General features: G+C 51.3%; 50 protein-coding genes and 5 tRNA genes (2 of these 55 running past the window's edge). 29 read left to right on the forward strand and 26 right to left on the reverse strand.

Translation table 11 applies throughout. From position 1 onward, the window contains the following. Together GZZ87_RS12580 and GZZ87_RS12585 are read left to right on the forward strand one after the other, a co-directional pair. A protein-coding gene (locus GZZ87_RS12580) for a right-handed parallel beta-helix repeat-containing protein (protein ID WP_162025005.1) crosses the window boundary here: on the forward strand, positions 1 to 133 show its end. Its footprint begins 917 nt before the window's first position; only the last 133 of its 1050 coding nucleotides appear in the window; its start codon lies off the left edge, out of view; it ends in the stop codon at positions 131 to 133. Positions 134 to 422: 289 nt separating this feature from the next. Next, positions 423 to 746 carry an HU family DNA-binding protein gene (locus GZZ87_RS12585; RefSeq protein WP_244648098.1) on the forward strand — a complete coding sequence of 108 codons (324 nt, stop codon included), beginning with the start codon at positions 423 to 425 and terminating at the stop codon, positions 744 to 746. A gap of 664 nt (positions 747 to 1410) precedes the next feature. Here GZZ87_RS12585 and GZZ87_RS12590 read toward each other — a convergent pair. From GZZ87_RS12590 to GZZ87_RS12635, 10 genes are all read right to left on the reverse strand, one after another. Then, a complete protein-coding gene (locus GZZ87_RS12590) occupies positions 1411 to 3192 on the reverse strand; it encodes a SulP family inorganic anion transporter (RefSeq protein ID WP_162025004.1) in 1782 nt (593 codons plus the stop codon). A gap of 115 nt (positions 3193 to 3307) precedes the next feature. Next, on the reverse strand, positions 3308 to 4243 hold the full coding sequence (locus GZZ87_RS12595; RefSeq protein WP_162025003.1) for a type I phosphomannose isomerase catalytic subunit: 936 nt from the start codon (positions 4241 to 4243) through the stop codon (positions 3308 to 3310). 14 nt (positions 4244 to 4257) lie between these two features. After that, a complete protein-coding gene (locus GZZ87_RS12600; RefSeq protein WP_162025002.1) occupies positions 4258 to 4719 on the reverse strand; it encodes a radical SAM protein in 462 nt (153 codons plus the stop codon). Between the two features lie 290 nt (positions 4720 to 5009). Then, a tRNA-Thr gene (locus GZZ87_RS12605) sits at positions 5010 to 5085 on the reverse strand. Positions 5086 to 5090: 5 nt separating this feature from the next. Next, positions 5091 to 5163, reverse strand: a tRNA-Lys gene (locus GZZ87_RS12610). A 257-nt stretch (positions 5164 to 5420) separates the two neighbouring features. Next, a tRNA-Thr gene (locus tag GZZ87_RS12615) sits at positions 5421 to 5496 on the reverse strand. Between the two features lie 5 nt (positions 5497 to 5501). Continuing rightward, positions 5502 to 5574: transfer RNA gene (locus tag GZZ87_RS12620), tRNA-Lys, on the reverse strand. Between the two features lie 83 nt (positions 5575 to 5657). Continuing rightward, positions 5658 to 6248 (reverse strand): DUF3106 domain-containing protein, encoded by a 591-nt coding sequence (locus GZZ87_RS12625; RefSeq protein WP_162025001.1) that lies wholly within the window; start codon positions 6246 to 6248, stop codon positions 5658 to 5660. Between the two features lie 3 nt (positions 6249 to 6251). Continuing rightward, a complete protein-coding gene (locus GZZ87_RS12630) occupies positions 6252 to 6674 on the reverse strand; it encodes a hypothetical protein (RefSeq protein WP_162025000.1) in 423 nt (140 codons plus the stop codon). Between the two features lie 61 nt (positions 6675 to 6735). Beyond that, positions 6736 to 7377, reverse strand: coding sequence for a sigma-70 family RNA polymerase sigma factor (locus tag GZZ87_RS12635; RefSeq protein WP_162024999.1), 642 nt, complete (start codon positions 7375 to 7377; stop codon positions 6736 to 6738). 458 nt (positions 7378 to 7835) lie between these two features. Here GZZ87_RS12635 and GZZ87_RS12640 point away from each other — a divergent pair, with 458 nt between their 5' ends. The 5 genes from GZZ87_RS12640 to GZZ87_RS12660 all read left to right on the forward strand — a co-directional run bounded on the left by GZZ87_RS12640 (position 7836) and on the right by GZZ87_RS12660 (position 15168). Next, on the forward strand, positions 7836 to 8918 hold the full coding sequence (locus tag GZZ87_RS12640; protein ID WP_162024998.1) for a ribonucleotide-diphosphate reductase subunit beta: 1083 nt from the start codon (positions 7836 to 7838) through the stop codon (positions 8916 to 8918). 134 nt (positions 8919 to 9052) lie between these two features. Beyond that, positions 9053 to 12301 (forward strand): ribonucleoside-diphosphate reductase subunit alpha, encoded by a 3249-nt coding sequence (locus tag GZZ87_RS12645; RefSeq protein ID WP_162024997.1) that lies wholly within the window; start codon positions 9053 to 9055, stop codon positions 12299 to 12301. A gap of 116 nt (positions 12302 to 12417) precedes the next feature. Then, positions 12418 to 13524 (forward strand): M20/M25/M40 family metallo-hydrolase, encoded by a 1107-nt coding sequence (locus GZZ87_RS12650; protein ID WP_162024996.1) that lies wholly within the window; start codon positions 12418 to 12420, stop codon positions 13522 to 13524. Between the two features lie 17 nt (positions 13525 to 13541). Continuing rightward, positions 13542 to 14363 carry a lipopolysaccharide kinase InaA family protein gene (locus tag GZZ87_RS12655; RefSeq protein ID WP_162024995.1) on the forward strand — a complete coding sequence of 274 codons (822 nt, stop codon included), beginning with the start codon at positions 13542 to 13544 and terminating at the stop codon, positions 14361 to 14363. Between the two features lie 115 nt (positions 14364 to 14478). After that, complete coding sequence (locus GZZ87_RS12660) at positions 14479 to 15168, forward strand: prepilin-type N-terminal cleavage/methylation domain-containing protein (RefSeq protein WP_162024994.1); 690 nt, start codon at positions 14479 to 14481, stop codon at positions 15166 to 15168. A 165-nt stretch (positions 15169 to 15333) separates the two neighbouring features. Here the strand turns inward: GZZ87_RS12660 and GZZ87_RS12665 are convergent, their stop codons facing one another. The 3 genes from GZZ87_RS12665 to GZZ87_RS12675 form a co-directional block, all read right to left on the reverse strand. Continuing rightward, positions 15334 to 15801: an LEA type 2 family protein gene (locus GZZ87_RS12665; protein WP_162024993.1), complete on the reverse strand. Its 468-nt coding sequence runs from the start codon at positions 15799 to 15801 to the stop codon at positions 15334 to 15336. 118 nt (positions 15802 to 15919) lie between these two features. Then, positions 15920 to 17953 (reverse strand): serine/threonine-protein kinase, encoded by a 2034-nt coding sequence (locus GZZ87_RS12670; RefSeq protein WP_162024992.1) that lies wholly within the window; start codon positions 17951 to 17953, stop codon positions 15920 to 15922. A 2-nt stretch (positions 17954 to 17955) separates the two neighbouring features. After that, a complete protein-coding gene (locus GZZ87_RS12675; protein ID WP_162024991.1) occupies positions 17956 to 18552 on the reverse strand; it encodes a sigma-70 family RNA polymerase sigma factor in 597 nt (198 codons plus the stop codon). 190 nt (positions 18553 to 18742) lie between these two features. Here GZZ87_RS12675 and GZZ87_RS12680 point away from each other — a divergent pair, with 190 nt between their 5' ends. Next, positions 18743 to 20740: a glycoside hydrolase family 97 protein gene (locus tag GZZ87_RS12680; RefSeq protein ID WP_162024990.1), complete on the forward strand. Its 1998-nt coding sequence runs from the start codon at positions 18743 to 18745 to the stop codon at positions 20738 to 20740. A gap of 620 nt (positions 20741 to 21360) precedes the next feature. Continuing rightward, a complete protein-coding gene (locus GZZ87_RS12685) occupies positions 21361 to 22446 on the forward strand; it encodes a sigma 54-interacting transcriptional regulator (protein WP_162024989.1) in 1086 nt (361 codons plus the stop codon). Positions 22447 to 22622: 176 nt separating this feature from the next. Here the strand turns inward: GZZ87_RS12685 and GZZ87_RS12690 are convergent, their stop codons facing one another. From GZZ87_RS12690 to GZZ87_RS12700, 3 genes are all read right to left on the reverse strand, one after another. Beyond that, positions 22623 to 23219 carry a LemA family protein gene (locus GZZ87_RS12690; protein WP_244648097.1) on the reverse strand — a complete coding sequence of 199 codons (597 nt, stop codon included), beginning with the start codon at positions 23217 to 23219 and terminating at the stop codon, positions 22623 to 22625. A 3-nt stretch (positions 23220 to 23222) separates the two neighbouring features. After that, positions 23223 to 23930, reverse strand: a complete 708-nt coding sequence (locus GZZ87_RS12695) for a hypothetical protein (RefSeq protein ID WP_162024988.1) — start codon at positions 23928 to 23930, stop codon at positions 23223 to 23225. A gap of 108 nt (positions 23931 to 24038) precedes the next feature. Further along, on the reverse strand, positions 24039 to 24842 hold the full coding sequence (locus GZZ87_RS12700; RefSeq protein WP_162024987.1) for a TPM domain-containing protein: 804 nt from the start codon (positions 24840 to 24842) through the stop codon (positions 24039 to 24041). A 365-nt stretch (positions 24843 to 25207) separates the two neighbouring features. On the opposite strand from GZZ87_RS12700, the gene GZZ87_RS12705 reads away from it, so the two are divergent. Next, positions 25208 to 26881, forward strand: coding sequence for a hypothetical protein (locus tag GZZ87_RS12705; RefSeq protein ID WP_162024986.1), 1674 nt, complete (start codon positions 25208 to 25210; stop codon positions 26879 to 26881). Between the two features lie 235 nt (positions 26882 to 27116). After that, complete coding sequence (locus GZZ87_RS12710) at positions 27117 to 28355, forward strand: inner membrane CreD family protein (protein WP_162024985.1); 1239 nt, start codon at positions 27117 to 27119, stop codon at positions 28353 to 28355. A 331-nt stretch (positions 28356 to 28686) separates the two neighbouring features. Here the strand turns inward: GZZ87_RS12710 and GZZ87_RS19685 are convergent, their stop codons facing one another. Next, a complete protein-coding gene (locus GZZ87_RS19685; protein WP_178106552.1) occupies positions 28687 to 28854 on the reverse strand; it encodes a hypothetical protein in 168 nt (55 codons plus the stop codon). 218 nt (positions 28855 to 29072) lie between these two features. Between GZZ87_RS19685 and rlmN the strand changes: the two genes are divergently transcribed. The 5 genes from rlmN to GZZ87_RS12735 all read left to right on the forward strand — a co-directional run bounded on the left by rlmN (position 29073) and on the right by GZZ87_RS12735 (position 35270). After that, a complete protein-coding gene (gene rlmN, locus GZZ87_RS12715) occupies positions 29073 to 30131 on the forward strand; it encodes a 23S rRNA (adenine(2503)-C(2))-methyltransferase RlmN (RefSeq protein WP_162024984.1) in 1059 nt (352 codons plus the stop codon). A gap of 149 nt (positions 30132 to 30280) precedes the next feature. Next, positions 30281 to 30997 carry a hypothetical protein gene (locus GZZ87_RS12720; RefSeq protein WP_162024983.1) on the forward strand — a complete coding sequence of 239 codons (717 nt, stop codon included), beginning with the start codon at positions 30281 to 30283 and terminating at the stop codon, positions 30995 to 30997. A gap of 110 nt (positions 30998 to 31107) precedes the next feature. Continuing rightward, complete coding sequence (locus GZZ87_RS12725) at positions 31108 to 31677, forward strand: NfeD family protein (protein WP_162024982.1); 570 nt, start codon at positions 31108 to 31110, stop codon at positions 31675 to 31677. A gap of 325 nt (positions 31678 to 32002) precedes the next feature. Beyond that, positions 32003 to 33262, forward strand: coding sequence for a DUF3142 domain-containing protein (locus GZZ87_RS12730; RefSeq protein ID WP_162024981.1), 1260 nt, complete (start codon positions 32003 to 32005; stop codon positions 33260 to 33262). Between the two features lie 7 nt (positions 33263 to 33269). After that, the gene (locus tag GZZ87_RS12735) at positions 33270 to 35270 is read left to right on the forward strand and encodes a hypothetical protein (RefSeq protein WP_162024980.1); all 2001 of its coding nucleotides are present in this window, start codon (positions 33270 to 33272) and stop codon (positions 35268 to 35270) included. A 362-nt stretch (positions 35271 to 35632) separates the two neighbouring features. Here the strand turns inward: GZZ87_RS12735 and GZZ87_RS12740 are convergent, their stop codons facing one another. Then, a complete protein-coding gene (locus GZZ87_RS12740) occupies positions 35633 to 36475 on the reverse strand; it encodes an FAD:protein FMN transferase (protein WP_162024979.1) in 843 nt (280 codons plus the stop codon). Further along, complete coding sequence (locus GZZ87_RS12745; protein WP_162024978.1) at positions 36472 to 37989, reverse strand: flippase activity-associated protein Agl23; 1518 nt, start codon at positions 37987 to 37989, stop codon at positions 36472 to 36474. The genes GZZ87_RS12740 and GZZ87_RS12745 overlap by 4 nt, the downstream gene beginning before the upstream one ends. Positions 37990 to 37999: 10 nt before the next feature. On the opposite strand from GZZ87_RS12745, the gene GZZ87_RS12750 reads away from it, so the two are divergent. Next, positions 38000 to 38833 (forward strand): glycosyltransferase, encoded by an 834-nt coding sequence (locus tag GZZ87_RS12750; RefSeq protein WP_162024977.1) that lies wholly within the window; start codon positions 38000 to 38002, stop codon positions 38831 to 38833. Positions 38834 to 39059: 226 nt separating this feature from the next. Here the strand turns inward: GZZ87_RS12750 and GZZ87_RS12755 are convergent, their stop codons facing one another. Then, the gene (locus tag GZZ87_RS12755) at positions 39060 to 39800 is read right to left on the reverse strand and encodes an AraC family transcriptional regulator (RefSeq protein ID WP_162024976.1); all 741 of its coding nucleotides are present in this window, start codon (positions 39798 to 39800) and stop codon (positions 39060 to 39062) included. 124 nt (positions 39801 to 39924) lie between these two features. On the opposite strand from GZZ87_RS12755, the gene GZZ87_RS12760 reads away from it, so the two are divergent. The 6 genes from GZZ87_RS12760 (at position 39925) to GZZ87_RS12785 (ending at position 46963) form a co-directional block, all read left to right on the forward strand. After that, positions 39925 to 40800 carry a sugar phosphate isomerase/epimerase family protein gene (locus GZZ87_RS12760; RefSeq protein ID WP_162024975.1) on the forward strand — a complete coding sequence of 292 codons (876 nt, stop codon included), beginning with the start codon at positions 39925 to 39927 and terminating at the stop codon, positions 40798 to 40800. 5 nt (positions 40801 to 40805) lie between these two features. After that, positions 40806 to 41708 (forward strand): ThuA domain-containing protein, encoded by a 903-nt coding sequence (locus GZZ87_RS12765; protein WP_162024974.1) that lies wholly within the window; start codon positions 40806 to 40808, stop codon positions 41706 to 41708. A gap of 19 nt (positions 41709 to 41727) precedes the next feature. Continuing rightward, positions 41728 to 42531: a ThuA domain-containing protein gene (locus GZZ87_RS12770; RefSeq protein ID WP_162024973.1), complete on the forward strand. Its 804-nt coding sequence runs from the start codon at positions 41728 to 41730 to the stop codon at positions 42529 to 42531. Positions 42532 to 42555: 24 nt separating this feature from the next. Beyond that, positions 42556 to 43842 carry a Gfo/Idh/MocA family oxidoreductase gene (locus GZZ87_RS12775; protein WP_162025253.1) on the forward strand — a complete coding sequence of 429 codons (1287 nt, stop codon included), beginning with the start codon at positions 42556 to 42558 and terminating at the stop codon, positions 43840 to 43842. 6 nt (positions 43843 to 43848) lie between these two features. Beyond that, positions 43849 to 45378: a sulfatase gene (locus GZZ87_RS12780; RefSeq protein ID WP_162024972.1), complete on the forward strand. Its 1530-nt coding sequence runs from the start codon at positions 43849 to 43851 to the stop codon at positions 45376 to 45378. A 217-nt stretch (positions 45379 to 45595) separates the two neighbouring features. Continuing rightward, positions 45596 to 46963, forward strand: coding sequence for a Gfo/Idh/MocA family oxidoreductase (locus GZZ87_RS12785; protein ID WP_244648096.1), 1368 nt, complete (start codon positions 45596 to 45598; stop codon positions 46961 to 46963). Between the two features lie 10 nt (positions 46964 to 46973). Here the strand turns inward: GZZ87_RS12785 and GZZ87_RS12790 are convergent, their stop codons facing one another. The 5 genes from GZZ87_RS12790 to GZZ87_RS19765 all read right to left on the reverse strand — a co-directional run bounded on the left by GZZ87_RS12790 (position 46974) and on the right by GZZ87_RS19765 (position 51177). Next, entirely contained in the window at positions 46974 to 47702 is a 729-nt protein-coding gene (locus GZZ87_RS12790) for a hypothetical protein (protein ID WP_162024971.1), read from the reverse strand. A gap of 108 nt (positions 47703 to 47810) precedes the next feature. Beyond that, a complete protein-coding gene (gene aroC, locus GZZ87_RS12795) occupies positions 47811 to 48911 on the reverse strand; it encodes a chorismate synthase (protein WP_162024970.1) in 1101 nt (366 codons plus the stop codon). 952 nt (positions 48912 to 49863) lie between these two features. Next, positions 49864 to 50418 (reverse strand): isochorismatase family protein, encoded by a 555-nt coding sequence (locus tag GZZ87_RS12800; protein WP_162024969.1) that lies wholly within the window; start codon positions 50416 to 50418, stop codon positions 49864 to 49866. A gap of 78 nt (positions 50419 to 50496) precedes the next feature. Continuing rightward, entirely contained in the window at positions 50497 to 50955 is a 459-nt protein-coding gene (locus GZZ87_RS12805; protein ID WP_244648095.1) for a hypothetical protein, read from the reverse strand. A gap of 54 nt (positions 50956 to 51009) precedes the next feature. Then, positions 51010 to 51177, reverse strand: a complete 168-nt coding sequence (locus GZZ87_RS19765; protein ID WP_244648094.1) for a metallophosphoesterase — start codon at positions 51175 to 51177, stop codon at positions 51010 to 51012. Positions 51178 to 51320: 143 nt separating this feature from the next. Between GZZ87_RS19765 and GZZ87_RS12810 the strand changes: the two genes are divergently transcribed. From GZZ87_RS12810 to GZZ87_RS12820, 3 genes are read left to right on the forward strand one after another with little or no spacing between them, the layout of a single operon-like run. Beyond that, positions 51321 to 51818, forward strand: coding sequence for a hypothetical protein (locus tag GZZ87_RS12810; RefSeq protein ID WP_162024968.1), 498 nt, complete (start codon positions 51321 to 51323; stop codon positions 51816 to 51818). Positions 51819 to 51834: 16 nt separating this feature from the next. Beyond that, the gene (locus GZZ87_RS12815) at positions 51835 to 52353 is read left to right on the forward strand and encodes a hypothetical protein (protein WP_162024967.1); all 519 of its coding nucleotides are present in this window, start codon (positions 51835 to 51837) and stop codon (positions 52351 to 52353) included. 24 nt (positions 52354 to 52377) lie between these two features. Continuing rightward, the gene (locus GZZ87_RS12820; RefSeq protein ID WP_162024966.1) at positions 52378 to 53394 is read left to right on the forward strand and encodes a M23 family metallopeptidase; all 1017 of its coding nucleotides are present in this window, start codon (positions 52378 to 52380) and stop codon (positions 53392 to 53394) included. A gap of 656 nt (positions 53395 to 54050) precedes the next feature. On the opposite strand, the gene GZZ87_RS12825 is transcribed toward GZZ87_RS12820, so the two are convergent. Then, positions 54051 to 54128: transfer RNA gene (locus GZZ87_RS12825), tRNA-Glu, on the reverse strand. A 129-nt stretch (positions 54129 to 54257) separates the two neighbouring features. Between GZZ87_RS12825 and GZZ87_RS12830 the strand changes: the two genes are divergently transcribed. The 3 genes in view from GZZ87_RS12830 to GZZ87_RS12840 are tightly spaced (at most 1 nt apart) and all read left to right on the forward strand, a layout consistent with a single transcriptional unit that may run on beyond the window. Continuing rightward, positions 54258 to 55169, forward strand: coding sequence for a phosphoribosylaminoimidazolesuccinocarboxamide synthase (locus GZZ87_RS12830; RefSeq protein WP_162024965.1), 912 nt, complete (start codon positions 54258 to 54260; stop codon positions 55167 to 55169). 1 nt (position 55170) lies between these two features. Beyond that, positions 55171 to 55629, forward strand: coding sequence for an abscisic acid-deficient protein Aba4 family protein (locus tag GZZ87_RS12835; protein ID WP_162024964.1), 459 nt, complete (start codon positions 55171 to 55173; stop codon positions 55627 to 55629). Beyond that, on the forward strand, positions 55626 to 56656 hold the 5' portion of the coding sequence (locus GZZ87_RS12840; RefSeq protein ID WP_162024963.1) for a metallophosphoesterase. It continues 94 nt past the right edge of the window; only the first 1031 of its 1125 coding nucleotides appear in the window; the start codon lies at positions 55626 to 55628; its stop codon lies beyond the right edge, outside the window. Before GZZ87_RS12835 ends, GZZ87_RS12840 begins: the two co-directional genes overlap by 4 nt.

Raw genomic sequence — 56656 nt, forward strand, 5'->3', positions numbered from 1 at the left:
TATAGGCAACGGGCATTACATTACCTTTAGAGGATCTGCAATGGATCGAATCAAGCACTCACAATTGATATCGCTGGTCAATACGATGTGGTTCGTAGTCGTGATGCACCCGTTAAAGCAGCAAGCCATGTAGAGATTCACAATCTTACTACATACCCTCTGCGGATGGGGGTGAACAGCTCAGATACATTCGGTGAATCATGCGGAGTCATTATAAATCAGGGGACTAATAAGAATGTCGACCGAGCTGATTGCAACCAAGCCTATTAATAATTGGGGATTCGTGATAACGGTGCTATCAAGAAAACTCATTTTTCTGTCAACTATATGATCTAAATGCTTGGTATTTAGAAGAATGTGTCTAGGTTGATTACTCTAGTGCCATCGCTGGTGCGTTGGCTTTAACAGATAACAAAATAATTATGACAAAAAACGAACTCGTTGAAGCGCTCCAGAAGGAGCTTGGTCTAGAAAGCAAAGCAGCAGCAGGGCGCACACTTGATGCTGTCGGAGCTGTTTATTTGAAAGCACTTAAAAAGGCTGCCAAAGCAATCAAGAAACCGAAAAAGGGTGAAGCTGCTGTTAAGCCTGCTGTCGTCGCTGCACTACCAGGTGTTGGTAATTTCTACGTAGGTGCATCTGCTCCACGTAAGGCTCGTAACCCTCTCGATGGCTCATCTGTGAATGTAAAGGCTAAGCGTAAGATCTCTTTCAAGGCGGCTCCATCCATTTCTGCTAAGCTCTAATTTCAGTTTACCCCTGAATTTTTTATTGGGTTCCACGCACTTGCGTGGAGCCCATTTTTTTGTTCATCGTCTATGATGGGGAACGGACTCGTTGTGCAGTGAATCACAGAGATGGAACGAAGCTCAATTGCGTTGTGGCACGGGCTTCTCGGAGAGAGCCTGTTTTGCGTAGTCGAAGCCATGTTCTCCTGCCATTCGACCAGCTCATGATTACAAACCAACAGAAGGACGCATGCACCACAAATTTGAATCAGATACTCCCCAGTGTGCGGTGTGCCTGAACAGCCATCCCGCTAATCGACGATGAACCTTTTTTTTGCCTGAATGGATCTGAGTCGGGCTTCCAAGTCGTCGCAGAGTGGTAGGATCGAATGAGCTATCCTGATCTGGTTCATCCTATATTCAGGAGTTAGACGGAGGTCTGCCGTAGATGGCGCAGCAAGTTCGTCTTTGGTAATGAAGTGCTTAGAGCTTCGCCTGCTGAGCGCAGCGACACTTTATAATGCCCTTGTGTGCAAGCGAAGGGCGAAGCCATTTGGCGAATGGTCGATGGTTTATGATCACTGATGATCAGCTCATAACTCCTGTCTTCTAACTCCTAACTACTCTTTTTAGATTCATGCAGGTCTGACTTTGAGTCTGAATGTCTTCGTGCGTATTTCGGCTACTGTTTCTTCTCACTGGCGTAGATAGTGATGTTTGCGCTTTCCTGACCGAGGATCTCTTGTGCACGTTTGAGCGCATACTTGGTGGATAGGTTTGGTTGGTTTTCATTCCAGCGATAGAAGTTTTTTTCGCCGAGCTCGTCTAACAGGCCTGAGTTGCGGAAGACACTTTCGACTTCTTGGTGTGCGCCACTGACAATGATGTCCCGGCCTCTGGAGCGCGCGAAGCGAATGAGGTCTCGAATCGCCATGGCGGCGGTGCCGTCTAGTGCGTGCGCGTTGCGAGTGCGTAGGATGATGATACGCATCTCTGGGTGTTCGACGAGATTGCGCATTTGATCTAGCAGCGTATCGCACGAGGCGAAGAACATGTCGCCGTCGATGTGCACAATTGCGATGCTCGGGCGGCGTTGCTCGGGTGGTGTGAGTTCTTTTTCGACCAGTGCGCCTTTCTCGTCAAAGGCGATTTCTTTGAGCTGTGGACGTGCGGCCTTACGAATGAATAGCACGATGGACGCGGCGGTGCCGATGTAGATGGCAGTGTCGAGCGAGAGCACGAGTCCGCTACCAAGGGTAATGAAGAATACGCTGGCATCGCTCTTGGTTGTTTTTACGAAGAGTCGAATGTGCTCTTTGTTGATGAGCGAGAAGCCGACGGTGATGACGAGCGCTGCAAGCGCGGGCTTTGGTATGTAGGCGATGGCGGGGCCGAGCAGGATTAAGCCAGCGACCATTATCATGCCGCTAATCATACTGGACATGGAAGTTTTTGCGCCGCTATTGAAATTGAGAACCGAGCGTGTGAGCGAACCGGACACGGACATGCCTGAGCCGAATGCGCCGACGGCATTGGCGGCCCCCATACTGAGCATTTGTTGATTTAGATCAATGCGATCACCCGCTTGTGCGGCGAGGGTCTTGGCGATGGAGGCGCTCTCCAATAAGGAGAGGAAGGCAATGGCCAACGCAGTATTTGCTAATATTGGCAGATCCGTGAGTGTCGCGGAGGGGAGAGTCAGCGGCCATGAGCTGAAGGAGACGCCGCCAAGCATGGGCACTGTGATTGCAAGTGGCTTTAGGACGAACTCTGTGATCACCGCAATCAGTGCGAGTGTGAGTGCGACGGTTGGCAGTGCTTTACCATAGCGCTTGAGTGGTAAGTAGATGGCAAGTGTAATGCCAGCAACGAGTATGGAAGTCCATTGGCTGAGTTGAATGGATTTTATAATAATGATCAGCGAGGCGAGAAAGGTGCCAGCCCGTGGAACATCAAGGCCACAGACGGTCTTGAGTTGGTTGACTATGATTAAGCAGGCCGCAGCTGTGATGTAGCCGGTAACGACCGAACGGGATACGTATTGCACGATGCTGGCGACTTTGCAAAACGCCCCGAGAATCATGAAGCCTGCGACCATGAGCAGCAGCACTGGGAGGGCGGCCACCGCTTGTGCCTGATCGTAACCGAGCGTTAGAAATGCGCTGAGCAACATGACTGCGGTCGCGTTGGTCGGGCCAAGCATCACAAAGCGTGAGCTGGCGAGCATGGGGCCGGTGATCGAGGAGAGCGCCGAGCAATAGATGCCGAGTTGCACGGGTAGGCCTGCGATCAGCGCGTAGGCCATCGCCTGTGGGAAGTCGAGCAGGGCGACGTTAACGGCGGCGCGCGAGTCTGCCTTGGCCTTGGCCAAGGTGTAGTTTTTTAGGACGTCTTTAAGCGGAAAGAGACGTAGCCCGCTGGCCTTAAATGCCGATGTTACATTTGAAAATAGTGTGAACCCCATATTGCTGCCCGTTTGCTTGTGGTGTGTGTGAGTTCGGCAATGTGGGTAAGGAGGGGGGGCTCCGAATGGTTACGGTGTTGCGTTTGGGGTATTATAACCACCCGGAGCCTGTAAATTATTGATTGAAGTTTTCAGTGATGAGCACTTCCGTATCTTGGAGAGCGTTATATGCAAATTGTTGTGACGCTGGCAAGAGTGCATTATCTCCCCGCTGGAGTTCAGCGCCGTCAGTAGTTTCTTTGAGTGCACCGATCAGGACACTTAAGATGCGCGGCTGTGTTGCGTCGAAGCTCAGTGTTTCTCCCGCCTTGAGGCATACTTTGCGTAGGTCGAACACGTCACTTTCGGCGAGTGTTTGTGAGCCTCCATTAGGCTTTATCGTGTCGGGTTCGAAGTCGTTAAAATCTGAACTCTTCAGCGACTCCTCGATGTGTAAGTCGCGTGGTGAGCCATCGAGTCCGACGCGTCCCCAGTCGTAAACACGGTAGGTGGTGTCGGAGTTTTGCTGAATCTCGAGGATGAGATTGCCGCCGCCGATTGCGTGAATACGGCCGCTCGGGATGAAGATCGATTCACCCGCTTTCACCGATATGGTATGCACCAGTGATTCGAGTGTGTTGTTGGCCAGACCCGCTTCGAAGTCTTCACGTGTGACGCCGTTTTTGAGGCCAGCTATTAATGTAGCGTGCGGTTCGGCATCGGCGATATACCAGCACTCTGTCTTCGGCTCGCCATTCAGTTTTTGTGCGATGTCGGCGGGTGGGTGAACTTGGAGGCTTAGTTTCTCTTGGCAATCGAGCCACTTAACCAGAATTGGGAATGGACGCTCGGCAGGCCATCCCGCACCCATGATGCTTTCGGGGTCGGCGCTGATGAGTTCGCGGATCGTTTGGCCTTGGCTGGTTGTGGACTGTGCTTCGGGGCGATCGACGATCTCCCAGCTTTCACCGATCACTTTATTCTCTGGCAAGGTGCGGTTGAGCTTGTGGCTGAGGCTACGGCCCCCCCATACGCGTTCTTGGTAGATTGGGCTAAGCAGTATGTGTTTCATATATTAGATGTGTTTTAGGGTGATTGTTTTGTATTTCTTCGTTGCTCTGACATAATCTTCATCGAGGGGTCGATGAGATTAAAGGATTTCTTGTATGAGGGGCACGGATAATTGAGCCCACATTCGTCATCGAGTAGAGTGCCATTGGTCTGAAACGCGGTCTCAATTGTTTTGCCGTTGGCGTGCTTCTTTTGGAATTCGACTACCTTTCGGAAGTGGTCGACTCCCAAAAGTGTCGGTTCTCCGCCTCGAAAGACGAAGCTAACATCTTTGCTGGGCTGCGCGGCGATGTAGTCGCGAATAAATGTCTCTAACTTTTCGTCGGACATTCTCCACTTTTCATTTTCCGGATCGAACTGCTCCTTCTCCAAATAGAAGCAATATTTACAATCTAGATTGCAGATCGGTCCAATGGCTTTGGCTATGACGTGAACCCCCTCTCTAACGCTGGGTGTGTTCTGTGGATCTGGTGTCATTTTTTGTGATTGGATAGCTTGCTACCGTAATGAATGCAAAAAGTGCTTCACGTTGTAGTAAACCACTTCACGTCCTGATACTTAGAGCTTTTGCCTTATCCTGTATTTTGCCAAGTGAAATCCCTGAAATACGACTCCTAGTGTGTGGAGTATTTATCAGTATGTCTTGATCGTCTTAGCTTGGGTTACGATACTGCGGAATTTAACCAGTTCGGTCAAACGCCTAGCTCGAACCCTTTGGTGTAGGCCGAAAAATCCCGCAACCTTGTGGAAAGTTGCGGGATCTAAAATGGAGCCACCTGTCAGAGTCGAACTGACGACCTGATGATTACAAATCAACTGCTCTACCAACTGAGCTAAGGTGGCCTACTTACTGGATCGGGGACTTGAACCCCGAACCAATTGATTAAGAGTCAACTGCTCTACCAATTGAGCTAATCCAGCAAGTTTGTTTACGACCGAAATCGTTAACGAAGATGCGGAGATTGTTGCAGATTTTGCATCTGTCAAGTCATCGATTACATTCTTCGTGCTTCGAAAATAATTGTGAGATATTTCTGTTCGGATTTCTATTCGCGGAGCTGGGTTGAGCGTTTTTCGTGTGTGATTCGTGCTCCAGTTGCCTGTTGTGATTCTACACGTGCTTGTTACGTGGGCATAAAAAAATCCCGCGGTCTTGTGGAAAACCGCGGGATCTAAAATGGAGCCACCTGTCAGAGTCGAACTGACGACCTGATGATTACAAATCAACTGCTCTACCAACTGAGCTAAGGTGGCCTACTTACTGGATCGGGGACTTGAACCCCGAACCAATTGATTAAGAGTCAACTGCTCTACCAATTGAGCTAATCCAGCAAGTTTGTTTACGACCGAAATCGTTAACGAAGATGCGGAGACTGCTACAGAATTTGTATCTGTCAAGCCATCGATTGTTTTTTTTAATTTTCTTCGATTTCTTCCGTCGGGTCGGGCTTTGGGCCGCGCTGATGCTGCTTCTTGGAGTCTTTTCCGTTTTGTGCACGCGAGCCATTTTTATCACGGATCGTGGGTGGTGCTAGGAATCCTTGCTCTTCAAATACAGCGTTGCGGTCTTCTCGTGACATTCTTTTGAGTTTGTCACGCCATTCGTTGCGCTCTTCATGGGTCATGCTCATCCAGCGCTCACGCATTGCTTCGCGTTGCTCTTGTGGAATGGCTTTGAACTTTTCTCTCATCGCTTCGACTTTTTCTGGAGGCATGTCGCGCATCTTCCCGATCCGCTCACGCATCTTCTGCCTTTCTTCTGGAGGCATTTTCTCGATACGCTCGACGGTTTGACGAATACTTGCGAGCTGCGCGTCATCCATTTCAAGTAGGTGCAGCAGGAGACGACTTTCGCCGCCGCCTTTTGTTTTGCCTGGTCCTGCATCTCTGCTTTGACGTTGGCTTGGGCGCTCTGGCTTTTTCTCTGGTGCTGTGTCTTGAGCAAAGCTACTGGTTGCCGTGATCAGCGCACTGAGTAGGAGTGGTAATAGTTGTGTTGCTTTCATGGCCTATATTTCAAAGTAAAGGGCGTCAAATGTGCTGAGCAGGTCAGCGTTGTCTAAGGTGTCGTCTTGAAGCGTGCTGAGTGAGGCGAGGGCTTCTTCGAGTATGAAGATCTCCTGCATGTCCGCAGTGCTTAAGTTGTTGGTGGCTTCGTGTGTCTCTGTGGGCGTGGGAATACTTGCGACTTCAGTGGTGGGAGCCTTTGGCTTAAATTGCGTGAAGGTCAGCGCGATTGCGATCGCTGCGGCGATAGGCAAGGCGAAGCGCAGTAGCTGGCCGATGGGGCTGGTGCGGGTTTGTTTAGCCGGGAGTTCGTCCGCGGCGGCGAGCACGCGTGCGGCGAAGTCGTCGCTGGGCGTGATCGGACGACTGGCGAAGAGGTCGTCGATCTTTTTGTCGAGTGGGTCGCGTGGGTCTGTTGTTTTCATGAGGATAGAGTTGGAAAGTATGAAGTTGGCTGGTGACAGGTATGAAGGTGAAGGCGGTGCGTTAAGCGAAGTCTTTGAGTTCTTCGCGCAGGTGTGTGCGTGCTCGGTGTATCCAGGTTTTGACTGAGCTGAGGCTGGCATTGAGGGATTCTGCGATTTCCTCGTAGGCGAGGCCTTGTTGTTGTAGTAAGAGGATCGCACTACGTTGATTCTCGGGGAGTGCGGTCAGTGCGCGATGAAAGGCTTCTTCGATTTCGCGTGTGTTGTCGTTCGCTTCGGCTTGCTGCTGCATGACGAAGTCGGTGGGGTCGATGAAATCGAGTGGGCGTCTTGAGCTTTTGCGATAGCTATCAATTAGCCGGCGACGGGCGAGGGTAAATATGAAGGCGTTGAAGGTGCCGCGCGCGGTATAGCGTGAGGCGGCACGATAGAGTTCGAGAAAAGTCTCTTGGGCGAGGTCTTCGGCATCTGCGCGATTGTGTGTTGACCGGTAAAAGAAATTAATCAGCCGAGTCTGCCAGCGCTCGACGAGGCTGGCGAAAGCGCTGCGATCACCTTCAGCGAGGGCACGTAGGCAGGCACTGTCAATATCTTCAACGATCGGCGTGGGGGTAGTGGTTTGGGGTGCTCTCTCCATAATACCAGCTGGCGCGGTTGGAGATGTGCTCCAAACTCCTGTCGTGGTCTGTTCGTGTGTAATCATGCTTACTCAATCAATCGGTATATTGCAAAGAAAGTTGCACGAAATCGTATGATTTATTCACCGCATCATGGCGCAGTCGAAGTGGTGCATTATTTTGGGGATATTTATGCACATAAAACGACCTTTCTGTCGTTTGCCGATTAGGTCTGTAAGTATGCGGGATACGAACGATTTGATGTCTGAGTTATTCACAGTTTTTTACAGGCCCATGAGGTCAGGTCACTAGATGTAGTGCGTTTTTTACATAAATATACGATATACAGTGTTCATTTATTTGACAGGGGAGATATAGGCACACACTGTTCTGACTTCCGAACGACATCGTTTGCTACCCAATACGTTCTATCTTACTACCTTTCAACGCCTTCAGATGCTGCGACAGCTGTCTCTGTTAAGTTGACTGTAATTTAGTCCTTTTTGAGCGAATTTTTAAGTCACATCTACAACTCATACTAATAATGGAAAAATCCTATACAATCGGCGATAAAACCTTCGTTCTTGACCAAGCGAAAGCAGAAGAGGCATTCAACGCGAAAAAGATCATTAATGGTAAAGACACGATGTTCTTTAACATTTTGCCGCTCAAATATACATGGGCCTACGATCTCTATAAGACCATGAAGAACAATCATTGGGAGCCGGAAGATATCCCAATGCAGAAGGATGTAGAGCTTTGGCGCAGTGCTGAGCTTTCTGATGCCGAGCGTTGGATTATTAAGATGGCGATCGGTTATTTCTCTGCGGCGGAAGGCATTGTAGGTGACAATATCCAGCATGTGACCCGTGAGCTTGTCACAGCACCAGAGCTAAAGCTTCTCCTCGGTCGCCACGCTCACGAAGAGAATATCCACGCTGATTCCTTGGTTTACATGATCAGCTCTCTGGGCATCAATCCGCACGAGTGTGAGGCGATGTTCGAAGATATCCCGACGATCAAGCGCAAGACTGACTTCGTCGTGACCAATTCCCGTGGCCTACGCCGCGACATGGATTTGACTACCACTAAGGACAAGCAAGCATTCACCAAGAACCTCTTCCTTTTCGGTCAGTGCATGGAAGGCACACAGTTCTATGGCCTCTTCGGCATGGTGTTGTCGCTTTACCGCCAGAACAAGTTCCCAGGTATCGGCCAGATGTTCCGCTACACGCTGCGCGACGAGTCCAACCACATTGAGGTCTTCCGTAACTTGATCATGGATTTGGTTGAAGAGAATGAAGATGTCTGGACACCTGAGTTTAAAGAGGAGCTACGCGACTTGATGCGCGAAGCCATTTCTCTAGAGAAAGACTTCATCCGCGACTGCTTGCCGGTCAATTCCGTCGGCCTCAGTGCAGATGAGTTCTGCCAATACTGTGATTACATCGCAGACCGCCGCCTCGAAGACGTTGGCCTCGAGCCGCTGTCTCCTGGTGCCGAAAACCCATTCCCATGGCTTGCGGAGATGATGGATATTAAGAAGGAGCAAAACTTCTTCGAAGGTCGAGTCACTGAATACCAGAAGGCATCTGCCCTTGGTCAATTCGACGACGACGATCTGTAAACAAAGCTTTTCGATTTAACATTTCCGGAGTGCGGACCATGTTCGCACTCCGTTTTTCATACGACTGATTCACACTGACTAGGCCTGCCCAGCCACCCCAAACCACTTACTAACTCTTAGCCAAATAACACCTAATGATCCAAAAAATCTCATTCGAAGAAGATCTCGAACTCAAGCGTTACGCCACTACCCCTAAAGAAAAGAAGCCTCGCTTCGACTGGGCCGGCGTGCTCGGTGATGACCGTTTCCAACGTCCAGAAATTAAGATCGATGCCGAAGGCGGCGAGCGTGATTTCGACCTCGCAGAAATCGCTGATACGATCGGTGCTGCCTTGACCGATCTGCTCCTTTCTCGTGATGAGCAGGAGATTTTCACCGATGTGAATCAAAAGTTTGTGGCCAAGGTTGCAGACAGTGTGGGCGCAGTGTTGGCCGATCAAATCGATCAAGGTCGTTCACTCAAGTTGTCCACGCATGACATCCACATGCTGATTGAGAAGGCACTGATCGAGAGCGATGCGCACGATGTCGCCCGCAGCCTTATGTTTGGACGTAACAAGTCTAAGCGTCTCGACGAACGCGAGCCAGTCGCCATCCGTTTGATCCGCCGCAACGGTCAGGTCGTGCCGTGGTGCGAGTCCAAGATCGAGATCGCTGTGCGTAAGTCGTTCCTTTCCCTGCACCTCGATTCCGAGCCAGCCATCGACATTGCACGTGCGGTGACTGATCGCCTCAACGTCGGCGGCCAAGCCTTCATCAACATCGAAGACGTCCAAGACGCCGTCCAAGAAGAGATGATGCGCCAAGGTCATTTCAAGGTGGCTGAGGCTTACATTCTTTATCGCGCGCGCCGTTCACATGTTCGCGAAGAAGAGGGCATTGCTCCCGTCCCAGAGAGCGAGCAAGAATCCATGATCGTCGTCACCGAAGAAAACGGTGACACCAATTTCTGGGATGCAATCGATCTCAAGCGCCGCATCGAATTCGGCTCCATCGGCCTCGACCTCAATCTCAGTGCCGCTGAGATTGAGAAAGAACTGCGCCGCTCACTCTACCCAGAGATGAAGCGCGCAGACTTGCAGAAGACCATCATTCTCAATGCCAAGAGCATGATCGAGAAAGATGCCGACTTCGCCAAGTTTGCAGGACGTGTCCTCCTTACATATATCTACGAAGAAGTGCTCGGCTGGGATATCGTTCGCGACGGCGTCGATAGCCTCAAAGAAGCGCACCGCCGTGGCTTCAAGCCATACCTGAAGCGCGCCATCGAAATCGACCGCGTCAATCCCAAGCTGCTCGACTTCGATCTCGATAAGATCGCAGCATCGCTCGATCCATCCGCCGATCTCGATTTCGATTACCTCGGCGTGCAGACCATGTATGACCGCTACTTGATCGTCGATAAGACAGCCAAGAAGCACCTCCGCCTCGAAGTGCCACAGTATTTCTGGATTCGTGTCGCCATGGGACTTTTCCATCACGAGAAGGACGATCGCGAAGGTTACGCACTGCGCCTTTACAACCTCTACAAGAGCCGTCGTTTCTGCTCTTCTACGCCGACACTCTTCAACTCCGGCACGCTGCACTCACAGCTCTCGTCTTGCTACCTCTACAAGGTCGACGATAGCATCGAGTCAATCATGCACCGTGGTATCGCGGACAATGCCTTCCTCTCTAAATGGGCAGGCGGCCTCGGTGGTTCATGGACTGCGGTTCGTGGCACAGGTGGTTTCATTAAAGGCACCAACGGCGAGTCGCAAGGCGTCATCCCATTCCTGAAGTTGCACAATGACCAACTCGTAGCCGTCAACCAAGGTGGCAAGCGTCGCGGTTCCGGTTGTGCGTATCTCGAAACTTGGCACAACGACCTCGACGATTTCCTCGAATTGCGTAAGAACACCGGAGACGACCGTCGCCGCACGCACGACATGAACACAGCCAACTGGATTCCAGACTTGTTCATGAAGCGCATGGAAGCACGTGGCGTGTGGACACTGTTCCGCTCGAACGAATGCCCAGACCTGCACGACCTTTACGGTAAAGCCTTCGAAGAACGCTACTGCGAATATGAAGCCATGGCTGAGCGCGGCGAAATCTTCGGTCAAAAGCGTCCCGCGATCGACCTGTGGAAGTCCATGCTCAAGATGATCTTCGAAACAGGGCACCCTTGGATCACGTTCAAAGATCCTTGCAACGTTCGTAGCCCACAAGATCACTGCGGCGTCATTCATAGCTCCAATCTCTGCACAGAGATCACGCTTAATACCAGCGACGAAGAAACGGCCGTCTGCAATCTCGGTTCGGTCGTGCTCGACTCGCACCTGGATAAGGATGGTAACCTCGACCACGCCAAGCTTCGCGAAACGATCAGTATCGCAGTGCGCGCACTCGACAATGTGATCGACATTAACTTCTACCCAACACCATCTGCGAAGACAGCCAATAGCCGTCACCGCCCAATCGGTCTTGGTATCATGGGGCTACAAAATGCACTCTATAAGAAGGACATCGCTTTTGCTTCTCAAGCAGCCGTCGAGTTCAATGACGAGTTCATGGAAGCGATTGCTTACTATGCGTATGAAGCATCCAGCGACATCGCTGCAGAGCACGGCACTTACAGCACCTATAAGGGCTCCAAGTGGGATCGCGGCCTCATGCCACAAGACACACTCGATATGCTTGCAGCAGAGCGTGGCGAAGAAGTCGCTGTGCCACGTGCTGGTAAGATGGACTGGAAGCCACTGCGCGAAAAGATCGCGAAGCACGGTATGCGTAACTCCAATGTTCTGGCGATCGCTCCAACAGCGACGATCTCCAACATCATGGGCACCACACCCTGCATCGAGCCGACTTATAAGAATCTCTTCGTGAAGAGTAATCTCTCCGGCGACTTCATCGTGCTCAATGCCCACCTGGTCCGCGACCTCAAGAATCGCGGCCTTTGGACCGCTGAGATGCTTGACCAAGTTAAATACTTCGATGGTGAGCTCGATGCGATCGAAGGCGTCCCACAAGACCTCGTCGAGAAATACACCACAGCATTCGGTATCGAATACAAATACTTCATCGATGCTGCCGCACGTCGTCAGAAATGGATCGACCAATCACAATCGGTCAATCTCTTCATCGCGTCGCCGGACATCAAGACACTCTCGCACATGTATCGTGATGCATGGCGCAAGGGACTCAAGACGACTTACTACCTCCGCTCACTCGGTGCTTCCAATATTGAGAAAGCCACGACCAGCGTGAAGAAGGAAGTCCGCGGCCGCGCCGGCCAAACCGACGCCGCCGCTCCTAAAAAGGAGTTCACCAAAGAAGAGGTCAAAGCCTGCTCCCTCGAAGCCATGATGAACGGCGAAGAGTGCGAAGCCTGCCAGTAAGTTTCCTTAAGATAGTGTTATTATCTTATTAGTGTTAAAAGCCGCATCCGAAAGGGTGCGGCTTTTTTTTATAAAAATTCGTGCGCTTCGTAAACAACCACTCTACATCTAGTGACATGCCAAAAAAGAAAACCGCGAAGAAGGCCTCAAAACCTAGCACAACCGCCTACCAGGCTCCTCAATTTCTAGTTGATCTGCTTGATGCACGCTCCCCAACTGGGCATGAATACGAAGCACAAGCAGTAGTCGATCAACATGTTGAATCGGAAGTCGATGTGTATCGTAAGGATACCATGGGCAATCGCTTTGCCACAGTAAACCCAGAGGGTGATCCTTCGATCCTCTTTGCAGGTCACATCGATGAGCTAGGCCTCATCATTACCTATATCAATGATCAGGGCTTCGTCTATTTCGATACGCTTGGTGGCCATGATAAGTCGATGATCTCTGGTCGTCGTGTGTCGATTTTGACAAGTAATGGTGTGGTCAAGGGTGTCACTGGTAAGCGTGCCATCCACTTGATGAGCCCAGAGGATCGTAAGAAAGTTCCAGAGACACACGAAATCTGGATCGATCTCGGCGTGAAGAATAAGGAAGAAGCTGAGGCCTTGGTGCGTATTGGCGATAGCGCGGTATATGACCAGAGCTTCGAGTTGATTCGTGGCAGTGTTGGTGTGGCTCGTGCATTTGATGACAAGGCTGGTGCTTATGCGGTCATGGAAGCAGTGCTTCGTTTGTCGAAAGAGAAGAAGCTGTCTGCTCGAGTGACTGCTGCTGCGACGACTCAAGAAGAGATCGGCACACGCGGTGCGATGACTGCTGCCTTCTCTGAAAACCCAGACTTTGCGATCGCAGTGGACGTTGGTCATGCTACCGATTCGCCGGATTGCGATCCGCGTAAATACGGAATGTTCAAACAGGGCGGTGGTCCGATCATTTGTCGTGGCCCGAATATCAACCCAGTCATTTTTGATAAGATTGTGGCAGCAGCGGAAGCGAATGACATCCCGTATCAAATCGAGGCCGATCCGCGCCCGACTGGCACGGATGCGCGCGCGATTCAAGTTGCTCAGTCCGGAATTGCTACAGGGCTGCTATCTATCCCACTGCGCTACATGCACACACCGAGCGAAATGGTCGATCTAGAAGACATAGAGCACACCGTTCAACTGTTGGTGGCAGTTTCCAAGTCACTTAAGAAGGGTGAGCGCGGTATTTGGTAGAGCAAGTCGCCTGATTGATGTTTAGAATTGAGAAAATCCATGTTGCTCCCGAATGGGAGCAGCAACTTTCTGTTGCGGGACTCTTGGATGTCGAATCGCTCACTACACGTGAGTTCGATTGGTTTGAGCGTCCGAACAAACGGCTCGGGGGCTGGAGTGGGGTGTCCCGCTTGTATCTGAATCCCGATGCGCCGAAAGATGAGCAGGTTGCGCTTTTTTTGAAGATTCAGAATAACCACTGCTACCGCACCATTGGCAATAGCTTTAAGAAGCGACTGACTTTTGAACGAGAGATGGATGCCTTCGAGGCGCTCAAAGATTTGGGTGTGTTGCCTGAGTTGCTGCTTTTTGCTAAATGGCGCACGGCTGATGGCGATGTCGGTTCGTTGATCATTACCAAGGAGCTCAGAGGCTTTGTTGAGTTAGAGGGTTTGCTGAAAACGATTCGATCGACGCAGTCACAGTCTGATACCTCGATTCGTAAGGCATTGCGTGCAGTTGCGGACGCGACGCGTGCTATGCATGCAACTGGCTGGGCGCATTTTGCCTACAAGCCGAAGCATGTATTCATCAGCACAGAATCCGAACCAGAGCATCAAATACGGCTCATCGATTTCGAGCGTGCCAGGCGTCCACTGAGCGCAAAGACGTTTGTGACTGAAGATCTGTCACGCTTCTTGAGGCATAGCCGGTTTCTTAGTCGTGAGCAGAAACTACAATTCCTGCTCGATTACTTTCAGGTCGAGTCGTTTGACCCGAAGCAACAACGCTTAGTCGATCAACTGGAGACAGATAAGAGCCTGCGGGTAGGTAAAGCGCTGAAACCTGCAGTGGCTTAGGTTATAGAGCTAAAGTGTCGCGAGTTTAAATGAGTTCACTTTCTCATTTTAATTTATATGTTAATGATTGATAGATGAACTAGACGCGGGTGGCTTTATGCGCATAGTAGTGGGTATGAAGCAACCACTACTATCCTCTAAGCTTTATGCTACTCGCCACCAAGGTGGCTTTACCCTGATCGAACTTTTGACCGTTATCGCCATTGTTGGTGTGTTGGCCGCTATTTTAATCCCAGCGCTAGGGAAGGTGCGAGAACGCTCTATGATGACGAAGAAGACGTCGAACTACCGTCAATACTTCATCGCCAATACACTGTATGCCAATGACAATAAGGGCTACACCTGTCCTGCGAAGGATGCTCGCAATGGTGGTGAGCTCTGGCAGATCCTATTGTCGCCTTATCTAGTCGGTGCCGAGAAGAATCAGGTCCGAACTGATCTTGAAATCTTTAGAGATCCGTTTTTCGAAGAGTATAATTCGGAACAGTCTTGGCTCGGTGGAGTGGGGATGAACGTCAAAATTCGCCTGCCAGAGTCGACTGCTGAAAACGTCTATTGGAACGAGGCGGCAATTGAAGATGGCCGTGGTGAAGACTTTAAGCTCGGTATGATCAAGGAGCCGGCTACCCGTATTTTTATGGGTGATTCGACCAACTGGTTTGTGAACACGAAAAAAGTAGCAACGAACCGGCACGAGGATAATACGAAGGGCATGTTTGTTCGTTTCGATGGCAGCGTGGAACTCCTCGATGCGGATCAAGCCACACTCGCACTCGAAGATCCTGCAGCACTCAGAAGTCAGTAGCCAGTAGTTGGTAACTACTTCTTAAGAGATTTGTAGGCGCAGTATGCGCCTACAATTATGTCTGTTATTTGATTCCCTGAGTCTGGACTAGAGGTTACCGAGCTCTGCCATTGCGTATCGAGAAGGTGCTGCCTTGAACTTTAAAAAATGTGAGGAGGCTTTACCTTACTGTAGCGAGATCTCGCCAGTCTCCACGACGGTCGTAGATGGCATCCATTTTGAGGTTGTGCCGAGCTTTGCTTTCAATTCGTAGTTCAGCATATCTTGTGGAGCATTGATGAGTTTCTGGAGGAGGCGGGCGCTACTAAATAAGCTGGCAGCTGAACTGACTGAGACAATTTCTTCACTGTAGCCTTCAATCGATGGCAGATCCTTTGCAGTGCCCGTTACGACTTCGATTCCTTCCAGGCTAAGCTCATAGTAGAGTCCGCTGAGATTGATGGGTTCGGCATTGGGGTTCACGATACGCAGCTGAATGGTGAATTGCAGTGCGCTACTACCAGTTTCGCTCTTACTGATACCGACGACATCGACCTTTGGGTCGATGTGGTTCTTGTCGAGCGTCGCGCAACCGCTCAATCCGAGAGCTGCTATGAGAGTGAGGGACAGGAGGGCACGGAGCGAAGGTTTCATTGGGGAACGCTAGGAGCTCCACTCATATTCCGCAAGACGGATTCGTGCCGCACCTGACTCATTCTTGTGTGTGTAGCGGGAGCGGAAACCAATTACGATCTGTGCAGATAGTCTGTGCTTAACGTATTTCCACCTGTATGGACTCTGGCAGGGCGTCGATTTGCTCTTCAGTGAATTGGTTAGGGGAGATGGTAAGTCGTTGTAGGGTAGGGAATTGATCGATGGCGTATAGGTTGGATATCAGGCAGTTACGGATATCTAGTTCTTTAAGTTCCAATCCGAAGAGGTGAGTGAGCGAGTAAATGTTGGAGTCACTTATATCGAGTGTTTCAATAGGGAGAAAGCAGAGCAGCGATGGTTTTTCGTCTTCTCGAGCAAGCGCAAGGATGTGTAGTCCTTCACCGTGAAGAGCTAGGTGTTTGCGCTCTGTGTTGTAGTGGAAGTGCTCTGTGTTCCATTCGGGATTGAAAAACTTTAGCACCTCCTTGATGACCTGATCGTAGCCTTGTAGGTCTTGTCGTGTCGCAACATCGTAGGTGAGCATCTTTTTGATTAAGGCTTTGCGCTTTGATGCTTCTTTGTTGGCTGCCATCATTTGTATGACGTCGCTGAATGCTTTGATTGGGGGCCGCTGTGCGCTGCTGTCAATCGATGGCAGTATTTCCATTATTTGGAGTAGATCGTTGATGACTTTGATCTCTCCGCTGTAGTTTTCCCTGTATTCATTCGCGGCCTTAAAGTTGAGGGTCAGGAAATTGAAATACAGTTTCTGACGGGCGAGGAGTTCATTATTGGGATCCACGCTGAGGCCGGTTTCAATTTCGGCAAAGGCTTGTTCGACTGCTTCGATGGGGCGGCCGTAGAAGTATTCGTTACTTAGTTGCCGACTCAGTTCATATTTTTCCAGCGAGAAGGTTTTACTCAGTTCGTGTCGGGCAGTGTGCTCTTGGTCGTAAAGAGCCAGTGCCTGTTGAGCATTTAGTCGGGCCTCGTGCTCGCTGGCTTTGCTTTGCTCGATACGACTAATGAACAGTGTCGTGAAGAGCATCAGCAGTAGACTAGCGCCCAAGACGATATTGCTCACGGTTCGGTTACGGCGATAGAACAGCGCGAGTTCCTGAGAGAAGCTGCTTTGCTCTGCGGAGGGGGAGTAGCCATCCTGATACTGCCGTATGTCGTCCACCAAGTCTTCAGCATTTTTGTATCTGTCTTCAGGCCGGGGCGCCGTCGCTTTGGCTATGATCGCTCTTAGTGGCGGTGGCAGTTCCGTTTGGGGAAGCGAGAGGGTTTGTGACAATGTGCCGTCGGTGGTGCGGGTGATGATCTCTTGGTTGGTTCCGGTGATCGGGCTCTTTTGGGTGAGTAGGAAATAGAGAATGCAACCAAGCGCATAGATGTCGGTGCGTGGAGTCTTGTCGCCATCGGCTGCGAGCTGTTCGGGGGCCATGAAGCCAGGCGTTCCTTTAATTTGTCCGTGTAGCGTGCCAGTGGCTTTTAAATCTTCATCCAGGTCCCATGCCTCAATTTCGGGGCTGTGTAAGTCGTGCTCGCCAACGATCTTAGCGAGTCCCCAGTCGCACACCACGATGCCTCCATAGCCACTGATCTGGATGTTGGACGGTTTCAGGTCCAGATGCAGAATGCCTTTGGCGTGCGCATAGGCGACGGCGTCGCAGATACGAATATAGAGATCGAGTGACACATTTTCAGTGGATGAGGGCGTGTCCTGTTCGAGCGTCTCAATATAGTGCTGCAACGACTGACCTGACTTCAGATCCATCGTGAAGAACGGCCGTTTCTCAGCTGTGATACCTAGGTCATGGATCTTGATTATATTCGGATGATCCAATTGTGCGGCGATCCAGGCTTCATGAATGAAGGGGTCAAAGCGGTCGCTCGGAGTCTCTGGTGCCAGCAGGGCCATGGCCACGTGGCGACGGGTATACTTGTCGTAGGCCTTGAAGATTTGCTTCATGCCACCGGAGGCAATCTCTTCGATGATCTCATAACGATCTACTTCCTGCACAATCGATGCAAAGGAGGGGTTGATTTCATCTTCTGTAAGCGAATCAATTTGCTCCGTGAGATCATACATCATTCGCAGTGCCTTATCTGCGGCATCGTTTGTGGGGTTGGTGTGCTCTGCGCTCATGCTTAAAACTCGATTTGTTGACGTAGGTGCTGGAGTTCTCGCAGCAAGCGTGCCTTGACCCGCTTGCGCGAGGAATAGACCGTTTCAATTGAAAGCCCTAGGCGTTCGGCGGTATCGCCGGCACTGATGCCTTGCATTCCATCGAGAAAGCACTGCCGGGCATTCTCACCAAAAACGGTCTCAAGCTGTTTGAGCGCGAGGTTGGCTAAGTAGCTCTTCCACTCTTCATCAACGATTTGTTGAAATTCTGGTTCGGTATACTGGTTCAGCTCGGCACTGTGTTCGTCACGCAGGGCGTCGCGTTTACGCTGCTCCCGCTTCCGTTTGTCCACTGTGTTGTAGGCGGTGTGCCGAATCACCGTTCCCAGCCAGGTGCGGAATTTTCCTTTTTCCTTTTTATAGAGTTCGAGTTTCTTCCAGAGCGTGATAAGCACTTCCTGTGCAATGTCTTCCAACTCTGATGGGGGAATGCCAATCTGCTGGAGCAAGTGACGGATAAAGGGCAGGTAATGCGTGACGAGCTCTGCCCATACGGCCTCATCGCCTGTATTGCGCGCTGCTTCGATCAGTGTATGTCGGGTTTTCCAATTATGAGCCATAGTGTGTCTTGGAAAGAAAAAGATATAAAAAATGCACACGGGTGCACCAATTGGAGCGGTTGTGTTGGTATATAAGGTTATAGGATCAATCGCAACGAGTTCGAAGATGGCGAACCCTTTCCGGGGGGAGGTGTAAGATGGCTTTCTTGCGGATCTACGAAACAAGTAACATTGATAGAGAATAGACACCATGAAACACCTCAACACATTATTAATACTCGCTGCGACTTTCGTGTTCGCCAATGCGAACGCGGCGGAAGTGCTGCGCTCACCCAACGAAACGATTGAAGTCTCTTTTGAGGCGAATGCTGACCAGATTACTTATACAGTCAGCTTTAATGGCGAGACCATCATTAGTCCATCGGAACTCGGATTGAAGTCGGATGCCAATGCACCGCTAGAGGTAACCAACATCAAGCGCAGTTCATTCGACGAAACATGGGAAACCGTTTGGGGGAATTATAGTGAAATCCGAAACCATTATAATGAAATCCAACTGGAGCTAGGCAAGGTCGCGAAGCAAACTGTGATTTTTCGGGTGTATGATGACGGCATCGCTTTTCGTTACGAGATTCCAGCAGCAAGCACGTTTAATGAAGCCTACCAGTATGAGGCGACGCAGATAAACTTTGTCTCGGAACAACCAAAAGCCTGGTTTCCCTTATCGCAGGTGCTCGTTTCGGATGAGACAGACCTAGATACGTGGCAGCCCGCAAAGAAAGGGCAGAAGCCGAGCAAGAACGCACGCTATGACTATAAGCCATCGGTCATCCGCACACCACTGACTCTAAAACTGGTGGATGACGCTTACATCGTGGTGCATGAGGCAGAGGTGATTCAGTCGGATGTTGCAGATCTCCAGCTCAACGATCGCACGCTGACTTATAATAGTAAGATCAAAGGCGCTGGCGGGCAAGTTACCTCATGGAGGACGGTTAACATCGCAGAACGTCCGGCGGACTTAATTGAGTCTTCAATGATTCTGAACCTGAATGAGTCTAATAAACTCAAAGATACATCGTGGATCAAACCCGGCGTAACCATGTGGGATTGGCGAGCACATGGCGCGCACGCAGATGATGGATTTGAATACGGAATAAATACAGAGAGCTATATTCGCTTCATCGACTTCGCAGCTGAGGCAGGGATTGAGTATCTGATGATTGATGCCGAGTGGTATGGCCCAGAGCGAGATTCTAAGTCTGACCCTAAGACCCCCATTGCTGCAGTCGATATCAAGAAGATCTGCGCGTATGCAAAAGAAAAAGGTGTAGGGATGTGGCTCTATATCAATACCAAGGCTCTGCATGCATTTGATGTCGATGCGACCCTCAAGCAATATCAGGAATGGGGTGTTGTTGGAATTAAGCAGGGCTTTAGTGCTTCGGAGCATCGCAGTGCGGTTGAGCACGATATGGGAATTATTAAGAAATGTGCGGAGTATGGCATTATGATCGTCCGGCATGAATCTGCTAAGCCGACTGGTGTGAATCGCACGTATCCCAATATGCTCTCGTATGAATATGTGAATAGCATGCTGGATTCTGGTCAACGCCCTGCCGCCACGCCGAGTCGAGTGATCAACAACTTGTTCGTGTTCGGGCTTGCTGGTCCGGTCGATCGCAGTTGCGGCATGTTTGACCTAGACTCGTTTATTACTCGTGAGAAATGCCATCGGCAGTTGCCTTCGACTGTAGTGTCTCAGGTGGCACAGTGTATGTTGTTTCCTAGTGGGCTTGTGACTCTACCCGATATTCCTGATGCCTACCGTCGTAAGGCGGATCTCTTCGAATTCATTGCAGAACTACCGATGGACTGGGATCAAACGATAGCGCTTGAGGCTGAGATTGGGAAATACATCACACTGGCTCGCCAAGCTGGTGATGCCTGGTTCGTCGCGGCATTGGCAGATGAAGCAGGCCGCACAACCAGTGTATCTTTGGACTTTCTCGAAGAAGGCGTAACTTATGACGTTACGCTTTATGAAGACGCTCCAAATGCGCACTACGAATTCATCGGTCCGATGAATAAGCGGGAAGCTAAGATGCAAAAGATAAAGTTGAAGCCGACAGAAACACGTCGTGAATTGTATCAAGTCAAAAAAATCACCGCAAAGAAAGGCGATGCGATTCCTGTAGTCATCGCTCCAGGCGGCGGGCATTGCATGTGGATACGGCCAGTAAAATAGAATGCGCGTATCGCTGTTAGTGAGCGGCAATCAACCTGTTCGCCGTCTGCGTCCCACCTCGCCTATGCGGCAAGGTGGGACCCGCCAAAATACTGACTAAAGCTGGTAAGGAATGTAACTGCCGAGTTCGCGGAGGATTTTGGGAGGTCTTTTAACTTATATTCAGGAGTCAGACGTTAGACTTTGGTAGTGAGTTGCTGAGGTTCAAGAATGCCGTCGCCAATTTTGCGGACTGAAGTGTATGAACCGGGCACGGATTCTCAGATTCAATACTGCTGCGCATCAAGTATTGTGATGTTTGCTCAACACATTTTCGGAGGCGCCGATCCTCAGCCCATCACTTGCACGCTCCAAAATCATGATACGTGCTCGTATGCCACCTAGTTCTTGCCTTCTAACTATTCTTTTAAGCTTAAACGAATGAATCACTTTGCCCATCCTCGCGGCAAAGCACACTCAATCGAGGCACCTGGACCGAAGGATCCCTTGGTCGTAAAATAAACGTAAAACACCTTTCAGTAGGGTGAGTGTTGTTGTTTGTCTAGGGTATATTATCTACAGGTTTATGCATATTGTCGCCCGTCAATACGTCGCTCGGGCTTTGTTTATACCTCGAATATATGGATTCCTCATCAATACTGATTGTCGATCACTCTTCTGAAGAGCGAAGCCTGATTGCGACCCTTTGCTCGAGCCTTTGTTCTACGATCGATGAGGCAGAAGATTCGATTGATGCCATGCGTTTATTTGAAACGAAGCGGCATGCGCTGGTCATCATTGATTCTAGCGTGCAACCGACTGGAGGCTTTGAGCTGGTCGTTCGGATACGTAAACGTGAGCCAAAGGTCAGATGTATCTTGTTGGCAGCAGTGTTTGATCAGCGACTTCGAGCCGCTGTCGTGCAATGGCCATTTTTAGATGTAGTGACTAGACCACTCGTGATTAGTGAATTGCATGCGACGATACGCGTGGCGCTTGGCAAAGAGCGTGGCGAGACACATGCACTCAGTTCAGTTGCGATGAGTAATCGTATGGATGAGTGCCTTGCGTTGGTCGGTAATAGTCGAGAGATCGGTAAGGTGCGCCGCGAGTTAGGAGAAGTGATACATAACAAGCAGCCGATCTTACTCTCTGGCCCTGAGGGGATCGGTAAACCTGATATCGCACGCCTAATTCATAATTATGGCCCTTATGCGAAGAGTGACTTCGTTGAATGCAGGTGTAATGAAATGAGTAGTATCGATTTGAGCGAACTGTTAATCGGTCCGAAGGGGCGTTGGGGGATCATTTTAGAACGAGCGCGTAACACCACGTTGGTGCTGCATTATGTCGAGACCCTACCCATGGAGGTGCAGGGCTGGCTGGCCGATTCATTTAAGAAAATTTCACAGAGCATGCACGTTATTTGTTTAGCTTATACATCGTTAGATGAAGAGCTCGCAAATGGCACGATTGATGATCGTTTGTATTTTGAGATTTCGCTCTGCCAGCTTGATATACCACGATTGGCTGACCGCCCGCAGGATATTGAGGAGATGACTCGTTATATTCTGAAGCACCCTGAGCGTTATGATATTCCACATCAATATAGTGAGGAAGAGATCGAGCAGTTCATCGACGAATGCGAAGGGCTCCCATTTGAGCGTAACGTCGATGAGTTAATAGAGTCTCTTCGCTCACATGCGCCCAAAGCACTCACAGTCTAATTGCTGGGCTGACCTAACGACTCTTTTAAGTTTGATGTTAAGCGTAGTCGTGTTCCTTGCCAGACATGAGCCTGTCAAATGTAGGTGCTCGACCTACATGGCCATTGATATCGCTTCCCTCAAACCTAAAGGAACCGACCTGCGACTTTAGTCTGCATCCTCCGGGAATTTACGCCCTACTCGAAGTCCACCACGGGCGCGGCACTGGCATCGCTCACAGCTTTGAAATACGCGTCACGTTTTTCGAGCCCCATTCTCTTAGCTATAGTCACGGCAGGGAAGGTGCGGATCGTCGTGTTATAGCGCTGCACCGCTTCGTTGTAGCGACGGCGCTCTACGGAGACGCGATTCTCGGTGCCTGCTAGTTCGTCTTGAAGGCGAAGGAAGTTTTGATTCGATTTCAGATCCGGGTAGCGCTCAGAGATGACCATCAAGCGTCCCAACGCGGCTTCGAGGCCGGTCGCTGCTTGTGCTTTCTCCGAGACCGAACCGGCCTTTGCCCACTGGCTGCGCAGGGCAGTCACTTCGGTCAACACATCCTTTTCCTGCTTTGCAAAGCCTTTGACCGTATTCACCAGATTGGGTATCAAATCGTAGCGTCGCTGCAGCACATTCTCTACCTGTGCCCAGCCTGCATCCACCGCTTCGTCGCTGGACACGATGTCATTGTAAATACCTTTGACGTAGGTGTAGCCGATCAACGCGATGACCAACGCCACGCCAAGTGCGATGAGTGTCCCCATCAAGCATCCGTTTTTTTGTTTTTCAATCATGGTTTAAGACTGTGAATGTGAATCGATCTGATCAAGCACGCGCTCGATTTGGTCTAAGTATTGGCTGAATAGCTCGGGAATGTCGTGCTGCTTGGCAAGCGACGGGGTCTGCTTGATTTGGTGAATCGTCTCAAAGGCATCGATCGATACATTGAGCTCGTCAGCCAGTGCACGCATCGCGCTTGATTTATCCGCAGGCACTGAGTCGCGAAACAAGCGCAACGCTCCGCGACACACCGTCTGAAATGAACTGAGCGACTCCACCAATAATTGTGCTAGGCCTTTCTCGGGCTTGCGCAACTGTAAGTAAGTTTGGCGCAATTTGAGCAGCTTCGAGCGTAGCTCAAATTCCACCTGATGACGCAAGTGGGTGCGATCTACCTTAATCGCGCCCACTGGATCATCACCATAGAGCACGCGGTGTGATTCCGCGATGTCCAACATCTCCATAGGGAAGACATCGCCCGCGCCCTTGAAGCGTTCAGGTGTAAAGCACAGTGGGGCAGGGTTGCCGGCCTCCTGCCATTTGGGGGCGACGGTGCGCAAGGCATTTAGGTTGGCCACGCTCCACGTTTTGGCGAGCAGGAGCAGATTATAATCCGATTTCCCCGCAATACTGTCGCCTGCTGCGGATGAGCCGTAAAGCACCACGGCTTGAAGTTGATCTCCGAGTGCTTGCTTAACTGATTCTGTAAATGTTTCTGGTTTCATTGATTGTCTAATTTAAAGTAAGTTTAAGTGAAACAGGCATTGCTACGCCATCTCCGGCTGACCTGCGTCTTGTCTGTCCATTTGATGAGTCCTACTGATAGATCCGTGCTACCAACCGCCAGAAGCGCCTCCACCTCCGCTACTCCCTCCGCCGAAGCCACCGAAGCTACTGCCGCCTCCGAAGCTGCTGCCGCCGGAACTTCCGCCGATATACCAACCGCTGCTACGATGTCTTCGGCCATAGCGACCGCCACGATAGTCGTCGTCATCGTCGCCATTGCGAAGTTTGCTATACATGATGAAGCCGAATATCAGAAAGAAGAATGGGACTACAAACCAATCGTCTTTGTCCTTTCTTTTTACACGTTGCCGAACCACAGGCTTGGTCGGTTTCGCTGCGACGGTTGTCCCATAGTGATTCGCAATCCGATTCGCCAAGGCCAGCGCGCCCGACTCCACGCCAGTCGCCATCTTACCTTGTTTGAAGTTCGCCAGCACATAGTCGTCTCGAATAGAGCCCGCCACGCCGTCGGGGATCACGCCCTCGAGGCCGTAACCGACCTCGATCCGCATCTTACGCTCCTTCACTGCGATCAAGAGCATTACGCCATTATCTTTATCCGCCTGACCCACTCCCCATTTTTCAAATAAACGGCTGGTGAAATCATCAATTTGTCCACCCTCCATCGAGGGCAGCGTAACGACCACCAACGCCGCGCCTGTCTGCGCGTTGAGCTGATCCAACATACCGCGTAATCGCTTCTCTTGGCTTGATGGGAGGATATTCGCCTTATCGGTAATACTCCCCGTAGGCTGCAATCGAGCAATCAAACTATCACCCCCCGCCGCATTCAGCTGACAAGACAGCAGCGACCCGAGGCAGCACAAACCAATTAATAAATAGCGTAGCATAATTTTAAGATCACTATTTATAAGTTAGTGTTAATTGCAAATTAAAAATATACGGTCGGACGATCTGGTGATAAATCATTAATTTTAATGTCTCCGTTACTATTATTATCCAATTGTAGGGGATAATGATATGGCCGTATTTCAGGTGTGATAGGACAGGTTATTTGCCCTGAAATTATGCCTTCTTGGATCGCTGGATCTTATTGAGTCTTTGATTCATGGCGATGTGATCGCTCTGCGATCTAGGCGGTTCTAAACCACATGCCAAGGGGATACTAAGATTAGGATAGGATTATGTAAGATTCCATCTCGATTTCACAGTGAGTTCATACTGTTTTCAAACAGAGCGGTTAGGATGGTGAGCGATGAGAAAATTGATTGCTTACTTAATGACTGGAATATGTGCGGGGGCGCTGTGCGCGGTGGCCTCAGAGTTGAAACAGGCCTCGGTGACGATGCCGTATGCGGAACTGGCGGGACTGTTGGATCGTGTGAGTGCGGTCGAGCAGAGTCTGGAAGCGGAAGTGCCGAAGTCGCCGGTCGCGATGGTGATTCATTCGGCTGACTATACGCTGAACTGCGACGACACCGAGGCGCCGGCATTACAGGCCAGTTTCTCGATCTCGAATTTATCAGAGGTGTGGCAGGTAGTGCCGCTCGTGCCGACCTCTGCGGTGTTGGTGTCGGTGGATCCGGTCGATGCGAAGCTGGTGCCGAACGATGGGATGCTCTGCCTGTTACTAGAGCCTCAGGCGAATGCGATAGTTCGACTTGGCCTCATGGGGGCGAGCAGCTCAACGTCTGGCAGCCGCCGAACCGTTGCAGATTTTCAGGCGGTGCCAGCCGCGCGCAGTGCGTTGACGATTCAATATGATGGAGATCCTGCGGCGTTGATTGTTTCGGGAGCCGTGGGTGCGAATGCAGGTAAGACCGTCTATGGCCTACCGGCTGCGGGTGGTGCGGTGCGTGTTGCCTTATATGAGCAAGAAGCCTTGGCGCCGACGGCTTGGAAAGGTCTAGCGCAGTATCTAGTGCGCGATGAGGCGGGAGCGATACAAGTCTCATGTCGCTTGCGATTAACGGCCACGGATGGGGGACGCACCTCGGAGGCGCACTTGCATCTTCCCGCTGCCGCTGAGTTGAGGACGTTAAGTAGTGCAGGATTACGTGGACGCTACGAAGTTGAGATGACTGAAGCTGGTTCGGTCGTGCATGTGCGCTGGGAGGATGATCAGACGCTGGCACGTGAGCTTAAGTTGGTCTATGACCTGCCGATCCAGCCTGTGGATTCGTCATGGGACGTGCGCGGCGTGTCGGTCGTGAATGCTGCACATTGGGATGAGTCCTACTATGTGCTGCCGTTTGAAGGCTATACAATACAACCGGAAGGTGAGTCGTGGGAGGACGTCGGACGCGTGCCGAGTTGGATGTCTGAGTTGGTCGGTTCGAAGACATTGTTGACTGCCCCCGCGCAAGACGCGGGGTTCTTGCGCGTGACTGCCCAAGTGCTGCCACGTTTAAAGCTATCCGAAGCGACGGTGCCGCTTGCGCAGTATTGGACGGAGGTGGTCAGTGAGGGCGGGATGCTGCACAAGGCGCAGGTCATTATTGAGCATCGTTCACAAACGCGCTACAGCTTTAGACTACCTGAGGAGGGGAAGCTATTGTCCTGCGCCGTGAATGGTCGGGCGGTCGAGCCGTTGATCGAAGGCGAGGGCGATCTAGCGTTGATCTTGCCAAAGGTGAACTCGAAGGAAGCGCAGACGATGGTCACTTATGTGTATACCACCAAAGGCAACAAACTCGATCCAGTTGAAGGTAAGGCGCAGTTGGAGCTGCCACGCACGCCACTTTTTATCCATCAAGTCAACTGGCAGGTGCAACTACCTGCCGAATACCAAGCCACCGCGTTGGAGGGCAATGTCGTGATCGATGCCGGTGGTGCAAACGGTAAACCGATTTGCCTGAGCAAACAGATCTGTGACGACGAAGTGCCGCAAGCCGCGCTGTATTATACACGAAAGGATCTGGAGCAGTAGAACTGCTCGAACTTAGAACACTGAACGTCGAACTTTGAATGAGTGGCACGTCTGCCAAATTCTTACTCCTAATCAATGTATCGAATGCGATGACATCCGAGGGCCATTCAAATTTGAGATCAAACAGTGTCTGCGCTTCGTGAGCGCCTGCGATGCCTTACCGAGGAGACGCGGTCTTCGCAAGCAAAGCCCCTACATTCTTCTGTCTCCTAACTTCTAACTACTTTTAAAAAATATGCATACACACAAACTAACAGTCCTCTCTCTACTTGCTGTAGGGTTCATTTATATCTGCACCGCCGTTGCGTGGTTTATACTTGGGGGTGCGTTGACGCATCGCTCGGTGGATCGATCGGGTGCATTCACCCATGAAGTTATGAAGGGCTGGGGCCCTGAATTGCGGCAAGCGCATCCCATCGCATGGTATGATTCGCCAGCGGGTGCGTCGGGGCGTAGCGCGGTGAGCCCGAGTGTGAGCCAGATCGATGTGAAGCTGGGCTATGAGCCGAAACGGAAGGGGCTGTTTTGGTATCGCACTTACAAGACTGAATTCGAGGCACACTATGAAATACCAAATCCGACGCCGATTGATCAGACAGTGTATGTCGCGTTTACCTTACCCTCACAGGATGCGAGTTTTAATGCATTCACCTTTGAGCTGGATGGTGCTGGTGTGGACGAACCTGTCTTACGTGAGGGCACGATCACACAGGCTGTGGTGATCCCTGCGCATGGCAGCGCGCCGTTGAAGGTGACGTATCATGCCCGCGGTTTGAATCGTTGGGATTATAATTTGGGCAACGCAGATCGTGTGCAAAATTTTGCGCTGACGATGGAGACTGACTTTGACGAAATCAATTTTCCAGCTGGCACGGGATCACCCACGGATCGTAGTGTCATCAGTGCGGGTGGTTGGGATTTGATCTGGGACTATCCCGATGTGATCGGTGCACAGTCAATCGGTATGGATATGCCGAAAGTGCTCAATCCTGGCCCCGTCGCGAGTCGTATCAGTTTCTTTGCTCCAGTGTCGCTATTGTTCTTTTTTGCGGTGCTACTGATCTTTGGAGCGGTAACTGGGATGAACCTGCACCCGATGAACTATTTCTTTCTGGCAGCAGGGTGCTTCGCGTTTCAACTGCTGTTCGCGTATACGGTGGATCTAATGCCGATTCATCTGTGTTTCTTCCTCTCGGCAGGCGTATCGCTCGCGCTGGTCTGCGGCTATCTGCATGCAGTCGGTGGCCGTGCGTTGACGCGGATCGCGCTGCCCGCGCAATTCGCTTACATGGTTTTGTTCAGCTATTCCTTCTTTTTCGATGGTCTGAGCGGGGTGACGATTGCCGTCGGTGCAGTCGCGACCTTGGCCGTATTGATGGTCGCAACCGCAAAGATGGATTGGTCAGAAGTGTTCGTGTCCAGAAAGCGCGCGAAAGGGCAGGTGCCACCAGCGATGCCGTATGTGGAATCGTGAGTAGGTGTCTTGAATACATGCGCTAACCGATCAGAAATTTAAACCACCCGCTTCGCTAGAGAACACAAAGACACGGAGCGAGTATACTGTATTTGAGCCCATGCTCTGCTCTTATCATTATAGACCTTCGTGCCTTTGTGACCTCCGTGGTTAAAATTATTTTCAACACGCTTACGTTGTTAAATCGTGAGCCACAGGGTAGGTGGCCACCTGTTTGGAGGGATGGGATCGTTCGCCTTATCGGTCGAGACCCTGAAGGAACTCGACTGCGCTAAACCCAAAAAAGGCGCTCCCCAACGGGAGCGCCTTTCGTGTGAATTATGTGTGCGTCTTAGTCTGTAAGACCTTTAACTGCATCTGCAGCCTTGTCGCCTGCGTCTTCGATAGCGTCAGCTGCTTTGTCTGCGTCGCTCTTTTCGCCGCAACCAGTGGTTACGAGGCATGTGCCAGCAAGCATGAGAGACGCGATGAAGAGAGTAGATAGTTTTTTGAGTTCCATTATGTATGTATATTCGTTGAGTAATAACGACTCCACCCAGTAGTTGGTTGGAATCTGAGGCCTTTAATAATGCGGGTTGTAACGATGGATGTCAATTGTAGTCGTTAGGAGCTGACCGTCTAAACAACGGTTGGTAATGAGCTCTATGGGAGCGACTTCTGACTTTGGCTGCGATACGGAGTTGACGTGGATGCGATCTGCACACACGCAATGACAGTATGAGTATTTCGTTGGAAGGTCTGCGCTATGAGGCGCTGGAAGCTGAATTGGCTGCATCAGGGGTAAATCCTGTGCATGCCAAGCCGCTATTTAGTGCGGTGCAACGGCGTTTGCTGCGAGATAATCTGGAGACCTCTGAGGGGATTTTGCCACCCGTGCAGCGCTGGTTGGCCAGCGAGGCGGCGGTCCAGCCGTGCGTGCTCGATTCAGTGGATGATACCGCCAGTTCGGATGGCTTTACCCGTAAGTATTTGTTACGCCTGCATGATGGCACCGAGGTCGAGTCAGTGCAGATGGGCTTTCCGGGGCGCTACACTGCTTGTCTTAGTAGTCAGGTCGGTTGCGCGATGGGCTGTGTCTTTTGTGCAACGGGGCAAATGGGATTTTCGAGGAATTTGACCGCGGGTGAAATCGTGGCACAGGCGCACCATGTCGAGCGCGAGCTGCGTCGCACCCAAGGCGAAACTCTAAGGAACATCGTGATGATGGGGATGGGAGAGCCCTTGCATAATTTCGAGCCGACCATGGAAGCCTTGGACATCATCACGGACAACCGTGGTTTAAATATTGGACCAGCACGTGTCGCGATCAGCACAGTCGGTTATATTCCCGGCATTCAAAAACTCGCACGCCACCCGAAGCGTTATTCGCTGGCGGTGAGCTTACATGGTGCAAGTGATGAAGAGCGGGGCAAATTGATTCCGATAAATAAGCGCTGGCCCTTGGCTGACTTGCTCGAAGCCTGTCGCGAATATTCGGCGCTCAAGCGTGCGCGCGTGTTCTTTGCATGGACATTGATCGGTGGTGTGAACGATAGCGACGATCATGCGCATCGACTGGCGGCACTTTTAAAAGGCATGGATGCGCATGTGAATTTGATTCCGCTCAACCCGACTGAAGGCTTTGATGGCACGATGCCAACGGAAGAACGCTCACGTGCCTTTCAGCAGATCATTCAGGATGCGGGGATCCCCAGCACGATTCGCCAACGCCGTGGCATTGATGTGTCGGCAGGCTGTGGGCAGTTGAAAGCGAAGAAGATGAAGCGTGCGCGCTGATTGGATTTAGCTACGTGACAGTATACTTTCGGGCATCTGGAATCATATTGCATTAGGGGAGTAGATTTTATCCTTTCAAAATGTCGTTTGACCTGATTTGGGTTAGGATGATAACGTGAAATTCAATGATAGCTTGGTCTAAGAAAAAGATGAATAAAATTGCAGGATATATATTTCTATTATGTTCATCGATTGCATTTGGTCATAATGTGAAAATCGAAGAATCTATACCTTTCTGCGATGCTATCATCAGGGGCTTATTCACGAATCAGGAACAGAATGGTGAGAATGTAGTGGGCTTGTTGTCTGGAGGTAATATTTTAAGAAGTATTTCACCTGATCAGCTCAGTGATGTTAATGTAAAGTTACCGATTAAAGAATCAGAGAATATAAAAAAGAAGGAGTATATCTGGGTGATTCAGTCTGACACTAAAACTGAAGAGACGGCAGTGCATTGGGGCATTCCCTATGAAGTGGAACTAGAGTCCGAGATTTTGGCCGTTTATGATGATATTTATTATGACGATTCAACGAAGTCGGAAGATATAAAGGAAGATATGAAGTATATGTGGCATACGACACCTAGAACAAGTGGGTATAAGGGGGAGGCATCTTCGATGAAGGCCGTTAGAGCTGCAAAGCGAGTATTTAACACAATAGATATTTTGGGGTATAATAAGAAAGAAGTAATTGAACTTTTGGGTGACCCAAAGAGTTCTAGTGAGAGTGTCTATAACTTCCCATTCTTTCCCGCTGGGGATAATGTTCTAGTTTACAGGTTTGATACTGGTAACGGAGGTTGGCAGTTTAATATTAAGTTTATTGATGGTCAGGTTGAGTCCGTGAAGCATTTGGGGATTCACTAGGAGCCTCACAGTCATGGGTGTCGAGCAAGGTCTTCTATTTCTGAGTCCAATTTTCTCGCATATATTAATCAGAGGGCCCGCGTCGTATTTCAACAAACGGGGTATTGGTAATGGATGAAATTCTGATAGGTTTGGCTGCTTATAGTATCACAATGTTTTTGTTGTGGTTGTTGACTCATCAGGATCCGCAGGTCAGCGACAACTGGAAGCACCCATTTGGTATTTTCATCAGAATGGCTGGGCTCTTTTGCTTGTTACATTTGTTTCTGACATCGCTCCCGGTTGAAGCATGGCAGGCTTATTCGGTTGTGGTATTTATCCTGGCATTTCCGTTTATCTGGCAGCTCTACGATTGTGATTTTATGGTCGTTGGGATCCTCTGTTGGTTGATTTACCAGTGGGCATTTTGGTTCCCCGCGAAGGAGGAGGTCATTCTAAAAAACGAATCGATCCAAAAGAAGAAAACAGAAGTTGAAGGCTTACCCAGATACGGCTTTGCCACGACAGACTTGAAGCCGGTGGGGAAGGTTGCAATTGATGGTGAAGAACGCACTGCGATCTCGACGCTTGGGTTCGTCAGCAGTGGAGATCGAGTCTTAATCGAAGGCTCGAACGGTATGGAGCTTCGAGTTCGCAAGCTTGGACCTGCGGACAGTGATCCCCTCATGGGGGACGATTGATTTTACAACCGCTGCGTAAAACGCTACGCGCACGCAGCAGGCTCCGCTAGAGTGCCCTGCGGGCGAGGGTAGGGGCTAATGACTTTGGGGGAGGGACGAGCTCCGCCTCGTCCTGCGGTGTGCTGGCGCTTAGGCTGAGTGCTTTGGTTGAGTGCTTAGGTTGAGTGCTTAGGCTCGGCGGACGGCGCGGAGGCCATCCCTCCCCAACAATGCGTGTTAGCATCTATCATTTTTAGGCCGAGGTTCTTTCGAATCGCCGAAACTTATTCACATTTCAGAAAGCTCACTTGCATGATTTGCGGTGCCGATTTAAGCATCATGCAACATGTTTTGTGCGCTACCAGTCTTCCGATGCTTCATACTTCTGCTTTGCGGCTTGAGTGTGCTGCGTGCGGTGGATGTGCCGCATCAGGCGTATGTGTGGCAGCGTCAGTGGACGCCGCGTTTAATTGATTCGATTGAGGCGCATGCTGCCGAGTTGGATGGTCTTACCGTGCTGGTTGCGGAGCTCTCGCCTTCGGCGGATGGCGGATCGGTAGTGCGTGTGCCAGTCGATTACGAAGCGCTGGCTGCGACGTCGCTCCCGATAAGTTTTGCGGTTCGAGTTGGGAATTATCGTGGACCGTTTGATGCGGATCAACCTATGACGCGGCGCTTGTTGAGCGAAGTGCGTGTGGCGTTGGATCAAGCGCGTGCGACTGGTGTGGTTGCTGCCGCAGTGGAGATTGATTTCGATTGTGCGACGCGTCAATTGGAGGGCTATGCGGAGTGGTTGCGCGCGTTGCGTCCGGTGCTGGGTGAGGTGCCGCTATCGGTCACGACGTTGCCGACGTGGATGACGCGTCCGCAGGCCTTTGGTGAATTGGTGGGGCTGACGGATCATTTTGTATTGCAGGTGCACAGTGTGAAGCGACCCGACTCGATTGAGTCGAACGTCATGCTGTGTGATCCTGACGACGCGCTGCGTTGGGCTGCGGAGGCGAGTGCTTTTTCTGTGCCGTATCATGTTGCGCTGCCGACGTATGGGTATCGCGTGGGCTTTGATCAGGCGGGGGCATTAGTCAAAGTGTCGGGCGAGAATGCGCCTTTGGTCGATGACCCGGAGCTACGCTATCGCGTGATTCGTGCAGAGCCTGTTGCGCTGTCGGAAGTCGTGCGTGCCTTGCAGAATGCGCTTCCTGATCACTGCGAAGGGGTGATTTGGTATCGCCTGCCGATTGGGCGGGAGCGGTTCAATTGGGATGCGGTGACCTGGCGTGCGGTGATGGCGGGGCATGTTGGTCAGTCGAGTTGGCAGGTGCAGGGCGTTGCGCAGGCCGATGGATTGATTGAGATACAACTTGAGCAGCGCTCCTTGTTGGCGATGGAGCCGCCGCAACAAGTGACGGTGGAATGGGCGGATGCTGCGGTCATTGCCTGGGATGGGCAGCGTAATTATAGCGTCAAGACTGAGCCAGATCATGCTCTGACTTTTCAATGGCCAGATACGATGGCGGCACCACTTTTGCCGCAAGGCACGCGCTGGACGATCGGTTGGTTGCGGATGGATGCCGAGGCCGCACTTCATTTTACACTCATTCCATAACTTTTTTATGACACGTTTCTTTACTGTATTTCTTCTTTCTATTTCCTCCTGTTTCGCCTGTGGGCCTTGGATTCCCGAGGCGTATGTGTTGCGTAACGACGATGTGTTTTATGCGCCGCCAGAAGTGGGGTTTGCTGCGGAGCTGAAATATTTGATTCCTGAGGGCGTGCCGTATACTGCGGTGCTGGATGAAGTGCTGAGCCCTGAAATGGAATTGGCAGAAGTGCTGGCTTCGAGTGGGTTGGATGCTGATGCGCAGGTTGAGCTGTTGGCGAAGTATCGAGAATTTAGGAAGGTGCTCAATAAGGCTAAAGACTATTTAGATCGGCAGGAGTTTGAGTATTATCAACCGCCCGTGGATGAGATTGAGCGGGCAGAGGCACTGGCTGCGTTTGAGGCATTGAGTGTGCCGAGTGCTTTACCCGAAGCATTTCAATATTACTTGGACGGTGCGTTGGCGTATTATAAAAAAGACTTTGATGCCGCTCGTGTGCATTGGCAGGCGGTGCTCGAGTTGCCCGAGCCCGTGCGACAGGCGCGTGCGGTGATGGCGGCTTATATGATTGGTAAGTTGGGAGAGACGGATGCGCCCAAGTATTTTCAGTTGGTGCGTGCCTTGGTGGCGCAGGGCTATACGGATGCGCAAGGCTTAGCCGCTGCGAGCTATGGGCGCGAGGCACGTTACTATCTATATGGATCTGACTTGAAGGAGCGCTATGAATTGGCGATCCGCTTGTATCTACAGCAGTGGGGGGCGGGGTATCATAATGCGTCGTGGAGCCTGAGCGTGACCGCGCGTGAAGCATTTGAGAATGCGGATGCCGCGATGCTACATGGCCTAGTGCGTGATGCGGATGCGCGTGCGGTGTTGACGGCATATCTCATGACTGAGTGTTATGGCGAGTCGACGAATCTGCAGCGCTTCTTGAGTGCGTTGCCATCGCCAGATGCGTTGACCTTGAAGGAGGCGGGGCGCTTTGCATTGATCGAATATCAACAGAATAATATTTCGGCGACGAGGCTGTGGCTTCAATATGCGGATGCGCAAGACGGCTTGGCGTTGTGGGTGCGTAGTAAGTTGCTGTTACGGGATGGGCGTATCGAAGAAGGGCGCACCTTGATGTTGGCTCTGACGACGGAAATGGACGCCGGTCGTGTGGACTGGAGACGAGTCAATGCGGAGCATGCGTGGGGCGAGTTGGGGCTTTTGATGCTACGGGAGAAGTCGTTTGTTCAGGCTGCGGATTGCTTTAATAAGTCGGGGAGCTGGGAGGATTGTGCCTATGTATTGGAACGCGTATTGTATGTGGATGAGTTGATTGCATGGGGGAAGCAATTGAAGCCTGTGGATCCAGATGCGGTGCACTCTGATTTTGACGGAGCACATGCATTGATTGCTCGGAGGTTGATGCGTGAAGGGCGCTTTGACGCAGCGCTGGAATTTTTCGACCCTGAGGTGCAGACGATCGCGAGCGAGTATGTAGCTGCGATGCGAGGCGCGAGTGATTCTAAGGCCGATGCTGCGAGTCGAGCGCGACAGTATTGGGCTGCTGCGCGACTGATGCGTGACTATGGCATGTCGCTTGTCGGAAGTGAACTAGCACCTGACTTTGCTTGGCATGGTGGATCCTTTGAGTGGGGCGATACGTATGAGGAGCGCGCGGAAAATTATTATGAGCCGAACTTTCGACTCAACCAAATGACATGGGAAGAGTCGAAGCGAGCGGCGGCGACCGTGGTGCGCCCGAATAAGCGCTTTCACTATCGGTATCGTGCGGCGCAGCTTGCGGAGTTGGCGGCGGGCTTGTTGCCGAATAATGATGAAGATGCCGCGCGTATTTATTGCCAAGCTGGTGACTGGTTGCGACTGCGCGATCCAGAGGCGGCGGATCGTTGCTATAAGTTACTGGTCGTGCGTTGTCCAGAGACGGAGCTGGGTGCCGCGGCCGCAGAGGTGAATTGGTTTCCAGAGGTGGATTTGGCGTTGTTTGAGCCGTTTGCGGAGTAGGTAGTTTGATTGCGACGCGTCTGAGATTCTTAGCTCAACCCACTAGGGAGGGACGAGCTCTGCCTCGTCCTGCGGTGTGCTGGTGCTTCGGTTCCGTGCTGAGGCTCGGCGGACGGCGCGGAGGCCGTCCCTCCCACGCGTTCAGTAGATCCGCATAAGCCGCGGCACTTTATTACAAATCATGATGTGCGTGAGTTAAACCACTCGCTTCGCTGGAGGACACAAAGACACGGAGCCAGCACGCTGTATTTGAGTGGGTGATTTGCTCGGATTCATAGTCTTCTAAGCCTTCGTGTCTCAGTGACCTTCGTGGTTAAAGTATTTCCCCGCACACCTACGTCGTGCAATAGGTGTGAATCCGCCTAGTCGTTACTCGCTTGCATCGCTTGCAGGCTTTGAATGCCAGTCTCCGTCTCGAAGTAGAGGGTGTTCTCGGGTGCTTCAAATGCTTGGAGTTGCTCGGGGTCGATTAGCATGAGTGCGGTGGTCCAGGCGTCGGCCATGGCGGCGCTGGGCTGTAGGATCCAAGCGCGCTTAAAGTGGTAGCTGGGCTCGTCGCTGGAGATCGGCGACACGATGTGGCTGCCTTGGATGCCAATACCTGAGGCGCTTAAGGCTTGGTTGCTCAATTCAATGCTCTGCCCGTTCTGATCGCCGCTGAGTTCGATCGGCCATGTCTTCGAGCCGAATGCGAGTTGTGTGCTGGCTCCGGCTGAGAGTAGTGCCGATTCGATGCCCCATTCCTCCATCAACAGTTTGATTTGATCGAGTGCAAAGCCTTTGCCGATACCGCCAAGGTCGATCTCTCGGCCTGCTGCTTCGCAAGTGATGGCGGGGCGGTTTGGATCGATGCTGAGTTTGCCTGCGAGTGTTGGGGTGTCGCCTTGGAGCTCGTTCTTCTGGTGTTCGATGACTGTGCCGAGTGTGATGTCGAACAGGCCACCGGTTTGCTCATGTGCTTCGGCGGCCTGTCGTATACAGTCGTAGCACATATCGCTGATTAGCAATGTTTGACCGGTCTCCATGTGGTTGATGCGGAAGACATCACTCCCTTCGATATAGCGACTGAGTGTATTTTCGATTTCGTCGAGCAGGGTGATCGCAGTGTATGCGACCGTGTGGGCTAGCTTCTCATCGTCTGAAACGATGCGAAAGACGAAGGTGCACTTCATCGCGTTGTGGTCGAATTGATGGATGTTGCTCATTTTTCAGCGGTTTGCATCCAGCGCTGCCAGATGTCGTTGCGTAGGTAAAGTGTGGTGGAGACGTTGGCGCGTAGTCCGCGCGGAAGTGTGACGTGTGTGCGACTCAGTAGCTCTTCGCAAGCTAGCTGTTGCGCAGGCATGGCAAAGACGATGGGGAACTTGGTCAGGTCTTCAATGGGAGCAGGCCAATAGCCCACGGTTTCGAAGCTACGCAGATACCACGGAAGGGGCCAGTATTCTTGACCGACGACAGCAATGGGACTGAGCGTAGGCGCGCCGGACATTGCGCTCAACTCCTGTAACCAGCGCTCGATGCCTGGCGCGTCTTTACTCGTCGGCACGTAGGCGTAAGGATTACGTATGTCGTTGGAGAATCGACCGCTGGCGTGGAGGCTTTGTTTGGTTTGGTAGGCGAGTCCTGTGAGTAGCAACAGAGTGAGGATGACACGGGAGCGCTTATTCAGATTTGAGAGATCGCTGAACACATAGCCAGCGAGCAAGCAGGCATGTGCCCATGGCACCATCATCAGCCAAGGTGTCTTGTAGCCGATGCTGCTATAAATGATAAAGTGACCGATGGTTGCGATGGATAGAAATAGCACGGCTGGGTGCGGCACGCGTTTCAGCACTGCGAATACGGCGGCGATCACAGCGAGCAGGCCGATGAGTGCCTCGCTCCACCAAATGCCGAGCTGCTGTTTGGGCCATAGGAGAAACTCGAAATAGTAGCTCCAGCTTTTCTCGTGACCCGCAGTGGTCTCGTAAACGAAGTAGGTGCGCACCGCGTCGATGATACCCTGCGGGGAGCGAAAGCCATCGCTGTAAAAATAGGCGGCACTCAGGGATGCTGTGAGCGTCAGTAGGAGGGCAGGCAGAATATAGGGACGCAGATGTGCGGGGCTAAGGCGTGGTTTCGGGTGCTGGAACCAATAGCAGATCCCTACGGCTGGTAGCCATGCAAGGATGGAGATGGCGAAGGTTTCCTTAGTCGCAAACATCAAGCCCATGCCGAGACCAGTGAGTAAGCCCATGCGCTTTGTCGGTTTTTCTGTGAGCCGAAAGACTGCAGTGCAGGCCAGCAGGCTAAACAATGTCAGTAGACTCTCATGAATATACATGCGGTTGTAATAGACCAGTAGTGGCGAACTCGCTAACAATGCCGCCGCGGCTAATGCGCCCCAAGTGCCGATGGAGCGTCGCCATAGGAGCGGGATAAATACCAGTAGCACGCCAGCAATGACAGAGCTAAGGCGCAAGGTCGTGGTAGTGAGCTGCGCCCATGTGTCTTCTCCGCGGGTCTGAGCGATGGGGATCGACGTGAGGCTCAGTAGTGGCCCATGAAAATGCTGTGGGTTGAATGCATAGTCTTCGCCTGCCAATTGCTGGGCGAGAATCCGTGCGCCGGTTGCTTCGTCGGCGTGGATCGGTCGTTGCTCTAAGTCATGCAGACGCAGCACAAGCGACAGTATGAAAATACTGACCCATGCGATGACTGTGATGAGATGTTGCGACATTAAGCTCCATATGAAGCGACTTATTTGCTGCCTGCAATCTTGCTTTGCCGTTGAGTTGTTAGGCATTCTGTATTTTTTTACGACTGTGCTCCCCTCAAATATAGAGATTGTAGTGGTAACGCCCGTCTGGAATGACTCCCGACGCTTGGAACTGTTTGGGCCGAAGCTGGCACAAGCGCTGTCGAGCTCTGACCTCTCCGTGCGTTGGATCGTGGCGGACGATGGTTCGTCTCCACTGGAGAAAGGCAAGGTTTCGGCACTGGTTGAGTGCATGAAGGTCATTTATCCAAATGTTGAAGCGATGCTGTTTGAAGAGCGCTCGCGAAAGGGCGGGGCGATCTATCAGGCGTGGGATGCATGTCCAGAAGCGGATTTACTGGCCTTTGTCGATGCCGATGGCGCGATCGATGCAGGGTCGCTCCTGCGCTTGATCGAACGTGCGTGTGAGCAGTTTCCAAATACAGGTGTGATTGGTATTCGTCGTGATTCGGTGGATACACCGACGCATCGTCCATGGTCACGTGCGTTATCGTTTCGGATATTTGCTGCCTTAGTGCGCGGGCTGATTGGGATTGATTTTGAAGATACGCAATGCGGGGCAAAGGTCATTCCTGGAAAGGCGTATCGCGTGGTGGGAGATCAATTGATGGAGCGCGGCTTCGTATTTGACGTAGAGTTACTGCAGGCCTTGGTCGCACATGGTTGTGAGATCGAGCAGATGGCGATACCATGGCGGGAAATGCCCGGAGGCAAGGTGAAGCCGCTGCGTGACGCGTGGGGGATGATTGGCGGGCTGTTGCGTATTCGGAAACGGATGAAGCGCGCGGGGAGTAGTCCTGATTGATGACTGGCGGTGATCGCTCCTTCGGGTGAATGTCATTTCATATTTCGATACCTTCTTACTTTTCGTGAGTAATGAAAATCCAAACCACTGAATTTTAGCCAAAAAAGGCACGAAGAAGGACAAAAACGAACAGCAGGAATTTTCGTGTTTCGCCCTTCGGTTGATTTTCGCTGCGCTCGGAAGTGCCTCTTTGTGGCCATCAAACTCCTATGGCTAGAGCGTCACACTATTCACCTTTGTTATGCGTCTTGCGGTAGCGGCCTGGAGCCATGCCGAAGAGTTTTTGGAATTCGCGGGTGAAGTGACTGTGATCGTAAAACCCGACTTCTTGGGCGATCTCGCTTACGGTGTGGTCGCTGTGCATTAAGATCTGGCTGGCGCGCGTGAGTCGATACCGGATAAGAAAGCGGGAGGGCGTCTGCTCAAAGACGGTGCGGAAACGGCGCTCGAATTGGCTGATCGATAAGTTGGCGACTTTGGCGAGCTGAGCCATCTCAATGGGCTCGGAAAAGTGCTGGTTGATATAATCGACCACCGCATTCATTCGGCGGTAGGGCTGCCAGGCGTTGTCGCTACGGTCGAAGTCGCGCATGCAGCCGATGATGCCGACGCAGGCTCCTTGGTTGTCGTAGAGCGGGAATTTACTGGTGACGTGCCAAGACACCGAGCCATCGGGGTTGGCGACTAACTCGACGCGGCGCAGGATAGGTTCACCGCTGTCCATCACTTGTGCGTCATCTTTAGCGTAGTGAGCGATCATGTAGCTAGGAAAGAAGTCGAGGTCGGTCTTACCTACGAGGTCTTCTTCGCTGCTTAGACCGAGTTTTTCCAATTGTAGGTTATTGGCTCCGATAAAGCACCCGTTGCGATCTTTCATGAAGAAATAGACGTCACCGAGTGCAGAGAACAGCGCGAGAATACTGTTTGGGTCTAGGTTCTGGTGGGGGATGGTAGGGTGCGTATTCATTGTTCCGTGACTGAGGTTTTGAATTAATGCCGAATATATACACATAAATGCTTAAAATTTCCAAGTTATTTTAACCATGGTTCTGTTACTCTAGTTAGCATACCCGTCCAACATATATACCCACATGCGTTTAGGCCTTAATACTTTTCTTGTTAGCTCCGGATTTACCGATGCAGATCTACCTTTGATTCAGCAGTTCAAGTCTTATGGAGCTGAAGTCATCGAGCTCGCTATCGTAGAGCCGAGTGAGGTTACTGTCTCAAAACTGTCGGCAGCGTTGGAGGCAGCTGAAATGTCATGCCCTATCATCTGTGGCGCATTTCCTACTGGGCGCGACTTGCGTGGGAATACAGATGAAGTTGCGGCGACTGTGACCTATTTGAATGAGCTGATCGATCTGGCCGTTCGATTGGGATCAAAGATTGTATGTGGTCCGTTTTATTCGACAACCGGGCGTGCCGGGAGTCACACGGCTGAGGAACGTGAGCAGCAATTGGAGCAAATCGCGTCCGCGCTGAAGCCGATTTGTGATAAAGCGGAAGCTGTTGGAGTAACTTTAGCGATGGAGCCGCTCAATCGGTTTGAGACAGATTGTGTTAATACATTACATCAAGCGGTCGATTTAATTAACCGCGTAGGGAGTTCTGCCCTAAAAATACACATTGATACGTTTCACATGAATATTGAGGAGAACGACTCTGCTGCTGCGATTCTCGAGCACGCACACTATATCGGGCATGTGCATGCGAGTGCGAGTCATCGCGGGCTGTTGGGCCAGGATCATGTGGACTGGACCGGCGTGCTTTCTGCGTTACAGCGGATTGGTTATGACGGTGATATCGTGATCGAGAGCTTCTCTGAGGATAATCAAGTAATTGCGCGCGCAGCAGCGATCTGGCGTCCTTTATATAACAGTCCCGAGCAGTTGTCGGTTGAGGGCTTGAACTTTCTTCGAAATACTTGGCAACACATCACCTCAAAAAGCTGTCAGAGCACATAATATTTATGAAAGCGAAACAAACCCCTAATATTTTATTAAGTCTCATTCTTGGATTCTGTGGAGTGCAGGCTGCGTTTGCTGAAACAACTAAAGACATCATTTTTTTGGCAGGAAAGAAGAGCCACGGCTACGGGGCGCATGAGCACCGTGCGGGATCCATGTTACTGGCTCGCTGCTTCAACGAGAGCGGTCTCGATGTGAAAGCCAGTGTCGTCGATAATGGCGCTTGGCCTGAGACTGACGAAATGCCGGATGCGATCGTAATGTATTGCGATGGATTTAAGCGCCACATGGCAAAGGAGCATCAAGATGAAATTCAAACTTGGGTGGACGCTGGCGTTGGTGTGTCTTGCTTACATTTTGGAGTCGAAGTCGAGCCTGACGTGCTGGGGCAGCAGTTCCTAGATTGGATCGGTGGTTATTTTGAAATAGGTTGGTCAGTGAATCCACATTGGGATGCGGAGTTTACCGAATTCCCAGAGCACCCGATCACAAATGGCGTGGAGCCGTTTACAATTCGCGATGAGTGGTATTATCACATGCGCTTTCAACCAGACATGATGGGAGTGACTCCGATTCTGTCTGCTTTGCCGCCAGTAAGCACTTTGACCTCGCGTGCGAAAGATAAGAGGCGTGGTAGTAATCCTACGGTTATGGCTGAAGTGAGTGCTGGCCAGAAACAGCATGTGGCATGGGCTTACGAGCGCCCTGATGGTGGTCGTGGATTCGGATTTACGGGTGGGCATTTTCATAAGAACTGGCAGCAAGATGACTTCCGAAAGCTCGTGCTCAACGCAGTGCTCTGGACAGCGAAGGGCGACGTGCCAGAGGGCGGCGTGCCATCTCGCACACCGAGTGATGCTGAATTAGAGCTGAATCAAGATTATCCCAAACCTCAGAAGAAATAACTAAAACCCCCACTTTATTATGTTACGAAAAATTACCCTATATCTCGTTGTGCTACTCGCAGCGTTGTCGCTGTGCAGCACTGCATCTGCGAAACCGAAAAAGGCAAAAGGCCCGATTATCAAGGCACTACTCATCACTGGCGGGTGCTGTCATGATTACGACGCACAGCGCGAAGTGATTCCCGCAAGTATTGACCTGAATTCCAAAATGAAAGTGGAGTGGACGGTTCTGCATCAACGCACCAGTGACGGCAGCTTTGAGTTAGACTTTTATAAGAACCCAGACTGGGCGAAGGGCTACGATGTGGTCGTTCATAACGAATGCTTCGCGAAGATCGGTGATCCCGAATATATTGAAAGTATTCTGAAACCGCACCGCGATGGCGTGCCGGCAGTGCTTGTTCACTGCACCATGCACTGCTACCGCGAGGGGCCGACGAAGGAGGAGTGGTTTAAGTTCTGTGGTGTGCATTCGCCAGGACATGGACCGAAGCATCCCTTCGAAGTGCAGATCACTGAGCCAGAGCATGAGGTGATGCAAGGCATGATCAATTGGACGACGCCGAACGGAGAACTCTATTATATTAATAAAATTTACCCAACGGCTACACCATTAGCTGAATCGAAGTCTAAAAAGACAGGTAAGATGAATACTAATATCTGGGTGAATGCCTATGGACCAAACAAGACCCGTGTGTTTGCCACTACGATTGGCCATCACAACGAAACCATGCTGCAGGCCGAGTATATGGAAATGATAACCCGCGGCTTCCTTTGGGCGGCCGGACAGTCTGTTTCCGAAAATATCCAATCTACTAAATAACAAAAACATATCCCACCAGTTATCATGAATAATTTCTCACGACGCGATTTTGTAAAAGCAGCAGCGGTGTCTGTCGCCGCAGTTTCCACTTTCAACATACTGGGTGCGCAAACTGTCAACGGTATCGGCACTCAAAAGGCGAAGGTCGGATTGATCGGTTGTGGCGGACGAGGCAAGGGGGCACTCGGGCAGTTCTTGCAGTCCTGTAAGATTCTCGGGATCGAGGTTGAAGTCGTAGCCGTCGCAGATGTTTTTGAGGATCGTGTCGATGGCACGATCAAACGATTCAAGATCGATGCTTCGAAGGGGTATTCAGGCTATGAATCCTATCGAAAGGTGACGGAGTCCGATGCCGAGTTTGTCATAATGGCGACACCTCCAAACTTTCGTCCGCAACATTTAGAAGCCTGTGTTGAAGCTGGGAAGCATTGCTTTATCGAAAAGCCCGTTGCAGTCGATCCTGTAGGTGCGCGTAAAGTGATCGCGCTTGGAGAGCTCGCCAAGGCGAAGGGGTTGACCATCATCGCAGGCACGCAGCGTCGATACGATGCGAGCTATCAGATGACGAAGGCGAAGATTGAAGCAGGTGCGATTGGCGATATTGTGGGCGGAGTCGTTTCGTGGAACGGCCAAGTGCCATGGATTTCTTCACGTAAACCAGATCAGAGTGATGCGCATTATATGACGCGCAACTGGCTGAACTTTACCGAGCTCTCTGGTGACCACATCGTTGAACAGCATGTGCATCAGCTCGATGTTGCGAATTGGTATGTCGGGCGCACGCCAGTCTCATTTACAGGCATGGGGGGGCGCGCGCGCCGCGAGACAGGCAACCAATTCGATTTCTTCAGTGTGGATGTCGATTACGGCGATGGCGTGCATATTCATAGTCAATGTCGTCAGATTGCGGGTTGCTATAATCGTGTTGGCGAGAGCTTTCGAGGCACTGAAGGGCAGACCATCGGCTCTAAAGTAAAGGGCAATGATGTGTCTGTGGCTGACATCAAACTAGAGTCTGGTGTGAGTCAGATCCAAGAGCATGTGGAATTAATTAAAAGTGCCCGAGGCTCAGGGACGCCGTTGAATTGCGCTCAAACCGTAGCGGAGTCGACGCTGTGTGCGATCGGTGGACGCATCTCTGCTTATACTGGGCAGTTAGTTCGTTGGGTGGATCTGGTCGCCAATCAAAAGTCTCCTTATTACGCGATGCAACTAGCTCCGAGTCCGATTGATTTCGAGCGTGGCACCGTCGTGATGCCAGCCGAAGTGGCTGCGATCCCTGGCAAAGAAATTAAGTTCCGTGATCGATAATTATTCATGAATTTTTTAGCCACTTCACTGTTCGCTTTCGCAGCACTCGTGATGTCGGCGAGTGCCGCGAAAAAGCCCAATATCATCGTTTTCCTAGTTGATGACATGGGGGTGATGGATACGTCAGTGCCGTTTCTTACGGACGATGCTGGCGACCCAGTGGTCTATCCGTTGAACGAATGGTATCGAACGCCGAGCATGGCGCGCCTTGCTGCTCAGGGCACCCGATTTAGCACCTTCTATGCGCAGAGTGTGTGCTCGCCGACACGGGCAACACTTATGACCGGGCAGAATGCCACACGTCACGCGACGACGCAGTGGATTCGACCGGAGGGAAATAATAAGGGTAAGTTTGGTCCTAGTGATTGGAATTGGTCTGGTTTGAAAAAGGCAGATGTGACCTTGCCACGCATCTTACAAGGGGAGGGCTATCGCACACTGTTTCTAGGTAAGGCACACTTTGGGCCGCTTGATTCAGAGGGTGCTGATCCTTTGAACCTTGGGTTCGATGTGAATATTGGTGGTGCTCCTTGGGGGCGTCCTAAAAGCTACTTGGCGAGTAATCATTATGGGAATCATCCTAAGTATGCAAAGAAGATGACACATAATGTGCCGTATTTAGAGGCTTACTATGATAGCGATATTTTTTTGACCGAGGCGTTGACGCTCGAAGCCAACAAAGAAATCACTAAGTCAGTCGAAGCAGAGGAACCGTTCTTCCTCTATATGTCACACTATGCGCTTCATTCGCCGTTTGAATCGGATACACGCTTTGCTGCGAACTACGCCGATTCAGATAAGCCGGCGCGGGCACAAGCATTTGCGACTTTAGTCGAGGGTATGGATAAATCGCTCGGCGACATCATGGATCACCTAGAGACGCTCGGCGTGGCAGAGGATACATTAATCTTTTTCTTGGGAGACAACGGCACTGATGCGCCGCTAGGCAGCTCACATGAAGTCGGATGTGCCGCTCCACTCAAAGGCAAAAAGGGCACGCACTACGAAGGCGGCATGCGTGTGCCTTTTATCGCTGCATGGGCAAAGCCTGATGCAGCGAATGCATGGCAGCAGCAATTGCCGATTGCTGCAGGGACGATCCAGACACAACTCGGCACGATCATGGATTTGTATCCCACAATTCTTGAAGTCGCAGGCGCGATGAACCCAGAGGAATATATCTACGATGGCTATGGACTAAAAACACTGCTCACGGGCGAGCGTGATAAGTCGCACCCCGATGCGTTTTTGATGCACTTCCCGCATGATCACCGCAGTAAGTATTTTACCAGCTATCGAAACGGCGATTGGAAGCTCGTCTATCACTACTATCCGAAAACGAACAAACAACAATCACACTACGAGCTGTTTAATTTAAAGGACGACTTCGCGGAGTCTACAAATCTCGCAAAGTCGAATCCTGAGAAGCTCAACGCAATGGTGAGGGCGATGGTCGCTCAGTTAGAGGCTGAAGAAGCCTTGTGTCCCGTCGATGCGAAGGGCAACGAGCTTCGGCCAGTAGTCCCTTCTATGTAGATCGAAATAATTGATAAAAAGAGTAGTTAGAAGTCAGAAGACAGGAGTTAGAAGCTGAATATCAGTGCTTTATGAAGAATCTTCGATTCGCCAAATTGGCGACAGGAAATGCTCTCGTAAGCGTTTCATTACCAAGGACTAACTTCTGACTCCTAACTCCTAACTTCTAACTCCTGAATCTAGGATAATTGATAAATCACATCACCCCACAAATATTATGAAGAAAATCGCATTGTCGCAAACAACCGCAACTCGCCGCGGCTTCATTCAGAAAAGTGCACTCGCTGGAGCAGGGCTGCTACTCATGCCTTCTGGCTCATTATTTGGTGCCGGTGCTGCCAGTAACCGCCTCAACATCGCGCTGATTGGTGCCTCCGGTCGCGCGAAAGCGCACTATGGAACGCTCAAGAGTGAGAACGTCGTCGCGATTTGTGAAGTGAACGATTTGAACCTGCCGGATGCGATGCGGCATTTTCCGAAAGCGAAGGTCTACAAGGATTGGCGCAAGTGCCTCGATCATCCAGGCATTGACGCGGTGCTGTGTTGCACCCCCGACCACCATCATGCTTTCATTTCGAATTGGGCGCTCAATCGTAACCTGCACGTTTATATGGAAAAACCACTCGGCATCACTGTCGAAGAGGCGCGCACCGTGCGAGCCACGTATCTCACTAAGAAGGATAAGCTCGCCACTCAAGTTGGCATGCAACGCCACGCATATGATAACTTCTCCCGCCTGCGTGAGATGATTCATGATGGAGCGATCGGAAACGTTAAGGATGTGCATGTGTGGGGTAATCGTCAGATTCCAAAGCCGGGTTATTTGCCAGGTGTCAGTCCGATTCCCTCGACCTTGAATTGGGATCTATGGCTCGGACCATCGCCGGAGCATCCGTTCAACCCTGAGTATGTGTCTAAGAATAACGGCTCCAACTGCCTGAATTGGAATATGTATTGGGACTTTGGCATTGGCCAGATGGGGGATATGGGCAGCCACACTATGGATCTTGTTTGGAATGCACTCGATGCCGACTTGCCAACCTCAGTTAAAGCAAGTTCTTCAGAGCCATTCAATCCCCAGGTGACACCGGTTAACCTGACGTCCACTTATATGTTTCCGAAGAACGACTGGCGTGGAGAAACGCGTGTCACTTGGTATCAAGGAGGCGCGATGCCTAAATCACCTTCTAGTTGGATCGATCTTAAGAAGATCGGCCACGGCGCGATGTTCAAGGGCGATAAGGGATTCATCATTGCTGACTTTAAGAATCGTTTACTCTACCCATCAGGTAAAGAAACCGACCTCACTTATTTTAAACCACGTAGCAAAGGCGAACTCACGCCACCTCTTGGGAATTTTCAAGCGCAGTGGACTGCAGCGTGTAAGAACGGCAAGCCCTCCGAGACTGCTTGTAACTTCGAATATAGTGCCAACATGATCGAGACCATGTGCCTCGGACTCGCGGCTTTCCGTGCGGGAGGTTCGCTCGACTATGATGCCGTGCGCGGGCAGTTTACTAACAATGCGGCAGCCAACCAATATCTGACCAAAGCATACCGTGCTGGTTGGACGATGAACGGCTAGAGCACCATTTTTAAAGTAGCTTCTTGATGTCTGGCACAGGGTAGGCGCGGTGTCCGCTCTCTAGGCGCTCGATGTATTTATCGGGCTTGGTGTCTTGCGGTTGCTCGTCGTCTTCGAACTCATCGTCTTCAATCGGAATAAGCTCATCAAAGTAGAGGGAGAGGCGGCGCGCTTCGGGCTCAAGCACTTCGAGCGGGTTCGCTACACGGCCTTTCTTAACCATGAGGAAGCGAGCGGGTGAAAACTGCTTATGATAGCCCATCTCGAACGCTCTGATCCACTTGTTATTTACATCTTCGCGGCGGTTGAGCAGGACGATGTCCGAAAAGTGAATGCAGGCGTCGAACCATGCTTGTGCGGCACTGTTTTCGGAGAGGAAGGCACAGTGCGTGACAGTGATGATACGACCGATCTGGCAGGTATTGTGATCCGTCCATGTTTTGACCGCTTCGGCTGCATCAGCGGGATCGCTGGTGCCGGGGGCGAGGAAGATGATTCGCTCTGGCGCGGCGTCGATCTTGCCATGGGTGACCTTGGCGTTGTCGAGCTTCCAGTCGACGATGCTGACATTGTCGAGTGCTTCGATTTGTTCGTCGAACGTGCAGTCGACTTCGCCTTCGGGGCGGAAGTAGAGCACTTGCTCTTTGGCGTCGACGCCGTCTTTGAGCAGGTCAAAGAGAACTTCGCGACGGCCGCTGCCGGGGATGCCTAGGATGAGATAAACGAGTGGTGCTGTCATCGAGATTTGAGAGCTGAGAGTGGAAACCTGAGAGCTGAGATTTGATAAGTGGCACAGACATTCTTGTCTGTTTTTCGGCGGACAGACAAGAATGTCTGTTTCACTTTGTTACTCTGCGCCGAAATCGAAGGATTGGCACTGTGCTTGGTAGCGCATCCAGTGGTCGACCACGACGAGCGCGGCCATGGATTCGACGATCGGCACGGCGCGTGGCACGACGCATGGGTCGTGGCGACCGCGCCCCATGAGTTCGGTTTCGTTGCCATCTTTATCAACAGTGCGTTGATTCTGGATGAGTGTGGCAGTTGGCTTGAACGCGACGCGGAAGATGACTTCTTCGCCGTTGCTGATGCCACCTTGAACGCCACCAGAGCGGTTCGTCTCGGTGCCCACCTTGCCGTCTTTATTGATGAAAATATCGTTGTGCTCGGAGCCGAGTTGAGTGGAGCCGTCGAAGCCGCTGCCGATTTCGAAGCCCTTGGTGGCTGGAATAGAGAGCATGGCCTTGGCCAAGTCTGCTTCGAGGCGGTCAAAGACTGGCACGCCAAGACCGACGGGAAGGTTGCGCACGCGACATTCGATGATGCCACCAACGGAGTCGCCGTCGTTACGGACGGCTTTGATCCGCTCGACCATTTTTTCAGCAGTCTCTGGGTGCGGGCAGCGCACAGGGCTGGCCTCAACTGCTTCGAGTGTCGGAAAGGCATCGCTGGCAGGCATTTCGATGTCGTGCACGCGGGTGATGTAGGCACGCACTTCGATATCGCCGGCTAGTTTGAGAATCTTCTTAGCAACGGCGCCAGCTGCAACGCGACCGATGGTCTCACGAGCCGAGGAGCGACCGCCGCCCTCGTGGTTACGGTGGCCGAACTTGGTCTGATACGTAAAGTCGGCGTGTGAGGGGCGGAATTTGTCCTTCATCTCCGTGTATGCGGAGGGGCGTTGATCACCGTTGGGCACGTAGATGCCGATCGGAGTGCCAGTGGTTTGGCCTTCGTAAACGCCGGAGACGATGGTAGCGGAGTCGCTCTCTTTACGCGGAGTCGTGATGTCGCTCTGGCCGGGGCGGCGACGGTCGAGCTCGAACTGAATCTCTTCGAGCGAGATCGGTAGGCGCGGCGGGCAGCCGTCGATGACGACGCCGATGCCGCCGCCGTGGCTCTCGCCCCAAGTTGAAATACGAAATAGTGTGCCGAAGGAATTACCCATGGTAGTCTAAGAAAAGTAGAAAGTGAAAAGTGGAAAGTGAAAAGAGACAGTCGCTTAGCGGTTGTCAGCAGTGGTGGAATGCAACGTGTGGTTGCGAGGAAGTCAATATTACGCCGACAAGGATGTGTTTCGCACGCACGACGCACTTTTTGCCGTGAAGCCGCTCCAAATTCTAGCAATCAAGGATCGGCAATTTAATTCGCTGAACACGGACATCAGGCTCGCCGTCAGTTAATGCGAATTTATCACGACACGCCTGAGTAAAACACCAGCCCTAGAGATTAGCGTAGACCAGCATCAATTAGCCATTTGCAGATCTGCTGGTTGATCAGTTCTGGAGCCATTCATATTCAGCAGTATCGTAGGCTCAAAGAAGTCACTCTGCTCTGCGTGTTCAGCGACTTAGGTGGTTCACCACGCATCCACAGCGCTTGCCCACCGCTAAATTTACGCTGAATCGACACGCAGTGCCGTGAGGGAAAGATAACATAATAGAATCTTGAAAGACATTTAATGGGGCTGAAAAGCATTGCACATACTATGTAGGGTTCATTTGTTGACTTATCTTAATTCCCATAAAGAGCACTCAGAGTGGGGATCTGCACCTGATCTACAGAAAATGAAAACTTTCAAATGGTCCATTCCTGAGCCACGTCTCTCGCAAGCTGAGAAACGTGATCACCTAGACTATGAACAAAACAGAAAAGAGAACGCGCGAAGCGCTCTTCGATCTGAGCATCCTCTTTACAAAGCAACGGCTCCATTATTGGTAGCCATCAACTGTGCCATTAGGCTCTCTTACACCACAGATTCAGTTGATCGGATCTCCTCGTATCTGCTAGGTTTCGCGGGGCTAGCACTAACGGCCTACTACATGATGAAGTTCTTTAAGATACAAAAGGTCGGCCAGATGGAGCACTCAACCAGATAATCCGCCCGAGTCGTTCGCCGCTTAGCTGTATCGCTTGACGATCTGTGTGAACTCGCGGAACTGCGGGTGCTCTGCGCTGCCAATGAGACTGTAGAAAATTGTTTCGGAAGGGAGCACGTGGGCATCCATTGAGAGGAGCTGCTTGAGGACGGGCTCGCGGTCTTCACAGCGACGTTCACTGATGCAATCCGAGAGCAGGGTGACTCCAACATTGTCGCCGAGGGCTTGAATGGCGGTCTGGTAGATACAGATCGAAGTCTCGATGCCGATGAGCAGCAAGTGATCGATTTGATTGCTCTCGATCCAGCGGTTGAGGCCTTCGGCTTCCATTGCAGAGAACGCGCTCTTATCAAAGACAGGCGTGTGTTCTGGTAGAATCTGCTTCAGCTCGGCAGTGGTGTTGCCTAGTTTTTCAGGGAGTTGCTCGGTGAGTGCGATTGAACAGCCGAGGAGTGACGCGGCTTCGACGGCAAAGCTGGTGCGCTTGAGGAGTCGTTCGCGGTCAGGCATCGCGTTGAGGAACGGATCCTGGAAATCAATAAGAAGAAGGCCTAGGTGTTGTGCTGGATTGGACATACTAGTGAGAACGTCGAACATTGAACGCTAAACGTCGAACATTGATTTTCGAAGAATGCGTTTTCTCGATCTAGTCACTCAGACCGGATCGGGCATGCGCTTACTATGCGCATAGGCCTTGCGCGCACGGATTTGGACGAAGGATTGATCTTCAAGAATATAGGCGGTCAGATGCCCTCCATAGGCACAGCCAGTATCGATGCCGATGGAGCCAGGGCGTTTGAATACTTTGGGGCGAGGTGTGTGGCCGTAAATGACAAATGGAGAGCCATGCCAGTGATCCGCCCAAGACGTTGCATTTGGGGCTTCCGAGCGCTTGGCTGCACGGCCGTTCTCATCGATCACTTGTATATGGGCGGTGATGTCGATGCTTTGTTCGTGCCAGATTTTGTTGGGTAGGAACCCGGCGTGCACAAATACAGTGTCGATTTCTGAGAGGTGGTGGCAGTTGGGAAGTGCCTCTAGGAAGGCCCAGTCAGATGTTGTTAGTTGAGCGAGTGTCGGAAAGTCGTAACTTTTTAATAACTCAGGGCTCATCTCGCGGCGAGATTGTAGTAGCCGCAACTCATGATTACCTAAGATCGCTTCGACCTAATATTCTTGGGCTAGCTGAATGACGTCGTGACTGTCAGGGCCTCGGTTCACTAGGTCACCTAGTTGAATGATGCGGTCGTGTTTTTGTGGCGCGAGGGTTTTGAGGAGTGCTTCAAATTCGAATGCGCAGCCGTGCACGTCTCCTATGGCGATGGTTCGAGGCATTAGCTAGATCGGGATCAAAGAGTCGTGAAACAGCGTCTCTCTGAGAAGGTGACGCTGCAACTAAAAATACAGTGTATGAATTGTGCTTTTGGTTGCATCGAATGGATTCTGGGGCAGAGTCTGCCCCTTTCATTGTTACTCTCATGGAATGGCACTTCAAAAGTATCGCACGTAAATCATCCCTCTCGCAGGCTCCTTTTCATCCAGGAGATCGTGTCGCGTGTTTGATTTTTAAAGATGTGGATGCGGGTGAAATGGGTCGCGCAGATGTGTTACCTGATGAAGTGGAGGCGTTTGACTTACCTGGTGAAATCCTAGGGCGTTGGACACGTGTGGTTAAAAATCCTGATGAAGAGGGTGTGAATGTTCGAGAAACGGTGGCATCAGCAGAGGACTTCTTTCTGTCGTTATATGAAAATGACACGGCAGACGCTGAAGCAGAGACGGATGCGTTGAAGCATTTACTAGCGCTGATGCTGGAGCGTAAGCGCGTGGTGCGCGCATTGGGCAAGCGCCAGACCGAAGGCACGCAACGCTATCGCCACGTGAAGACAAAACAAGAGCTGGACGTGCCAGTCGTAGAAATTTCAACGGGGCTGATGCTTAAAATCCAAGATACGCTCGGCGATATTATTTTATAATCACAACTGAATACCTATGATCCTACGCAAATACCTGACTCTGGTGAGTCTTCTGACATCTCTTTTTGTTTTGGCCGGCTGTTTGTCGAGTCTCGAAGGCTATAAGAATGAAATCGATAATATGCAGGTGCCACGCTTGATGATTGAGGCGCGCGGTATCGATTATAGCGGTGGTGGCGGTAACAAGGTGAGTCTTCCGGTGTCAGGCACACAAATCAAACTCGAGCGTGAGCCAGTTGTTGGTGAATACGATATTATTAATGTTGATATGGTGAAGGTCGATATGGGGTTGGCGCTGCTGATTCAGATCACTGATAAGGGTAGTCGAGAGCTTTATCGGCGTTCGGTAACGCACTCTGGAAGTCGTATTGTTTTGACGACAAACGGACAGCCGATCGGCGCGAGACGTTTAAATGGCACAATTGAAGACGGTCAGTTTTATACCTTTGTGGAGATTCCCGATGAAGAACTCGGCCAATTCGTTATCGACCTGAAGGCCAGTATCGCTGAGCTGCAGACGCATTATAAGTATTAATCGTAGCCATCCACTTTGTTATTTATGTATTTGAAATTTGTTCAATTACTGTCGCTAGGCGTGCTATTGTCACTCGCGCAAGCGACAGCCTTTGCTGGATTGATTTGGCCGACGCCTAATCCCGCGTTTCAAAACGGGCAATCGATTGAGACATTTATACAGCCCACCGCTTCAGGAGTGCCTGAGTCTGGCCTGTTTGGCTGTGTTCGTAATAGCGGCGGGCGCTTCCACGAAGGCCTGGATCTATATCCAGTTGAGCGCACTAGAAGTGGGGAGCCCGTTGACGCGGTCTACTCGGTTTTACCAGGGCGCGTGGTGTATGTAAACAAAACAGCCGGTTATAGTAGTTATGGGCGGTATGTCGTGGTGGAGCACGATCAAGAGATTCCAGCCTTTCATACATTATACGCGCACTTAGCGAGTGTCGGCGAGGGGATCAAGCTCGGAGCTCGCGTGGAGTCGGGCACCCAACTCGGTATTATGGGACGATCTGCGTCGTATTCGATTCCGCGCACACGAGCGCACTTGCACTTTGAAATTGGCTTTCGCCTGACGAATCAATTTCAGGGATGGTATGATCGACAGAAATACGGAAGTAAAAACAGACACGGCAATTGGAATGGTATGAATCTCGTCAGTCTTGATCCGTTAGATTTTTACGAAGCGGTTCGCCTCGGTAAGGTAAATAATGTGTATGAATATTTGAAAATCACTCCTGCGACTGCTCGTATCCGAGTGCAGATATCGGAGATTCCGGATTTCGTTAAAAATTTCCCGTCGCTGGTCACACGCCCTTTTGCGGGTAAACAAGTGGTGGCATGGGATATCGCGTTTACTCAGTATGGCGTGCCCAAGGAATGGACACCGCGCTTTGGTGATGAGGCGATCGGAGGCCGCCCCGGCGATGTAAAGGTATTGGCCTATAGCCCGACACTATTAGAAAAGCAGACCTGCCGCCGCGTATTAGACATCGTGGGCGACACGCCGAAAATTTCGTCAGGCACGTTGACCACGATCAAGAAGTTATTTGGGTTCAAGTAGTGTGTGGGAATGGCTGCCTCTGTGCTTGCCGCGTTCTACGCGGCCGCCATCGAGCCTTAGTTTAGAACCAAAGCACCAGCACAAAGCAAGACTAGGCGGAGCTCGTCGCTCCCGATTAGGGTTGAGCGAAAAAGTTACAAGTCGTGATGCACGCCAGTATCTCACTATTTCGACGTCTTAATCTCACTCTGACTCTTCTACGCGAATCGGTGGGTCTTCTATAGTAACGCTTCGATTATGATTACGATGAAGAGTAAGATTAACAGAGTCGTCGCTACGTCAGCAATTTAATAGGTCTGTGGTGAATGCCACGAACTTAAGGATCGCTGACGACAGTAGAAGCGTGCTTCCAGCCGCTTTCATACAGAGGTAGCGGCTGGAAGCCGCTTCTACACCTTGCGCACTGGCGAGATCGGGCAATTTTCTAGCTGCTGAGATGTGGGCATTAAAAAACCCTCAGTGCTTAAAGCGACCGAGGGTTTTAAATTGGCATCCCGTAGGGGATTGGTGCCTATCGGCATCGCTTCGCGACCAGCTTTCAACTGTCCCATCTTCAGTCGCTTTGCTCCTTCCGTCGACCCCCCGGGGCCTTCATCCCCTTTAGCATGTGGGCATTAAAAAACCCTCAGTGCTTAAAGCGACTGAGGGTTTTAAATTGGCATCCCGTAGGGGATTCGAACCCCTGTTGCCTGGATGAAAACCAGGTGTCCTAGACCGGGCTAGACGAACGGGACGTGATGCGAAGTCACGGAAGCTACGTCTCCGCGCACTGCCTGCAAGTCTTTTTTGATAAATGTTACATTTTTTTCTAATCTGTTGAGAAACCGTTTGCCCAAGTGCCTTGAGGAACTAATGAAGAGGCTATGAATTCTGATTCTTTGCCGTTTCCATTGCCGACTCAACCGCTGCTTAAGGTCGAGGGGCTTCCGTATCCATTGGTCGCCTCTGGAAAAGTGCGCGAAGTCTTTGATATGGGCGATGCTCTGCTGATGGTCGCGACCGACCGCGTCTCAGCGTTTGATGTGATTATGAACGAGGGCTTGGCTGGCAAAGGCGTGCTATTGACACAGATCAGCCTGTATTGGTTTGCACGGGCCGGAGCTGTTACGAAGCACCATCTAGTGGACGACCATGCCGAGCGGGTTGCCGAGCTCGGCAAGGCGCATCCTGAACTGGAACATCGCAGTATGATCGTTAAGAAGCTCAACCCATTGCCAATCGAGGCAGTGGTGCGTGGATATCTCTCAGGTTCAGGGTGGAAGGCCTATCAGGAAACTGGCCAACTGTTTGAATATACGCTGCCAGAGGGCTTGCAGGATAGCAGTGAGTTGCCGAAGCCTGTCTTTACGCCGACGACTAAGGTGGCGAGCGGCCATGATATGCCGATCGATTGCGCAGATGCTGGCAAGTTGATTGGTGAAGAACTCTTTCAGCGTGTGCATGACCTGAGTCTGGCACTCTATAATATGGGTGTGGAGCGTGCGGATGCGGCGAACCTTATTTTGGCAGACACAAAATTTGAGTTTGGTTTGGATGACGCGGGTGAGCTCTATTTGATCGATGAAATCCTGACCCCGGACTCTTCACGCTATTGGCCACGTGAGGGCTATGCGCCAGGAGGGGCACAGCCGTCGTTTGATAAGCAGTTTGTGCGTGATTACTTGGAGTCGTTGGATTGGGATAAGACGCCACCGCCACCGCCACTGCCTGAGGACGTGCTCGCTGGCACCTTGGAACGCTATATCGAGGCTTACAAGACCTTGGTCGTGGAGTAATATGCCGATTTGGTTGATTGATGTCTTGGGGGCGAGGAACCTGAACAGTGCGTTCCTGATTCTTGCGCTCATGACTTTGCCGATTTGGATTGGTATGGTTTGCTTGCCAAATTCGCGTCTGGTGCGGCAGTTTGCTCAGCCTTTGATTGTGGCTCCCATTTATTGCACGGTGCTATTTGTGTTGTTGTGGAGATGTTATCAGGCTTCAGTGCTTCCTGACCCGATGAAGGAGATCAGCTACTCGGCGGCTCAGGGATTTGCCCGGCATCCAGTCGCATTTCTGACATTCTATTGTAATTTCCAGATAATGAATTTGGCTCTTGGCACTATGATGTATCAAAAAACACTGCGCGCAGGCTTTCGAGCACCTGTCGAGTTGGTGCTCTGTTGGTTGCTAGGCGCACTTGCATTCGTTCCGTTTGTTATTCGTTTGCTGATCAGGAGGCAGTCGATTCGATGAGGGAACTGACTGAATTGGCGATGGCAGACATCGGCACGCGTAATCGAAGCGGGGGAGTGTGGCGATTGGGGTTAATGTCTGCCGTTATTGTGGTCGGTTATGTGTTGGTTCGTAATTATTTGTATGTCGACGCGGGGATGCTGCGACCGAACTTTGCTCAAATCCACAAGGCCTACGATTTTAATTTGTGGGAACTACCGATGACGCTGTTCGGTTTCGCAGCGGTGTTTGCGGGCTTGGCGGCTACGTGGCGCGGGCAGCGTAAGGGGCTGGTGTGGATTGCGCTGCTGTATGCATTTGTCGCCGTGGATCTCTTAGGACTACGGTATTATGTAACTTCGGTCGAGCCAGAGCGCTTGGTCGTGCATCATGTGCGGTTGGAGACTCCGAAACTAACGAAGCCGCTACGTTTGCTGCATATTTCAGACATTCAATCGGGTGAAATTACTGATTATGAAGTGAAGGTCTTTGCTGAAATTAAGGCGCTGAAGCCTGACTTGGTTTTAAATACAGGAGATCTCCTACAGGTTGTGCCACCTGCGACGTTCGAGGCGGAATTTTCCAAGTTACTTGAGTTGATCAAGGAGGTGAACCCACGTCTGGGCACCTTTGCGGTGTATGGCGATACAGAGCGAGAGCTTTACCGTTATTCACCAGAGCAGTTGGCTCCGCTGCGGATCTTATCTTCGCGCTCAGCGCAGATTGATACGGGTGGTGGAGTGATTGATTTGCATGGCTTGAGCCTTTACCAATCGAAGAATGAACTCTGGGCGACGCGCACAGTCGAAGATTGGCTCGCACAGACTAATTCCGATGATTTTCGTATTCTGCTCGGACACGCTCCGGATTATGCGTTGAATGTCGTCGATCTGCCCGTGGATCTTTGCCTTGCTGGGCATACCCACGGTGGTCAGGTTCGTGTGCCATGGCATGGGCCGTTGGTGATCGATAGTGAGGTGCCAAAGGAGTGGTCGCGTGGTTTCAGGCGTATTGGCATTCCGTATTTAAATGTATCCGCGGGAGCGGG

This window comes from Lentimonas sp. CC4, from assembly GCF_902728235.1.
Classification (GTDB): Bacteria; Verrucomicrobiota; Verrucomicrobiia; order Opitutales; family Coraliomargaritaceae; genus Lentimonas.

What these genes read in the sequence shown, in the direction of transcription:
- GZZ87_RS12800 (WP_162024969.1), bottom strand. Translation starts at nt 50,418, where the DNA reads ATGTCCAATCCAGCACAACACCTAGGCCTTCTTCTTATTGATTTCCAG.
- GZZ87_RS12730 (WP_162024981.1), top strand. Translation starts at nt 32,003, where the DNA reads ATGTTTTGTGCGCTACCAGTCTTCCGATGCTTCATACTTCTGCTTTGC.
- GZZ87_RS12750 (WP_162024977.1), top strand. Translation starts at nt 38,000, where the DNA reads ATGAAGCGACTTATTTGCTGCCTGCAATCTTGCTTTGCCGTTGAGTTG.
- GZZ87_RS12675 (WP_162024991.1), bottom strand. Translation starts at nt 18,552, where the DNA reads ATGGCTCATAATTGGAAAACCCGACATACACTGATCGAAGCAGCGCGC.
- GZZ87_RS12665 (WP_162024993.1), bottom strand. Translation starts at nt 15,801, where the DNA reads ATGAAACCTTCGCTCCGTGCCCTCCTGTCCCTCACTCTCATAGCAGCT.
- GZZ87_RS12635 (WP_162024999.1), bottom strand. Translation starts at nt 7,377, where the DNA reads ATGATTACACACGAACAGACCACGACAGGAGTTTGGAGCACATCTCCA.
- GZZ87_RS12695 (WP_162024988.1), bottom strand. Translation starts at nt 23,930, where the DNA reads ATGAAACCAGAAACATTTACAGAATCAGTTAAGCAAGCACTCGGAGAT.
- GZZ87_RS12600 (WP_162025002.1), bottom strand. Translation starts at nt 4,719, where the DNA reads ATGACACCAGATCCACAGAACACACCCAGCGTTAGAGAGGGGGTTCAC.
- GZZ87_RS12590 (WP_162025004.1), bottom strand. Translation starts at nt 3,192, where the DNA reads ATGGGGTTCACACTATTTTCAAATGTAACATCGGCATTTAAGGCCAGC.
- GZZ87_RS12775 (WP_162025253.1), top strand. Translation starts at nt 42,556, where the DNA reads ATGAATAATTTCTCACGACGCGATTTTGTAAAAGCAGCAGCGGTGTCT.
- GZZ87_RS12780 (WP_162024972.1), top strand. Translation starts at nt 43,849, where the DNA reads ATGAATTTTTTAGCCACTTCACTGTTCGCTTTCGCAGCACTCGTGATG.
- GZZ87_RS12645 (WP_162024997.1), top strand. Translation starts at nt 9,053, where the DNA reads ATGATCCAAAAAATCTCATTCGAAGAAGATCTCGAACTCAAGCGTTAC.
- GZZ87_RS12585 (WP_244648098.1), top strand. Translation starts at nt 423, where the DNA reads ATGACAAAAAACGAACTCGTTGAAGCGCTCCAGAAGGAGCTTGGTCTA.
- GZZ87_RS12680 (WP_162024990.1), top strand. Translation starts at nt 18,743, where the DNA reads ATGAAACACCTCAACACATTATTAATACTCGCTGCGACTTTCGTGTTC.
- GZZ87_RS12700 (WP_162024987.1), bottom strand. Translation starts at nt 24,842, where the DNA reads ATGCTACGCTATTTATTAATTGGTTTGTGCTGCCTCGGGTCGCTGCTG.
- GZZ87_RS12655 (WP_162024995.1), top strand. Translation starts at nt 13,542, where the DNA reads ATGTTTAGAATTGAGAAAATCCATGTTGCTCCCGAATGGGAGCAGCAA.
- GZZ87_RS12830 (WP_162024965.1), top strand. Translation starts at nt 54,258, where the DNA reads ATGAATTCTGATTCTTTGCCGTTTCCATTGCCGACTCAACCGCTGCTT.
- rlmN (WP_162024984.1), top strand. Translation starts at nt 29,073, where the DNA reads ATGAGTATTTCGTTGGAAGGTCTGCGCTATGAGGCGCTGGAAGCTGAA.
- GZZ87_RS12770 (WP_162024973.1), top strand. Translation starts at nt 41,728, where the DNA reads ATGTTACGAAAAATTACCCTATATCTCGTTGTGCTACTCGCAGCGTTG.
- GZZ87_RS12745 (WP_162024978.1), bottom strand. Translation starts at nt 37,989, where the DNA reads ATGTCGCAACATCTCATCACAGTCATCGCATGGGTCAGTATTTTCATA.
- GZZ87_RS12835 (WP_162024964.1), top strand. Translation starts at nt 55,171, where the DNA reads ATGCCGATTTGGTTGATTGATGTCTTGGGGGCGAGGAACCTGAACAGT.
- GZZ87_RS19685 (WP_178106552.1), bottom strand. Translation starts at nt 28,854, where the DNA reads ATGGAACTCAAAAAACTATCTACTCTCTTCATCGCGTCTCTCATGCTT.
- GZZ87_RS12630 (WP_162025000.1), bottom strand. Translation starts at nt 6,674, where the DNA reads ATGAAAACAACAGACCCACGCGACCCACTCGACAAAAAGATCGACGAC.
- GZZ87_RS19765 (WP_244648094.1), bottom strand. Translation starts at nt 51,177, where the DNA reads ATGCCTCGAACCATCGCCATAGGAGACGTGCACGGCTGCGCATTCGAA.
- GZZ87_RS12805 (WP_244648095.1), bottom strand. Translation starts at nt 50,955, where the DNA reads ATGAGCCCTGAGTTATTAAAAAGTTACGACTTTCCGACACTCGCTCAA.
- aroC (WP_162024970.1), bottom strand. Translation starts at nt 48,911, where the DNA reads ATGGGTAATTCCTTCGGCACACTATTTCGTATTTCAACTTGGGGCGAG.
- GZZ87_RS12765 (WP_162024974.1), top strand. Translation starts at nt 40,806, where the DNA reads ATGAAAGCGAAACAAACCCCTAATATTTTATTAAGTCTCATTCTTGGA.
- GZZ87_RS12710 (WP_162024985.1), top strand. Translation starts at nt 27,117, where the DNA reads ATGCATACACACAAACTAACAGTCCTCTCTCTACTTGCTGTAGGGTTC.
- GZZ87_RS12735 (WP_162024980.1), top strand. Translation starts at nt 33,270, where the DNA reads ATGACACGTTTCTTTACTGTATTTCTTCTTTCTATTTCCTCCTGTTTC.
- GZZ87_RS12650 (WP_162024996.1), top strand. Translation starts at nt 12,418, where the DNA reads ATGCCAAAAAAGAAAACCGCGAAGAAGGCCTCAAAACCTAGCACAACC.
- GZZ87_RS12815 (WP_162024967.1), top strand. Translation starts at nt 51,835, where the DNA reads ATGATCCTACGCAAATACCTGACTCTGGTGAGTCTTCTGACATCTCTT.
- GZZ87_RS12690 (WP_244648097.1), bottom strand. Translation starts at nt 23,219, where the DNA reads ATGATTGAAAAACAAAAAAACGGATGCTTGATGGGGACACTCATCGCA.
- GZZ87_RS12810 (WP_162024968.1), top strand. Translation starts at nt 51,321, where the DNA reads ATGGAATGGCACTTCAAAAGTATCGCACGTAAATCATCCCTCTCGCAG.
- GZZ87_RS12720 (WP_162024983.1), top strand. Translation starts at nt 30,281, where the DNA reads ATGAATAAAATTGCAGGATATATATTTCTATTATGTTCATCGATTGCA.
- GZZ87_RS12640 (WP_162024998.1), top strand. Translation starts at nt 7,836, where the DNA reads ATGGAAAAATCCTATACAATCGGCGATAAAACCTTCGTTCTTGACCAA.
- GZZ87_RS12595 (WP_162025003.1), bottom strand. Translation starts at nt 4,243, where the DNA reads ATGAAACACATACTGCTTAGCCCAATCTACCAAGAACGCGTATGGGGG.
- GZZ87_RS12755 (WP_162024976.1), bottom strand. Translation starts at nt 39,800, where the DNA reads ATGAATACGCACCCTACCATCCCCCACCAGAACCTAGACCCAAACAGT.
- GZZ87_RS12760 (WP_162024975.1), top strand. Translation starts at nt 39,925, where the DNA reads ATGCGTTTAGGCCTTAATACTTTTCTTGTTAGCTCCGGATTTACCGAT.
- GZZ87_RS12785 (WP_244648096.1), top strand. Translation starts at nt 45,596, where the DNA reads ATGAAGAAAATCGCATTGTCGCAAACAACCGCAACTCGCCGCGGCTTC.
- GZZ87_RS12820 (WP_162024966.1), top strand. Translation starts at nt 52,378, where the DNA reads ATGTATTTGAAATTTGTTCAATTACTGTCGCTAGGCGTGCTATTGTCA.
- GZZ87_RS12660 (WP_162024994.1), top strand. Translation starts at nt 14,479, where the DNA reads ATGAAGCAACCACTACTATCCTCTAAGCTTTATGCTACTCGCCACCAA.
- GZZ87_RS12705 (WP_162024986.1), top strand. Translation starts at nt 25,208, where the DNA reads ATGAGAAAATTGATTGCTTACTTAATGACTGGAATATGTGCGGGGGCG.
- GZZ87_RS12790 (WP_162024971.1), bottom strand. Translation starts at nt 47,702, where the DNA reads ATGACAGCACCACTCGTTTATCTCATCCTAGGCATCCCCGGCAGCGGC.
- GZZ87_RS12625 (WP_162025001.1), bottom strand. Translation starts at nt 6,248, where the DNA reads ATGAAAGCAACACAACTATTACCACTCCTACTCAGTGCGCTGATCACG.
- GZZ87_RS12685 (WP_162024989.1), top strand. Translation starts at nt 21,361, where the DNA reads ATGGATTCCTCATCAATACTGATTGTCGATCACTCTTCTGAAGAGCGA.
- GZZ87_RS12670 (WP_162024992.1), bottom strand. Translation starts at nt 17,953, where the DNA reads ATGAGCGCAGAGCACACCAACCCCACAAACGATGCCGCAGATAAGGCA.
- GZZ87_RS12740 (WP_162024979.1), bottom strand. Translation starts at nt 36,475, where the DNA reads ATGAGCAACATCCATCAATTCGACCACAACGCGATGAAGTGCACCTTC.
- GZZ87_RS12725 (WP_162024982.1), top strand. Translation starts at nt 31,108, where the DNA reads ATGGATGAAATTCTGATAGGTTTGGCTGCTTATAGTATCACAATGTTT.